The organism is Thermonema lapsum (genome assembly GCF_011761635.1).
Lineage (GTDB): Bacteria > Bacteroidota > Bacteroidia > Cytophagales > Thermonemataceae > Thermonema > Thermonema lapsum.
Map to the genome: position 1 here is coordinate 115344 of NZ_JAASRN010000002.1, position 57671 is coordinate 173014.

Consider the following 57671-nt stretch of genomic DNA (forward strand, 5'->3'; position numbering starts at 1 on the left):
CTCTTGTTGGTCATCCTGCTCATTTACCGTGATTGGCGCTACCTATTGGTGCTTTTGGGCGGTGTGGGCATCAACCTATCGTTGACCTTCGCCTTTGTTTACCTCTTCAACATAGAAGTGCATATCTTCTCACTGGCAGGGCTTACGCTTTCGTTCGGGATGCTGCTCGACAATGCCGTGGTGATGCTCGACCATCTGAAAAAGAGAGGGAACACCCGCGTTTTCTTGGGGCTGTTGGGGGCTACTGCCACCACCATGTCGGCGCTGAGCTTGGTATGGCTCTTGCCCGAAGAACAACGCCTCTCACTCATCGACTTCGCTTTGGTGATTATTGTAAGCTTGGGGCTTTCGCTGGTGGTGGCGCTGTTTTTCACCCCAGCGGCTTACCGCCTCTTTTTGCAACAGGCGGTGCAAACGAAAACCCTGCCTTTCAAAAAACGGAAACGACACTACCGCCGCTTTTTGCGCTATGAAAGACTCATTGCCCTATTGGCAGCCCATAAGAAAGCCTTTACTATGGTGGTCATCCTGATGTTCGGAACACCTGTATTTATGCTGCCCACAGAAATCAAAGACTGGGATTGGTACAATCGATGGTTTGGCAACACCTACTATCTGGAAAACATACGCCCCTATGTGGACCAAGCGCTGGGCGGCGCCTTGTACTTGTTTGTGCAAGAAGTCTATGAGAAAGCACACTTCCGCACACCAGAGCGTACTCAATTAAATGTATATGCTCGCATGCCTTTTGGCACCACCCCCCAACAAATGAATGCCGTCATAGAGAAGGTAGAGCAATATCTTGCAAGGTTCAAGGGCATCGATAAGTTCGTAACCAACATTTACTCGGGGCAAAATGCCACCATTTCGATTTATTTCAAACCGGAATATGAGTACAGCGGACTACCGCCCATGCTCAAAGCTATGCTCATCAGGCAGTCGCTCGATTGGGCAGGCGTAGAGTGGGCAATCACTGGTGTAGGCGAGGGCTTCAGTAGCATCACCTACGAGCAGATGCGCCAGATGCGTGTGCGTATGACGGGCTATCACTACGACAAGCTTTACGAAGAAGCGCAGGCGTTTGCCAAACTACTGCAAAAGCACCCGAGAGTAAAGGACGTGAACCTGAACGAGCGCCTAAGCTACAGCTACCGCAACACCGAGGCTTTCCGGATGCACCTGAATACTACCCTGCTGGCACAAGCTGGTCTATCGAACCGGGCGTTGCTTCAAGGCATTGAGCTTTACAGCCTTGCGCCTTATGCGCAGTCTTACGTATCGTATAAAAACGAATACGTGCCGGTCTTTTTTCGAGAAGAAGACGCCCAACGTTTTTCTACTTACGAGTTAGGACAACAAAACCTGCTGCTCAACCAGCAGAAAGGTGTGCGTCCGGAGCTTTTCTCGCGCCTGCAATTCGAAAAACTGAATGATGCCATCTACAAAGAAAACCGCCAATACATTCGCATCATCGGCTTTGACTATTATGGCTCCCCTAAATTCGGCGAGCGCTATCTGCAGCAGTGCATAGAGCAACATCGTAAAGTATTGCCACCCGGTTTTAGCATCGACAAAGACAACGTTACCTTCTACTTCTTCGACTCTGAAAAAAACAAGCGTTCTTATAGCATCCTGCTGTTGTTGCTGGGCGTGGTCTATGTAATTTGCGCTATATTGTTCGAAAGCCTTCTCAAGCCTTTTTATATCATCATCACGGTGCCGCTTTCGTTCATTGGCTTGTTTCTCATCTTTGCATGGGGCAATTTCTCTTTCGACCAAGGAGGCTATGCCGCTTTTGTGCTGTTGGGCGGCTTGGTGGTGAATGCTGCCATTTTCATACTGAACGAATACAATCAATTGCGTAGCAATAGCGACCGCCTGCGTCGTATCTGCCGTGCTGTGTGGCACAAGTCAGTCCCTATCTTGATAACCACCTTTTCTACGGTACTGGGCTTGGTGCCTTTTCTGAGCGAAGGCGACCAAGAAATATTTTGGTTTTCTTTGGCTATTGGCTCTATCGGGGGGCTTTTGTTTTCGCTTTTTGGCGTATTCGTTGCTTTGCCCGTCTGGATGTCGCCCTCCCGTAACATGCACTCGTAGCGTTTTTTCTTTGGCAGCTCCGCACACTTTTCTATGCTTGTTACAAAAAACTGCAAATTCATATCTTTGCAGGAAGCTACAAAAGCCTGCTTATGGATACCCAACTGCCCTGTATAGAAGTAGAGGAGTTTTGTCGACGCCAGCAAGCACACAAACTCCCCCTTGTTTTGGATGTGCGCGAACAGTGGGAATATGAAGAGTACCACCTGCCCGAAGCCAAACACATACCTCTGCCCGAGCTGCTCTTTCGTCTGGATGAGATAGATGCATGGCGAGGCAAAGAAATCATTGTTCACTGCCGCTCGGGTATGCGTGGTTATCAAGCACAAAAGCTATTGCTTCAATGTGGCTTTCAGAAAGTGCTAAACCTGCGGGGAGGCATCGAAGCCTTGATGGATTACATGGTATCACAAAAAGGAGAACAAGCACCATGAAAGCGGCATTCATAAAAAGCAGCAAAGCAGTAGAAGACTGCCCCTTTCCAGATAAGCCCGAATATGCTTTTATCGGGAGGTCTAATGTAGGCAAGTCTTCGCTTATCAATATGCTGGTGCAGCGCAAAAACTTGGCAGCTACTTCGGCGCAGCCCGGCAAGACGCGGCTCATCAATCATTTCTTGGTAGATGAACGTTGGTACTTGGCAGACCTACCGGGCTATGGCTATGCCAAAGTAAGCAAGCAGGAACGTGCAGCTTGGCAAAAGATGATTAACGACTACTTGACCCGCCGCCCCAACCTGATGTGTACCTTTGTGCTTATGGACTTGCGTCTGGAGCCTCAAGCCATCGACATAGAGATGGTCGAACGCTTAGGCAGTGCCGGTTTGCCGTTAGCTTTTGTTTTCACCAAAGCCGATAAGCTTTCGCGTAGTCAACAACAGTCGAACTTTGCCCGCTATCGCCACACCCTTCTGAAAATATGGGAGGAGCTCCCCCCTTGCTTTATTACTTCGGCAACGGAGGGCATCGGCAGGGAGGACATCCTTCAATTCATAGAAGAGGTAAACCAACGCTTTGTTTTTGAGCCTAACGAATTCAAGCGCTTAGCCAAAGGCAAAGCCCCTCGCCATGATGAAGAAGAGTAGGTATGCTTTTTTCCGTGATTATACCCACTTACAACAGGGCTTCGTTTCTTGCCCGCACGCTCGACAGCGTGCTGGCACAAGACTTTCAGGACTTTGAGGTGATTGTTGTGGACGACGGCAGCACCGACCACACGCAAGAGGTCGTGGCTCTTTACACGCAACGTAACCAACGCATTCGCTACTTCTACAAAGACAATGGCGAACGCGCCGCAGCCCGCAACTTCGGCATACGACAAGCACAAGGCAATTATGTTACTTTTCTGGACTCTGACGACCTGTATTATCCTCACTGCCTGTCTGCTGCCCATGCTTTTCTACAACAGCATCAAAACTATGAATGGTTTGCCTTAGCCTACGAAATAAGGGATGAAGACGGGCGACTGTTGAGCTCACAAGCCAAACGCAAAGGCAATCTGGCAGAGCAGCTGTTTGCTGGCAATCTGCTTAGCTGCATTGCTGTCTTTGTGCGTCGCGACATTGCGCTGCTTCATCCCTTTCAAGAAGACCGTACCCTTGCCGGCAGCGAAGACTGGGAGCTGTGGCTGCGCTTGGCAGCGCGCTATCCCCTGCCCTATGCCAATGAAGTGGTAGCTTGTATGATACAACACAATGCCCGCAGTGTCATGGAGGTGAATGCAGAACGTCTGGAGGCGCGCTTGCATGCCTGCATGCGCTACGTAGAAGCCGATGAAGCGGTGCGCACATTGCCCAGCTCTTACCTACGGCGTTTCCGCACGCATGCTTATGCTTACTTGGCACTTCATTTGGCACTGGGCAAACACTTCAAAAAAGCACTTCACTATTACCTAAAAGCCTTGCGCCTCTCAACGCTTTTTTTCTTTCATAAAAAGAGCGCTGTCATTCTGCGCGAGCTGCTCAAGGGCATGCTGTGGCGGTAATCAAAGGGCGTTTGTCGCAAGACGAAACGCAAACCAAAAAGGCAGCACACAAGGAGTGCACTGCCCACTCTATTTCGATGGCAAGCGGTTTATTTTACTGGTCAAGTTTCAAGACTGCCATAAAAGCTTCTTGTGGCACCTCTACTTTGCCTATCTGGCGCATGCGTTTCTTCCCTTTCTTTTGCTTTTCGAGCAGCTTACGCTTACGAGTGATGTCGCCACCATAACACTTCGCCAATACGTTTTTGCGCAGCGCCTTCACCGTTTCGCGTGCAATCACTTTGGTTCCTATGGCTGCCTGTATGGCAATTTCGAACTGCTGACGCGGCAAAAGCTCTTTGAGTTTTTCACACAAGCGTTTTCCCCAGTCGTAGGCTTTGTCTCGGTGCACAATAGCAGAAAGGGCATCTACACGCTCTCCGTTGAGCAGAATGTCGAGTTTGACCAGTTTTGATTCGCGGTAGCCCAAAAGCTCATAATCCAAGGAAGCATATCCGCGCGAGATGGTTTTGAGTTTATCGAAGAAATCGAAGATGATTTCCGCCAAAGGCATTTCAAACACAAGCTCCACGCGGTCGGTAGTCAAGTAGTTTTGTTGCTTTATTATTCCACGGCGTTCCAAGCACAAAGTCATGATGTTGCCTACAAACTCTGCCTTCGTGATAATCTGCACTTTCACAAAAGGCTCTTCGATGTGGTCGAGCACTGCCGGGTCAGGCATTTCCGAAGGCGCACTCACCTCTATCATCTTGCCGGCGGTGGTATAGGCATGATACTTCACCGAAGGCACGGTAGTAATTACCGTCATACCGAACTCGCGCTCGAGACGCTCCTGCACTATCTCCATATGGAGCATCCCCAAAAAACCGCAACGAAAACCAAAACCGAGTGCGGCAGAGGTTTCGGGCTCCCACACCAAAGCGGCATCGTTAAGCTGCAACTTCTCCATGGCTTCGCGCAACTCTTCAAATTCGTTGGTCTCTACCGGATAAATACCGGCAAAGACCATTGGCTTTACCTCCTTAAACCCTTTAATAGGCGCATCGCAAGGGTTGCTCACGGTAGTGATGGTATCACCTACCTTCACTTCCGTAGCCTGCTTAATACCCGACACCAAATAGCCCACGTCTCCGGCATCGATGTAGTCGCGTGGTTCTTTATCCAAGCGCAAGATACCTACTTCTTCCACCTCATACTCGCGCCCCGTTGCCCAAAACTTTACTTTGTCGCCTTTGTGGATACGTCCATTATATACACGGAAAATAACCTCCACCCCGCGATAAGGGTTAAAGGCAGAGTCGAAAATAAGCGCTTGCAAAGGTGCATCAGAATTGCCCTTGGGTGCAGGAATGCGCTCCACGATGGCTTGCAATATTTCCTCTATGCCAATCCCTTCTTTGGCAGAGGCAAGAATGATGTCTTCGCGCTTACAGCCGATAAGGTCTATAATTTCATCCCCTACCAATTCGGGATTGGCTGCAGGCAGGTCTATCTTGTTGATGACCGGAATAATTTCTAGGTCGTGCTCTATGGCTAAATACAAGTTGGAAATGGTCTGCGCTTCAATGCCTTGGGCTGCATCTACCACCAACAAGGCACCTTCACAGGCAGCAATAGAGCGCGACACTTCGTAGGAAAAGTCCACGTGCCCGGGTGTATCAATTAAATTCAGGACGTAGGTCTCTCCTTTGTAGTTGTATTTCATCTGAACGGCGTGGCTCTTGATGGTAATACCCCGCTCCCGCTCCAAGTCCATGCTATCGAGTACCTGCGCCTGCATCTTGCGCTGGTCCACGGTTTGGGTGTATTCCAACAGGCGGTCGGCAAGGGTGCTCTTGCCGTGGTCGATGTGGGCTATGATACAAAAGTTACGGATATTCTTCATAACGCTTCAAGCGGAAATAATGTGTGTTTCTTCTTTGCATTGAATAAGCAAAGTTAATGAATATTTAGCAGTTTTGAATAGCATAGCTTGTCTTTCTCAAAAAAATATACTGCCGGCTTGGGCAAGCGAAGCACAGGGCAAAAGACTGAGCAGCAAAAAGCTCTGCGCAAAATAGGGAACAGAAATACAACGCACAAAGTCAGGGCTTTTTTGTATAAATCAAGCCGGTGTGCTATCTTTGTGCCTTCGAAAACCGATAGACGGGTTCTATCAAAGGTTGAACTAAAACAAAAAACAATGGCAGTACGTATCCGTTTGGCGCGTCGTGGACGCAAGAAAAAACCGATGTACGACGTAGTCGTAGCTGATTCTCGAGCACCGCGTGACGGTAAATTCATCGAGAAAGTGGGGCGTTACAACCCCTTAACCGACCCTGCAACCATCATACTGGATGACGAGCGCATCCTCGATTGGCTGCTCAAAGGGGCACAACCTACCGAAACTGTGCGCCGTATGTTGAAATACCGCGGGATTTTGCTGCGCAAGCACCTGGAAGTAGGCGTGCGCAAAGGTGCCATCACCCGCGAAGAAGCAGACAAGCGCTACCAAGAATGGTTGAAAACTAAAGAAGCTAAAATCGAAGGCAAAAAAGCCCGCTTGGCTCAGCAAAAAGAAGCTGCCAAAAAGGCACAGCTTGAAGCAGAAGCTAAAATCAGAGAAGAACGCGCCAAGGCTGTCGAAGCCAAGCGCAAAGCTGCTGAACAAGAAGCTGCAGCTTCTGAAGAAAGCAACGAAAACCAGGCAGAATAAGACTTTTACTTGTCCTGCGCCTGAAACCATTTTATGCAGAAGGCGGTTTGCTATGTCAGTAAGCCGCTTTCTCCTTTTTTAAAAAACTCAAAAAAAACAAAGAATCATGACCGTTGATGATTGCTTTGTGTTGGGCTACCTGACCAAAGCGCACGGCTTGGCAGGCGAACTACAAGCCCTCTTCGATGTGGATGACTTGAGCCAATACGAAAACCTGGACACCCTGTGGGTAGAGCGTTTCGGCAGTCTCATCCCTTACAAGGTAGAGTATGTGCTTCCACTCATGCACAAGCGCAACCGCGTGATTGTGAAACTTGCCGGCATAGACCATATAGACCAAGCCGAGACCTTAGCCAAGAGCAAGCTGTATTTGCCTTTGTCTATGCTGCCCCCACTCGAAGGCGAAAATGCTTTTTACTATCACGAAGTCATTGGATTTCAAATCATCGATGAGGAAAAAGGTGCGCTGGGCAACGTCGATACCATTTACGACTTGGAAAGCAACGCCCTCATATCTATGATGTATCAGGGCAAGGAAGTACTTATTCCCATTCAAGATGCTTTTATTTTGCGCGTAGACCGCAACAAGCGATGCCTGCACGTGCGCCTACCCGAAGGTTTACTGGAAGTGTATTTGGAAGATACGCACGACGAAAAAGCCGATGATGGTTTTTTTGAAACAGACCTACTATGAAACTCATCGATACCTTACTACTCTCATTGACGGTGGCGCTGCTCATCATAGGCATTTATGAGGTATTCATGGGGCGCTTTGTTGAAAACTACTGGATTTTTATGCTTATGATGATTTCCTTCTTTGGCTATGCCTACCGCCGTCGCCAACAAGAAGGAGCGGCAGCACCTCCCCAGCAAGAGCCAACGGCAAAGAAAAAGAACACAAAGAAGCATCAAAAGCAGCGCCGGTAAATAGTGCAGTTATAGCCGGTGTGCTCAGTAGAAGACAAACCAAAAAAACGCTCCCAGTCTCTCAGAAAAGCAGGTGCCTGTCGCTCATAACGCGCTACCGGCTGCCATTGGCTATTGGCTTGATAAAGCGCCACTATGTCGGGCTTTCGCCAAGCCAAGTGGTCTGTAACAATCATATATTCTGCCTTGTACTCTTGTCTGTGAATACGTTCCCGCTCTTCGGGGGTATTGTAGTAATCCATCAGCTGCAGGTCGCTGCCTGCAGCCAAAAGAGCATAGTAAGGCATGGGCTCACTGACCACCTTGCTACCGGGCGGTATATGCCGGCGCACAAAAGCATGAAAAGAGCGGTAATCACGCATGGGCAAAGACATAAGTATCTGCACTTGCTTGGCAAAGGTATAGCCTAAATTAAATAGCAACAAACACCCCAGTATAAGCTTGCGCAGGCGTTTACTTGCAGGTTGCAAAAAGAAAAAAAGAAGGTAGTAATAGAGCGGCAAGATAAAGACGGAATAAGGACCATAGTCAAAAACCAGCAAATAAAAAACCAAAATACTGCTTACAGAAGCCCAAAAAAGCGGTTCCTTAGGAAGCCGCTGCTTGCCGAAGAAATAAAACACTGCCAACAAACACACGCTTCCTATCAAGAGATATTCATGCTTGGGTATATAGCCACTATTCCCCACATAGTTTTTCAACAGCGCAAAATCATGTAGGTAATGACGAAGCCATGCCTGTGGCGAACCAAAAGCCCATAGTACCCAAAGGGCATAGCCCCCGTACAATGGCAAAAAGAAGCGCCATTCACCCCGATTTAGCGCTATGAATGCAGGCGGCAGCAACAAAACGAACGAGCGCGGCGTAGTCAGTATGGCAAGCAGTGCCATGACACCTGCTATCCAAGAAAAATGCTGTTTTTTTTCTGTACGATAAAGAAAATACCATGCACCTAAACTCCAGAAAACCGCCTCCAGGTCCATACGCCCTTCATGCATAGAAAGCTGCAGGAAAGGGTCGAGAGAAAAAATAAGTAACATCCACCACGGCAGAGCAAACAAACGACGACACAAAAGCAAAACTAAGCAGCCAAACAAAAAAGTAGGCAGCCGGTAACCCAAAGGCAGAGGCAAAAGCTTCATGCTCATACCATGAATGGTAAAGCTGACAAAGCCGTAAATTTGAAATGGCAAGCCATGCAAAGCTGCCGAAGTGACATTAGGCACCAAAGAGGCGCTTTCTATCCAATGGTGGCTGATAGAGGCAAATACCACCTCATCGAACCAAGGCAGCGGCGCATAGGGCAGTGTCCATACATGCCATGCCACATACAACCAAGCATAGGCAACGAGCATTGCCTTTGCGTAGGGCAGCTTACAACATGCTTTTAAGTGCCGCATATAACTTATGAGTAGGCAAGCCCATTACATTAAAGTAAGAGCCTTCGATGCGCTCAATGAATGCCATGCCCAACCAGTCTTGTGCGCCATAGCTGCCGGCTTTGTCATAGGGTTTGTACTGTGCTATGTAATAAGCTATTTCGTTGTCTTCCATCTCACGGAAATAGACTTGTGTGCTGTCTTGGACAATGCGACTTCCTTGGGCAGTAGCTAAACACACAGCAGTGATGACTTCATGCTGCTGCCCCGACAGACGTCGCAACATGCGTGCTGCCTCTATCACATCGGCAGGCTTGCCCAGCACTTCGCCTCGATGAATGACTACGGTATCGGCTGCAATCACCAGCGTATCGGCAGGTATGGGCACAAAAGCAGCCGCTTTTTGTCTTGCCAAATAGGCGGCTACCTTTGAAGGCTCCATGCCTTCGGGTACAAACTCTTCACTATGGCGCACATCTACAATAAAGGGAATATCAAGTGCCTGCATCAGTTGGCGGCGACGAGGCGAAGCCGAAGCCAGCACAATACGCGGGTAACGCTCTAAGAGTTGCTTTTGAATCATCTGTTTTTTGTGGCAAATATACCTATTTCCCTTTAAGCCGGCTTGTCAGGCTGCTTGCGGCTGCGCTTTTGCTTGTAGTACTCCTTAGAAGCTATGTAAAGCACTTTGTCTATGTGAGCATAGACCTTGCCCTCTTTGTCTATCCACTCTACGGGCAAGGTAATTTCCATTTCCTGTGTTTGCGCTATCTGCTGTTTGATTTTCTCTATTAGTACCTCGTCTATTAAAAAGCGCGCATACACTTTCTTTTTGATGGGACGCAAAAAACGGATGGTCGCTGCTTTGTCCCACACCACATATGCTTTACCCAGAATATGAATCAGCTGCAACATGTAAAAAGGGTCCATGGCTGAGTATATGCTGCCGCCATAAACCACGCCTACATAATTGTAGGTAAAAAGGTTGAGCGAAAGTCGGACATGGATTTCCCTCCAATCGGAAGAAATAAACAGAATACGCCCCCCTGTGCCAAAATAAGTAGGGAAGCAGTTCATCATCCAGCGAAAACGGCGTGTTTTCCAGCTCTCTTTACGATTGGTGAGGAATACAGGCATGGCAACCAGTCAAATGAATTCAGTTGGTGTGGGGTGTTTTGTTCAACAAATTGGGTACTACGAAGCGAAAAGTGGTGCCTTCACCATATTTGGATTTCAAGGATATTTGCCCTCCCAGTTTTTCGATGGTTTCTTTCACTATATAGAGTCCCAGCCCTGAGCCGGCTTGGTCTTGCGTAGCCCGATAAAACATATCAAAAATACGCGGCAAATGTTTTTCCTCTATGCCTATGCCGTTGTCTTCTACGACAAACTCTCCTTTCTCTTCGTTTATTTTAATATTCACTTTGATATAAGGATGCTCTCGGCGAGGCGAGCTGTAGCGAATCGCATTCGATATCAGGTTGTTGAGTATAACCGTCAGGCGACGGCGGTCCGAATAAAAAGGCACCCGCGCTTTTATATGTATCTGCTTGTCGATAAGCCCGGCATTGTCCATATAAGCATACTGTTCAAAGACCCCTTTGACGAGCGTCTGCAAGTCTATCTCTTCGCGCTGCACTTCCAAGCGTGCATTGCGCGAGTAGTCGAGAATGTCTTGAATGAAGCTGTCGAGTTTTTTAAGTCCTTTTTCCTGAAGTTCTAAGTAGCGCTTTATCTGCTCGGCATCATCAAGCATCTTGCAAACAGTAATTACGCCCAAAGCCGAAGCAATAGGGGCACGCAAGTCATGCGAAGCACTATATACAAAACGGTCAAGCTCTTGATTGATTTTTTTGAGCTCTGCATTGTTCTTTTCAAGCCTTTCATTGGTTTGGCGCAGTTCCTCCTGGCTGGCAAGCAGCTCCGCTTTGTGCTGTTCTAACTCTTGATTGAGACGTTCGGCTTGTTGCAGTGCCTGTATGATGCGCTCTTCTGCCAACACCTGATTGGTTACGTTGTGGGCACTGATGAGAATGGCGCCAATGGCTTCTTCCCGAATCAGGTTTTTGGCTTGTGCTTCCAGCCAGTTGTAATACCCCTCTTTGTGCAAAGAGCGATAAGTGAGCTTAAACAGCTTCTTGGGGGTAGAGGCGATTTCTTTAAATACCTTTTCGAAGAAATCGCTGTCATCGGGGTGTACCAGTTTTTGTATGCTCTGCCCCATCAATTCTTCTACGGTATATCCCCATTGCTTGAAACAAGAGGGTGATGCATACTGGATAAAGCCTTCTTTATCAACAAGCAGCAAAGTATCTTCGGTGCTTTCGATGAGCGTTTCGAAAAATTTTTCCTTCGAGTCCAGCTTTTTCTCCAGAGCTACCTGCTCGCTGATGTCCCGGGCTATCACGATGATATATTCTTGATTGAGATAGCGCTCCAGCTTCAAGGTGGCGTCCACATCCAAGGTTTCGTCGGGGGTCAGGCGCAGCGAGGTGCGCACACTCCGGCGCTGTTTGGGTTCTTCGCGTAGTCTTTCTACAAACTCCTGCCATTGTGCCTGCGTTGTGTATAAAGGGAAGGAGGTGTCTATTTGATACAAATGACGCTTCAAGAGTACCAACAAGCTGAAGCCCAATTGCTGTACAGCAGTATCGTTGGCATCGATGATGCGCCCGGTGGCAGCATCTACCACGATGATGAGGTCGGTGGTTTCATCGAGCACAGCCCGAAAACGCTCCAGCAACTGCTGCGAAGAGGAAAGTGGGTGTGCAATCATGTACACCCGTCCATCTTCTTCTTGCAACTTGGCAAGGGTAACCGCCACATTGGTCAGTTGCTCTCCTACTTTGAAGGTCCACTGTCCTTGCCACTCACCCTCGCGCTGCACTTGTGCCAAGGCATTAGACAGCTCTAATGGATTCAGCAGATAGGCAGCCAATGACTGTTTCGACTTAAAATCAGCAAGTTGCAAAAAAGCAAGCAAGCGGTCGTTGATGGAGAGCAATTCCCCGTCGGGGGTTAGCTCTGCCAACAATACAAAGCGGTTGAGTAGCTCAGCATGTACGTGCTCCATTGATTTTTGCATAAGACCCAAAACATAAGCATCTCATAAAACGCAAGGCTAACCATTATACAATTTTTGTTTCAAAAATCCAACTACCTCATCCATGCTTATCTCAAGCTGCTCACCAGTGTACATGTTCTTCAACTGCACCGACTGCCTTTGCAGCTCTTCGCTTCCTGCCAAAAGCACCCAAGGGGTTCCTTTCTTATGGGCATATTTCATCTGCTTTTTAAGCTTATCGGCTTGGGGATAAAGTTCTGCCTTGATACTGGCACCGCGCAAGCGTTGCAACAAAGGCAGCAGCCCCTTGCGAGACTCTGTATCAAAATGCACGAGCATTACATCGACGCCGGCGCGTGTATTTTTGGGAAACAAATCAAGCGCTTCCATGACATCATAGAGGCGGTCTAAACCAAAAGAAAAGCCCACGCCGGTCAGTCCCTCTTTGCCAAAAGTACCAGTCAGGTTGTCGTAGCGCCCGCCACCACTCACACTACCTATTGCCACATTGTTCACCTTCACTTCAAAAATCGCCCCTGTGTAGTATGAAAGACCACGTGCCAAAGTTGGGTCTAACATCAACGGGAAAGTATCCAATGGTTGCCCGCTTGCTTCCTCCAGCAGGTTTTGAATCGTTTGCAGGTCTTCTATTGCTTTTTTTGCCGAAGCAAGCTCCTTCAGCTGTTGTGCAAAGTGCTTCAGCACCTCTGCATAGGTACCTTTCACTTCAAACAAAGGCAAAAGCTGCTGGATTTGGTTTTGTGCAAAGCCCCGCTCTTGCAACTCGCGCACCACCCCCTCCTGCCCTATTTTGTCTAATTTGTCAATGGCAACGCAAAGTGCCTGTTCCTGCCCCGCAGCACCAATCCACTCGCTCATGGCGCGCAACAATTCGCGGTGATTGATTTTTATGGTATAATCTTCAATGCCCAAACGCCGAAATACTTCCATAATCATCAGCACGATTTCTGCCTCACAAAGCAGCGAGTCGGTACCTACCACGTCGGCATCGCATTGGTAAAACTCGCGATAACGACCTTTTTGAGGCGAGTCGCCACGCCACACCGGCTGCATCTGATAGCGCTTGAAGGGAAATGCCAATTCATGTTGGTGCATCACCACATAGCGAGCAAAAGGCACGGTAAGGTCATAGCGCAAGCCTTTTTCACAAATCACATTGGCTAAATGCGCTGAGCCCTTGGCTACATCCTCTGGCGATACTTCTTTCCAAAAGTCTCCGGAATTGAGCACTCGAAACAGCAGTTGGTCGCCCTCCTCGCCGTACTTGCCAGTAAGCACCGAGAGCAGCTCCATAGCAGGCGTTTCAATGGGCTCATATCCAAACAACTCAAAGACTTCACGGATATGATTCATGATATAATGACGCTTTGCTACCTGCTCCGGTCCAAAATCGCGAGTTCCTTTAGGTATGCCTAATTCTATTTTCATAAGCGTTTGAAAGGTATGAGTGAAGGGTTGTTTTTTTGAAACAGTGCAAATTTATCAAATGAACGGCTGAATATAATTAAGCAAAGGGGTAAGCCCACAAGATAGCCAACACCAACAACAGGGCAATTATCATAGCCGGCAATAAAGCGGCATCTACCCCAGTAGTGGGCGCTCCTACTTTGCTTTCTTGCTTGAAAAAGAGCGCATAAGGTATTTTGATGTAATAAGCCAGCGCCACGGCTGTACTTAGCAAAGCCGTTGCCCACAACAGCAAAGCAAAGTGATACGAGGCTGCCATCTTCCAAAAGTGTACAAAGACACCCAACTTTCCCAAGAAACCGGCAGTAGGTGGTAGCCCTGTCAAAGAAAAAGCCACTACTCCCCATGCCAGCTTAGTTCCTGTCGAACAGTGAAAACGCCTCAAATCGGCAATTTGCTCTATTTGCTGATGCGATGCCAAGGCAAATATCACAAACAGAGCGAGCGCATACACCGCCCAATAATACAAAAATACGGCTTCTGCCCCCTCGTAGCCTATAGCCACTACCGGCAACAGCAGCGTGCCCATGTGTGCGATGGTAGCGTACGCCAGCAGACGCTTCAGGTTCTGCTGCCGCAAAGCGGCAAAGTTACCAAGCAGCAACGAAGCCAATGCTACTGCCATGAGCAATTGCCCCCATACTGTCTGCAAGGCAGCAAATGCCACCATCTGTCTGCTCAATAGCATCATAAAAGCAAGTATAGCTACTTTGGGCATCGCCGACACAAAAGCAAGGCTCATGGCAGGCGCTCCTTCGTAGGCATCGGGTGCCCAAAAATGAAAAGGCACTACGCTCAGCTTGAAAAATACACCTGCGGCAAAGAGTGCCCAAGCAATATATAACCACAGGGAAGGCGCTTTTTGCAAATGATGCCAAAAATCGGCTTGGGTAAAATCCATGCTTCCGGCAAGTCCATAAATCCACGAGATACCGTAGAGCATCAGGGCTGAGGCAAAAGCCCCGAACAAAACATACTTTATGAGTGCCTCATGCTGTCGTCGCTGCCGCCCCACGCTCAATAAAAAATAAGTAGCAATAGAGCTCAACTCAAAGCTCAGGTAAAAAGTAAGAAAATGGGCACTTAGCAGCAGCAAGTCCAAGCCTAACAAAGCCGAAAGCCCCCAAAACAGCCACTCCACACTTTCGTTGCGATGGCGTCCCAGCAGCTCAAAGAGAAAGACAACACCAAATAACAAAGCCCCTAGGGTCAAGGCTATACGTGCTTGTATTTGCAAGGGATGGAAAACACATAAGGTATCTGCCATCAAATACAGAGGGGCTTCGCTCGAGAAGCTGCGCAGTTGCCCTACAAGAAAAAAGAGCTGCGCAAACAAAGTTGCCATCATAACAGCGACTGCCCAAAAGGCAATACGCATCCCATAGGCTTTGCGTGTGATTATGGCAAGCAGCAACAACAAAACGATGCCTGCCAAGAGGGCTGTTTCCGGCAACAAAAAGCCCAGGCTTTGGTAGATATTTTCAAAGCGGTAGGCAAATGAGTCTATGAAAGAATGGCTAAACAGTTGCTTCATGAATAAATTTTCTTCTGTGCTGCTAATAAAGTGTTGTACAGCAAAGATACAACGGTCATGAGTCCTACGCCACCCGGAACCGGTGTAATATAACTTGCTTTCGGCGCTACTTCATCAAATTTCACGTCGCCTTTGATTACATACCCTTTGGGGTTGCTATCATCTTTTATTCTGGATATCCCCACATCTATCACTACCGCACCTTCTTTTACCATGTCAGCAGTCAAGAATTCAGGTTTACCCAAAGCTGCCACAATAATGTCTGCCTCACGAGTAAAAGCGGCAAGCTCTTTCGTATAGCTATGGCAAATGGTTACTGTACAATTGCCCGGTTCCCCTTTGCGCGCCATCAAGATACTCATGGGCATACCTACTATCTGACTGCGTCCAATGACCACGCAATGCTTGCCGGCAGTAGGCACCTCATAGCGCCGCAACATCTCCACTATGCCAAAAGGGGTTGCCGGTATGTAGGCAGGTAGCCCCTTCACCATGCGCCCAACATTGATAGGATGAAAACCATCTACGTCTTTTTCAGGGCGTATGGCTTGAATCACACGGCTCTCGTCTATGTGTTTGGGTAAAGGCAATTGAACAATAAAGCCATCTATGGTGGGATTTTCGTTCAACTTTTCTATTTCTTCGAGCAAAGCCTCCTCGGTTATATTCTCTGGTAAGCGCACCAAAGTAGATTCAAAACCCACCTCGTGGCATCGTTTTACCTTGCTGGCAACATAAGTCTCGCTGGCACCATCATTGCCAACCAATACGGCTGCCAGATGAGGCGGACGCTGCCCCACATCTTTCATGCGCTGTACTTCTTGTGCCAATTCGGCTTTGATTTCCGCCGACAACTTTTTGCCATCCAATAAAATCATGACTATGCCTTGTTTTTGGTGATTAAAAACGAAAAAAGGAAACAAAAAAGGCAGCCCATGCAGCTGCCCTTTTCTTTAATGCAAACTTTAGAAGTTAAAATGGAAGCCAATGCCTGCATTCAGCACCACCCACGGACGCGGGACTACCTCTACATACAAGCCCATATCCACAAATAAGGAAAAGAAGTCGGCTTGTGGGAAAAACCACTCCAAACCTGCCATACCATTAGGACCCAAGCCCAGCGCCGTACCTTCGGTATCCAATCTGCCATCACCGTTGCTATCGTAGAGGTAATTGAATGAACGCAGTTGCAAACCAGGACCGGCATACCATTGTAAGCCCTCTACTCCACTGATAGATTTCTGCCACAAATAGTCAGCCATAATGACCAAGCCTCCGCGGCGGTAATAATAATCGCTGTTGTACTTTTTGTAATATCCTCTGTAGCCCGGATAGCTGCTGCCATAGCCATAGCCGTAGCCATAAGTGCCAATGCCGAACTCGAGTGCGTTGCTTCCTCCGTTTAGGTATTTTTTCACACTCAGCCCGGCGGGCTCGGGCACACGTACTCCCACCGCCCATTCACCTTGTGCCATGGTCCAGTGAGCCGTAATCAATAAAGCGACCAAACATACGTAAGCTCTCATCATAGAATTTTATTTTTGGTTTTGTGAAGCAAAGTTATTACTTTTTGCGATAGAAAAAGCAAAACTTTGAACTTACCAGAGGAAATAAGCCGCTCAATAAAAAATGCCTACACTTGCAAATTTCATCATTTGGCTCTAAAATTGCAGAACCATTTGTCAAACCATGAAAAGTTTCATTGTTAACCGTTTAACATTCATCATTACTTAAAAAGGACCTTAAAAACACACAATGCGCAAAAACTCAACAAAATCAACGGGAGGAAGAGTAAAAGAAGAACCCTACCGCATCAACGAAAAGATACGAGCTAAAGAAGTTCGTTTGGTAGGCGATAACGTACAGCAAGGCATCTACTCCATCGAAGAAGCACTGAAGATAGCCGAACAACAAGGGCTTGACCTGGTAGAGATAGCGCCCAATGTAACCCCTCCTGTTTGCCGGGTTATCGACTACTCCAAGTTCAAGTATGAACAAAAGAAACGCGAAAAGGAAATCAAAGCCAAAGCGCAAAAAATAGTCGTTAAGGAAATCCGCTTTGGTCCTAACACCGACGAACACGACTTCAACTTCAAGCTCAAGCATGCGCGCAGCTTCTTGGAAGAGGGTGCCAAAGTAAAAGCTTATGTACAGTTTGCCGGTCGTAGCATCGTTTTCAAAGACCGTGGCGAAGTACTGCTTCTGAAAATGGCTACCGAGCTGGAAGATGTAGCTAAAGTAGAGCAAATGCCCACATTGGAAGGAAAGCGTATGATTATGATACTTGCGCCTTTGCCTAAGAAAAAGAAAAAGTCGGAAGATAAAGACAAAGAGTAGAAATAAAAGGGAAAATGCAGCTTCTTAAAATCAACAGCGTAGGCAGGCAAATGGTCTGCCTGCGGTTTTTTTCTATGGAAGAGTCATTTGTGTAATTGCCTCTTTACTTGTAATTTTGCCCTTCCTTTCAAGTACTATTTGCATAAAATCAGACAGTTATGCCAAAGCAAAAAACCAATTCAGGAGCCAAAAAGCGTTTCAAGCTGACGGCTACCGGCAAAATCAAGCGTAAGCACGCTTACAAAAGCCACATCTTGACCAAAAAGAGCACCAAGCGCAAGCGCAATCTTACGCACTCTACGTTGGTGCATCCTGCCGATGCCCCGCGCATCAAAGCTTTGTTGGCACTTAAGTAAACTGGTGTCAACGTTTCAATTTTTCATTAAAACACTTTCGGTTTCAATGTTTCACCCGGTGTCCGGTATTTAAGTATGCTGTAGGAGCATCACCGTTCACCAAAAAAAGAGAAAAACTATGTCTCGTTCAGTAAACCATGTAGCATCGCGCGCACGCCGCAAAAAAATGTTGAAGTTTGCCAAAGGTTATTTTGGCAGAAGAAAGAATGTATGGACCATAGCCAAAAACGCCGTAGAGCGCGCATGGCAGTATGCTTATCGCGACAGGAAGCGCCGCAAGCGTGATTTTCGTCGTCTGTGGATTATGCGTATCAATGCGGCAGCCCGCCAGCACGGGATGTCTTACTCTCAATTCATGGGCTTGTACAACAAGTCGGGCATGCAGCTCAACCGTAAGGTATTGGCAGATTTAGCCATGAATCACCCCGAAACCTTTGCTGCCATCGTAGAGAAAGTAAAATCGGTACAAGCTTAATTTAAGCTCCCTTCTTGTCTCAATTACATATCCCAAGCCACCTTTCAAAAGGTGGCTTTCTTTTTTACAGACATCCCTCTCTTTTCGAACGCAGCGCGAGAGTGCGACTTGTCATGTCGAACCGCAGGCAGTGAGCTAAAAAATCTCGTTAAGTCAAGCCACAAGCAGCTATGAAATTTCCTGCCAATACTTGAAACGACAAGGCGAGAACAAGTAGCTTAACAAAAAAAGGGGCGCTTGCCCCTTTTTGTTTTATCATTGCTCAACTGCCTTTTATTCATACAAAGCGGGAAACTTCGCCGGGTTGAACTCATGCATCATGGCATACACTTTGTCCACGATTTCTTCTACATTGGGCTTAGAGAAGTAATCTCCATCGGAGCCATAAGCCGGGCGATGGTCTTTGGCGGGGATGGTCATGGGTTGAGAATCCAACCATCGGTAAGCCCCCTGCTCTTCCACAATCTTTTGTAACATAAAGCCGGTAGCACCGCCGCTTACATCCTCATCGGCAACCACCAAACGGTTGGTTTTCTTCACCGACTCCACGATGCGGTGATGGATATCGAAGGGTAATAAAGACTGCACGTCAATTACCTCACAGCTGACGCCCAGCGCTGCCAGCTCTTCGGCTGCCTGCATCACAATACGGCACATAGAACCATAGGTTACGATGGTAACGTCCTCGCCTTCACGCAGCACTTCGGGTACCCCCAAAGGCACTGTAATATCGGCGAGGTTGTCGGGCATGCGCTCTTTCAATCGGTAGCCGTTCAGACACTCGATAATCAAAGCTGGGTCATCGGACTTCATCATGGTGTTATAGAAGCCGGCGGCTCGTACCATATCGCGCGGCACCAGCACATGCATGCCCCTGAGGCTGTGCAATAGCATGCCTATGGGTGAGCCAGAATGCCAGATGCCTTCGAGGCGGTGTCCTCGCGTACGCACAATGACAGGTGCCTTCTGACGCCCTTTGGTACGGTAACGCAGGGTAGCCAAGTCATCTGACATGATTTGTACGGCATAGAGGATGTAATCGAGATATTGAATTTCGGCAATAGGGCGCAGCCCACGCATGGCTATGCCTATAGCTTGTCCCAAAATGCTGCACTCCCGAATAGAAGTGTCGGTAATACGTATTTCTCCATACTTTTCCTGCAAGCCAGCCATCCCTTGATTAACGTCCCCGATACGCCCCACGTCTTCGCCAAAAGCAATTACGCGCGGGTCACGGGCGAAGAGGGCATCAAAATAATTTTGCATGATTTCACGCCCATCTACCAAAGGGCTGTTGTCAGAATAAACAGGCTTGACTTCAGCCACCCGCAAGGGCGACTCCTCCGTTTCGCTATACAGGTGCGAACTGTACTCATCGTGTGCTTGGGCGCTCTTTTCTTTCACCCACTCTACCAAAGCATGACGCGCAGGCAGGTCTTTTTCATCGCGCAACACACGTATCACACGCTTGACCGCACGGAAAGCGTCGCGCTTGATGGGGTTGATGGTTTCTTTAAACTCCTTGACAATAGCAGCAATTTCTTCGGCATGCAACTTCGAGCTGCTGGCTGCTTCTTGCAGCAGTGTCAGTGCGCTGTCGGTGTATTCCTTCACTCCTTTCAAATAGTTGCGCCAAGCCGTATCGCGCGCTTGCTTCACACGTGCTAAAGCTTCTTTTTCTATCTGTTCGAGTTCCTCTTCGGTAGCGATGCCGTTTTCAAGAATCCACTCCTTGAACTTACGATTGCAATCATAGGTGCGCTCCCACTCCAAACGCTCGGGTGATTTGTAGCGCTCGTGTGAACCGGAGGTGGAGTGCCCTAACTGTTGTGTGATTTCGGTTACATGTACTAATGCGGGGGTATGGTTTTGACGGCACGCAGCGGCTGCCTTGCGATAGGTTTCCAACAAAGCGGGGTAGTCCCACCCTTTCACCTCATAAATTTCAAAGCCTTTGCCGTCTTTGTCGCTCTGAAATCCTTTCAGGGCTTTCGATATGCTTTGCTTGATGGTGTGGTACTCTTGCGATACAGAAATACCGTAACCGTCATCCCATACAGACATGAGCACAGGCACCTGCATGACGCCGGCTGCGTTCATCACCTCAAAGAACATGCCTTCGGAGGTAGAAGCATTGCCAATGGTGCCAAAGGCTATTTCGTTGCCGTTGTTAGAGAACTGTTTGAAAGGACGCAAGTCGGGGTTTTCACGGTAAAGCTTCGATGCCCATGCCAAACCCAAAAGGCGAGGCATTTGAGCTGCTGTGGGCGAAACATCGGCAGACGAGTTGTAGCGCTCGGTGTGGTTCAACCACTTGCCCTGCTCATCGACAAGGTGGGTGGCAAAGTGGGAGTTCATGCAACGCCCCGCTGTGGCAGGTTCATGCTCCGGGTTGGTATCGGCATAAAGTTGTGCAAAAAACTCTTCGAGTGTGAGGACGCCAATTGCCATCATAAAGGTCTGGTCGCGATAGTAGCCCGAGCGCCAATCGCCCTTTTGAAAGGCTTTTGCCATAGCTATCTGCGCCAGTTCTTTGCCATCGCCAAAGATGCCAAATTTGGCTTTCCCCATAAAGACTTCCTTACGCCCTAAGATACTTGCCTCGCGGCTTTCGCATGCCAAGCGGTAATCGTTGAGTATCTCTTCTTTGGTCAATTGAAGCTTAGAAAGAATCTTTTTTTCTGCTACTGCCATGAGCCTAAATGTTTAAGTTATTTATGAGCACGGTTGATGTGGATATAAGGATAGCTTCGAAAATGAAGACGCATATTTTACATAGCCTTTGCAAGATACATTTTTCCAAGCAGAAATCATAATTAAAAATTGCACCTTACAAAGATTGCTTTGCACTATTTCAAAGAAAAAAATTTTATTTTTCACCCCATTCACTCTCATCTAAAGCGCATAAAAAATTATCGACCATTCATTGTTTTGATGAAAGTGCAAAAAACAAAATTTTGCATTTTATTCTATTGGCGAATTTTCGCTAATAGACCATACCCCAAGCTTACGTAAGTCATATAGCTTTTTGGATGCTTGTTGTAGCATCTTTTCTTGCCACTTGGAAGCGCTGGGTCCCAATAAGAACAGCTGGCTTGCTTGTACATAGCGGCTGGGTATGGTACGATGGCTATTCCAAACGAGAATGTCCGGTGCTTTTGTCCATAAATTTGTCGTGTCTATAGGGGCATTCACTACGCACACGCTCCGCTCTTTCCATGAGATACGCCATGCTCTTCGGTTGCAGCACAGCGGCTCGGAGCGCCACACCTCTCTCCCTTTGACCAACCACACTTCGCAATGCTTATGACGAGCATTGTACCACACATACATACGGGCTTCTTTGTGCAAGGCATATTGCTTGTAAATGTTGTATGTACTCCCCAGTACTAAAACAATAGCACTACAGGCAACAAAGGGGCGAAAAGGCATTTCTTTGGTCAAATATAATACAAGCAGCAGCAAGAGCCCACAGACAATCAGGCTGTCCACTGTATTCCAATAAGGCATGGCAACAGGCGGCAAAGCTTCCCGCAAAACCTCCAAAGCAGTTTCAATAAACCCTTGAATAGACAACAAGGTTTTGCTCAACAAAGTAGTAAGCCCAGTGGGTGCATGTAGCAATATCAGCAGGGCAAGCACAAAAGAGGCAAGCAATAAAAAAGGTGCTGGGGGCACTACCAACAGACTGCTTGGTAAGCTTGCCAAAGGCAACTGCCGGAAGTAAAGCAGGGTAAGTGGCAAGGTAGTCAACTGGGCAGCTACCGACACGCACAGTAGCTCGTACACTTTTCTAAGAAAAGTAAAACGGGGCTGCCAAAGCCCTGACAAACGTGGATAGAAGAAAAGAATTCCCAATACTGCCATATAGGACAGCTGAAAGCTTAAATGAAACAAAAGCATGGGATTAAGCAACAAAAGCAAAAAGGCTGATAGTGCCAAAGTGTTGTAGGCGTTGGTAGTTCGGTTCATACAAGATGCCAACGAAAACAGCGAAAACATAAGCGATGCCCGCAACACCGAAGGTGATGCCCCAGTCAGAAGAGCATAGCCCCACAATAAAGGCAATGTGGTTAGCAAAAATGCCCAGCGTAAGGCAGGACGCCGTGCTGGCTGCCATAGCCATTGCATTAGCAAGAACAAAATGCCTACATGCAAACCCGATACAGCCAATACATGTGAAGCGCCTGTGTCGGCATACAACTGTTTAGTATCTTGTTGAAGCAGGCTTTTGTCGCCCAGACTCAATGCTAACAGCACCCCTGCACTCTGTTTCAAGCCCGCCTGTGAAAGCCCTCTTTTCAAATGCTCTTGCCATAGCGCTATGCCCCGCCGTATGCCTTGCCACAAGTGAGCAGAACGCTCAAGGCGCACGTAACTGCCTGCTTTTGCCCAAGAGGAAAGATAAATATTTTGGTTATGCATGTAAAGCCTGTAATCGAAGCCATCAGGCTCCGAAGGGGGCGCAAAGGTAGCCAGTTGGGTTTTGAGTAACAAGCGGTCGCCTATATGCACCCGCAAGGAGTCTTGTATGCGCAGCAGTACCCTGCAGCCGCGCTTGAGCTGACGCCAAATTCCTTCTGTATCACGATAAACAAGCAAACGAACCTCCGCTTCTATATAACGCTGCTTTTGTACAGGAGGAGCATCTATTTCTGCCACCCATGCCAGCAGTTGCCCTTGGCAACGTTCATAAAGCCACATGGCTTCCTTTTCCTGATGAACAAGGGAATAACGACTGACAGCACACAAAACAACGAAGAGATAAAACAATATGGTTAGCAACTTATCGTGCCAGATGCGCCTCCTTCTTTGCGCATACAAAAGCAAAGCAAGTGAAAGCAGCATCAAAGCCGCAACAAAACACAAGACGGGAGGAACAGCTGCTCCAGAGACTCTTGCCAAGACAATGCCGATAATCACAGGCAGTATCAAGCGCATGAACGGAGGCATCTCAAGAGTAAAATTTAAAGCGGTTAGTGATTTATCTCATTTTATTGACTGTCAATGATTTTTCAAAAAAAAATCATTTTTTATGCACCTTTTTCATTAAGTTTATTTCTTTGCGCACTTTTTCATATATCTTATTGAAAACAATCCCTGATGCGGTAGGATATGAACAATCGCCCTGGTTCACGCCTCATAGGTATCTTTGACAAGGTTGACTTGCCCGAATTTGAACTCTACGATTTAGATTGTAAAATAGATACCGGTGCCTACACTTCTGCCATCCATTGCCACCGTGTGTGTATAGTAGAAACTCCTCATAGGCGACCAGTATTAAGCTTTCATTTGTTGGACCCAGCACACCCCCAATACAACGACCATGAGTACCAAGCCACCCACTTCTACGAAAAGAAAGTAACCAGTTCTTCTGGGCACAGCGACTACCGCTTTGTCATCCAAACAAAAATTATTTTGTTTGGGGAGCTATTCGATATAGAGTTTACCTTAGCAGACCGCGAGCAGATGCGCTACCCCATCTTGCTGGGCAGAAAGTTTTTGAAGAAGTATGGATTTCTGGTGGATGTTCGGAAAAAAAACCTCTCTTTCTTTCAGAAAAAACAAACATGAATATGAGAATAGCCGTTCTTTCACGCAATAAAGCACTCTACTCTACCAAGCGTTTGTTAGAAGCCATCCGGCAGCGGGGACATGAAGCTTTGCTTATCAACCACACCAAATGCTATATGGTCATGGACCATGATACTGCCGACGTATTTGTGGGCGACCACTGCATAAAAAATGTAGATGCCATCATTCCGCGCATAGGGGCATCGGTTACTGCCTACGGAGCAGCCGTCATACGGCAATTTGAAATGCAAAAAGTGTTTACTACCTGCGGTTCTTTAGCACTCATCCGTTCACGCGATAAGCTGCGCAGCCTCCAGATTTTGACCAAAGCAGGCGTAGGCATCCCACGCACAGCTTTTGCCAAATATCCCAGTGACATAGACTATCTAATCAAGCAGGTAGGTGGTCCACCGTTGATTATTAAGTTACTGGAAGGCACCCAAGGCTTAGGCGTGGTGCTGGCAGAAACCAAAACAGCCGCCCGCTCCGTATTAGAAGCATTTTATGGCTTGGATGCAGAAATTTTGGTACAAGAGTTTATTAAAGAATCGAAAGGCAGCGATATCCGTGCTTTCGTAGTAGGCGGTAAGGTAGTAGCCGCCATGAAACGCCAAAGTGCAAGCGGCGACTTCCGCTCCAACCTGCATCGAGGCGGCAAGAGCGAACCTGTGAAACTAAGTCGCAAAGAAAAAGAAACAGCAATCAAGGCAGCCAAAGCCTTGGGGCTGCAGATAGCCGGCGTAGATATGTTACGCTCTGAACGTGGTCCGTTGGTAATAGAAGTCAATTCATCGCCCGGTTTAGAAGGTATAGAAAAGACCACAGGGGTAGATGTAGCAGGCAAAATAGTGCAATACATCGAGGAGAGCAGTCAAAACAACCGAGACCCCAAAAAAATGGACAAAGTGGGGGTTTAATGCTCCCTGGCAAAATTTTATTTTATATTGCACAAAAAAAACAAAAAGCCCTCTTAACAATGAGGGCTTCAAGTGTGGAAATTGCAAGTAAACAAAACTATGTTTTGTACAATTCAAATGGTCTTAAAGCAAGGTGAAAAAGATTTTTAAATAAAAAAATACCATAGTTTCACTTGCAAATAAGCAATATTTACTATCTTTGCAATCGATAAGTGAGCGCGACAAGGCATGCAATCACCCATACAAGAACACATTTGGAAAGCGTGGGAAAACGCCTATATTCAAATTATTGACAGGTGTTTGAGTATGGGTCAAAGAATTGAGGTCTGCTTAGCTGCTGCAGAAGCGCTTCCGCAAGAGAAGGACTTAGCTCATGCTCTTGTGCACTGGGCAAGTGGGCAGTTAAACAGCTTACAGCAGCTTCAACAGCTCATAGAAAAAGCCGGACTCATGCTCTATGCCTCTGTTCTATTTCGACAAGCTGCGCTCCTATTTTTAGCTCTTTTACAAGAACATCAGCAAAATGGTGTAATAGAAGAGCAAATTGGCACGAAATTTACGGCATATCCTATACCATCGATGCTGGAAAGCATAAAAGCTTTAAAAGAGCTGGAGGTGTTCATCGAAGAGCGGCAGGGGAAAGTAAAAGAAGTGTGGGAGGAGGTACAGCAATACATCCGCGCTTTTTATGGAAATGAAAAATAAAACGGGGCAACTCTGCACCCTTCAAGATATTAAACGCTTTTTTTAATCGATTTTAATAAGCATCAGAAAAAGGCCTGCGGCATTGCTGCAGGTTTTTTTGTTTCTGAAATTCTTCTACAAGGTACAAAAGTTGCCTCCGTTTTAGGCTCGTAAGTTAGCAAAATTTCAAAAAAAAACACCAAAGCAATAGAAAAGTGTAAAATAAAAGCATCGTAGTTTCGTTTTGTTTTGCTGAGCCTTCATTTTTCATAAAAAAGCAGTCATGCAGCTAAGCAGCAACAGTTATTGGGAAAAACAATATTGGCGCGATTTCGACTTTATCGTAGTAGGCGGTGGTTTAGTAGGGCTTTCTTGTGCCGCCTCTTTAGCAGAAAAGAAACCGGAAAACCGTATTCTGGTACTGGAGCGGGGCTTACTGCCCACGGGGGCAAGCACCAAAAACGCAGGTTTTGCCTGTTTTGGCAGTCTTACAGAGCTGCTGGCAGACCTTCAACGCAATGACGAAGACAGCTGTTTGCAAACAGTAGAACGCCGGTGGTGCGGACTGAAGAAGCTGCGCCAGCGTCTGGGCGACCAAAAAATAGGCTTTGAAGCCTCCGGTGGCTATGAACTACTTTTGCCCAAACATCAAAGCGCCTTGGAGCAGATGGCTTATATAAACCAGCTTCTGCATCCTATTTTTGGCGAAGAAGTCTTTCGCTCTGCCAACCACCTTCTGCCTGTTTTTGGCTTCCAGCGGGTATCGCACTTGCTTTACAATCCATTCGAAGGAAAGGTGAATACCGGTATGCTTACCCGCTCGTTGCTTGCCTATGTGCAGCAACTGGGGGTAACGGTGCTCACTGGCGCCGAAGTGCTACACATAGAAGAGCTTCGTGGGCGCGACTGTGTGCAAGTACATGTAAAACAAAGCCATACAGCCGAACCTTTCGTATTTGAAGCCCCACGTATTGCTATTTGTAGCAATGCTTTCAGCCGACAACTGTTGCCATCACTGCCTGTTGCTCCCGGGCGCGGGCAAGTGCTCATCACCCGTCCTCTCCCCTCGTTGCCCTTTAGGGGCATCTTCCATTTCGACGAGGGCTATTATTACTTCCGCGACATAGACGGGCGCCTGCTCTTTGGCGGCGGACGCAATTTAGACTTCGAAGGCGAAACTACTACAGAACTTACGCCTACGGAATTTATCTATAAGCAACTGGTGAAAAAGCTACAGGAAATTATCTTGCCCAGTATAAGCTTTGAGATAGAGTACATTTGGGCAGGCATCATGGCATTCACGCCCAACCATCAACCTATTGTACAAAGGATTTCACCGGGAATAGTGGCAGGTGTAGGTCTCAACGGTATGGGAGTAGCTATTGGCACCGAAGTAGGTGAACAAGTAGCCGAATTATTACACAGCTAAATCCCGACAGCCACTTTTCGTTTACAATTTATGCCCACTCTTTCCGTTTGGCTGATAAAACCAACCAGTCTTCTTTGTTTAAAAAAATTAAAAGGATGATGTTTCTCCGCTTTTTTACATTATGTGTGGCAATCTGTGCTGTGAGCTGTAGCATAGGGCAAGCTCAAAGTCAATACGAGCTGCTTGTACGGAAAATACCATCCGGTAGCGTAAAAATAGACGGGCAACTCAACGAAGAAGTATGGGCACAAGCTCTGGTTGCCAATCACTTTTGGCAAAACTTTCCTTATGACAGCTCTGCGGCTCAATCTCAAACAGAAGTGCGCATGCTCTTCGATGAGCAAAACATTTACATTGCTGCTGTGTGCCACGGGCAATCCCCCGAAGAGGTGGTGGTTTCTTCCTTGCGCCGTGACTTCAGCCCCTCGAACAACGACTTTTTTATGGTGGTCTTCGACACCTTTCAAGACGGAACCAACGGCTTTCTGTTTGGAGTCAACCCCTATGGGGTGCAGCGGGAAGGGCTTATTGCCGACGGAGGCAACCGCGGCGCTGATGAGGCTTGGGACAACAAGTGGTTTGCCGAAGTGTGCCGTCATGCCGACCACTGGACGGTGGAAATGGCTATCCCTTTCAAATCCATACGTTTCAAGAATGGGAGCAACGAATGGAAAGCCAACTTTCTGCGTGGTAACCTTGCCCAATTCGAGCGTTCAACATGGGTGCCTGTACCGCGTAATTTTTTCATTGTCTCTTTGGCGTATACCGGCACCCTTCATTTCGAGCAACCTCTTCAAAAACCTAAATCAAACGTAGTAGTTATTCCCTATCTCACCGGCAGCTATGCCGAAGACTTCACACAAGACACCACCAAAGCGGTGTATAAGGGCAATGCCGGCGCCGACTTTAAAGTGGTCCTCAGCTCATCGCTGAATTTAGACCTTACTTTCAATCCCGACTTCTCACAGGTAGAAGTGGACCGCCAAGTAACCAACCTCGACCGCTTCGAAATCTTTTTTCCGGAACGCCGGCAGTTCTTTCTTGAGAATGCTGACCTCTTTGCCAACTTTGGCTTTTCGCGCATTCGTCCTTTCTTCTCCCGCCGCATAGGCATTGCACGCGATACTACCACCGGTTTGATTGTGCAAACGCCTATCTTGTACGGAGCACGCCTCAGCGGAAAAGTAAACCGTGATTGGCGTGTAGGCTTATTGAATATGCAAACAAGCCCCGATGACAGCCGAGGCATTACAGGTAAAAACTACACGGTAGCAGCTGTACAGCGTCGTGTATTCAGCCGTTCCAACATAGCGGCGGTATTTGTCAATGAGCAGACGACCTCCACTGCCAATAAAGACTTTACCTTCAATACCAACAACTATAACCGTGTAGTAGGCTTGGATTACAACCTTGCATCCGAGGACAACACATGGCAAGGCAAGTTTTTTTACCATCAATTATTTACACCTGAGAACCTGCCGGCGCAGTTTGCTCATGCTGCTTACTTGGCTTACGACAAGCCTACTTTCCTTGTAGCTTGGAACCACGAGTGGGTAGGTGAAAACTACGCACCAAGTACTGGCTATGTACCACGAAACGGGCACTTTCGCTTAGAACCATTCGCCCGTTATACCATCTTTCCCAAAGGCAGTAAACACATTGCCCGGCACAATATATTCTTTTACAATAGCTTTTACTGGGACAATCGGGGGACTTCCACCGACCGCTTCAGCCAATTGCGCTACGAAGCAGTATTTCAAAATACAGCCGGTATCAACTTGGCAGTACGACACAACTATGTGCTGCTCTTCTTTTCGTTTGACCCTACCAATACTGGTGGTCCGAAGCTCCCGGAAGGCAGTGAGTACACCAACTACAGCGCCGCCTTCAGCTTCAATACCGATAGAAGAAAGTTGTTTAACTTAGACGGCGACATCAACTATGGGCAATACTATAATGGTCATTTACTGGGCATCAGCGGCTCTGTAAATTACCGTTTTCAGCCTTTTGGCAGCATTAGCCTGTCGGGCAACTACATACGTATCCTGCTGCCACAGCCCTATCACTCGGCAGAGCTGATATTATTAGGTCCCCGCATAGACCTCTCTTTCAGCCGTGAGCTCTTTTTGACTACTTTCTTGCAATACAACAACCAAATAGACAATGTCAATATAAATGCACGCTTACAGTGGCGTTTCAAGCCGGTTTCTGATATTTTTGTAGTATATACTGACAATTACTTCGCCCATGAACTCCAACAAAAAAACCGCGCGTTGGTTATAAAAGCAACCTATTGGCTCAACATATAAATTGAATCACCTATGAAAACCATTTCTTTGAAAATAAAAGAGGTAAGAAAACTCACAGCCGACGCCGTTGAAATCACCTTCGAGCAGCCTTCTGGCGGTGTTCTTAGCTACGAAGCAGGGCAGTTTCTCACATTCATACTCACCATTGACGGCAAAGAGTATCAGCGCTCTTATTCTATCTGTTCCTCACCTTATACTGGTGAATTGCCCAAGGTAGGCATTAAACGTGTGCGAGGAGGGGTTGTGTCCAATTATTTGAACGACTATGCACGAAGCGGTATGGTTATCACCTCCCAGCTGCCATCGGGACGCTTTACCCCCACCATCGTGCCCCCACATGTCGAAAATTACGTGTTGTGGGCAGGTGGCAGCGGCATCACCCCTATGATGTCTATCATCAAGTCGGTACTTCAAGCCAATCCGGAAGGTAAGGTGTCTTTGTTTTATGCCAACCGCAACGAAGCAAGCATCATGTTTTATGAAGACTTAAAGTCGCTGCAGGCGGATTATCCGGAGCGTTTGCACATTACCCATATTTTGGAAGAAGCGCCTGCCGCATGGAGTGGACTCACCGGTTTGCTTTCCCCTGAACGGGTACAAGAGCTGCTCCGCCCTTTGCTACAAAGCCACCTACCTCTCAGCCACTGGATGTGTGGTCCTGCGGCTATAATGGAGCAAATACAGAAGGGATACGATGCCCTGCAAATAGGCAACCAGCTGCATAAAGAGGTGTTTACTGCTTCCGGAGGAGACGCTGGAGCAAAAAAGGTATCGAGCCATACACAACCGGAAGTGAGCCGTGTAGTTATTCATTTTGACCGTGAAACCTATGCGTTCGAAGTTCCTAAGGGACGCAGCATCTTAGATGTAGCCTTGGAACAAGGTATTGATTTGCCCCATTCTTGCCAGAGCGGCATTTGCACGACTTGCATGGGTAAACTCAAAAAAGGGAAAGTGGAGCTGGAAGTACAAGAGGCGCTCAGCGAGCAAGAGATAGAAGAAGGTTATGTGCTTACTTGCGTGGGGCACCCACTTACCGAAGAAGTGGAAATTGAAATAAACTAAAACAGACTTGCAAGCACCTCTTTTTTGATTTCGTGCCCGCCTTCATAGAACAACGGCTTCATATCGAAGCCGTATTTTTTATGCATTTCGATGAAAGAAAGAAGCTGTTCGGGGGTAATGAAGCGGTCTTCTTTACCCAATACAAAGTAAACGGGGACTCCTTGCAGGCGCTCAGCAGCTTTTTCAAAATCCCAATCGTGCGGGAAGACACCTCCCCAAAGGATGAGCTTTGCCGGTGCAACGGTCGTATGCAACAACCAACGGCAAACCGTAGCACATCCTTGCGAAAAACCCAAAAAATGTATTTGAAAAGAGTGCATCCAAGAGGCATAAAGTTTTTTCTCCACTTCCCGGAAGTAGTGCAGATAGTCCATGATTTCAGCCTCCCGCATTTCTTTGGTCATCCAAGAGGCGCCTACTTGTCCCGTTCCTGCCTTTAAATAAAAACGAGACAAGCCTTCCGGGGCTATTATGAGAGTTTTTCCGTCATCGAAGTCGCTAAAAGGCAAAATAAAATCGGTAGCCAATTGCCCATAACCATGAAAACACCACCATACATGACGTATATGAATACCCGGTTCTCCCATAGTGTAAAAACGCGCCGTCCGCTTGACTGGCAAAGTGTGAAGGTGAATCGGCATGGCATTTAGCGTTTAAAGCCAAGTACAGCCGCTGCACAATCGTGCTTTTTGTCTACCAAAGTGAAGCGTAGATAATAAATGCCGGTGCGATTGCATATAATCTGCACTGCCGGCACATAGGTATCGCCTATAAAACTCTTGGCTATTTCGTTGCGCTCGGCATCTTCTACGGTAATAATTATCCCTTCTGCGTTCTTGACTCCGTTATTGACAACAATCATGTACGTGGTGCCAGCACTAAAAACATAAGAATACTCGACCTCTTTATTGGTACCCTTTTGCCCGTCTATTTTATAGCTTTTTAGAAAATTGAAATTCTTTTCTTTCAAAAAATTAAGCACTTCATCCACAAGAGGCTCTGAGTTACACTGGGCATGTGCAACCAAAAGGGTTCCCAATAGGGTAAATAAAGTAAATGCCAAAAGCAAGCACCACCGTTTCATTTCTGTTATTTTTTAGATAAAAGGGCTTCTTTGAGAAGCAAAAAAACCAAAGAAGCCCTTTCAATTGCTGTTCTCCTTACTCAACAATCAACCGGCGCATTTCTTTCACAATAGAATATATCTTTTGAAAATCTTGCTCAGAGAAGTTTAGTTCTACGGATTGTTCTTCTTGCACTGCTGTAGGCACTCCGTCAACCACGGTATTTTTAGACACCGCTTCCACTTTTAAAGAAACATTGGCGTAGGCTTCTTGCAACTGCTTTGCTTTCTCGTATAAAGCTTTGGCTTCGGGGGTAATGTTCTTGATATTTTCCAGAAGCTTTACAATGTTATCGAGCGATAGCTTTTGATCTGCGATGTGTTCAAGCAATTGTTGTTTGTTTTTAGCATTTTCAGCCACATGACAACCCAAGTAGAGCGCTTCTACCCAGCCGCCGGTAACCAACAATACGGTGATATCGCCGCGGTTTTCCTTTTCAAGCCCATCTTTCATGGCTTGCAGGCTAGTAAGGGTTTCTGCCAACAGCTCGTCGATGCTGGCATTGGATTCTGTCAGCTGCTTCAAGCGTTTAAAGTCAAAATAGGAATCTACTTTCAAAGCAGTGGAAAGGTCACGGATGGCTACCAAGTAATCAATGGCATCTTGACTTTTACCATACAGGTGCGCAAAGCCCAAATCGGTACTATACACCCCCACATTCAACGCACGCTTGAAGTCAGTGGCATAGCTTTTGGCTTTATTGGCATCGTGCAAAATAGAACGGTTGTATTTAGCCCCGGACTGCTGCACCAGCGAAGTCATCTCAATGGGGCTGGGAATAGCACGCAACAAGGTAAAATCATTACTCAGCTTCTGCAGAGCTGCTTCTATATCTACTACTTCTTTTTGTTCTGTTCCTCCGTTTCCTTGATTAGCTACATCGTTACCATTTTGCTCGCTTTCTTCACCTCCACAGGAGGTCAACAAGCCTACAAAGACCACAAGTGCAATCCATAAGTATTTTTTAAGCATGATTGTCTGTTGTTTAGTTGTTCAAAAAATACACTTGCTAACGTCGAAAATCAAACGCCTTAGCGCTTGAAGCCAACCACGCTAACCAAGCAGTAATCCTTTACAGAAGGTTCAAAAGTAAATTTCAAATAATAAATACCCGTCTGACTACAACGGAAAGCAACTGCTGTTCGGTACTCCTTCAAAGCGGGATTGAAGTTGTCAATAAGCTTGCGGCGCGAACCATCAAACAATTCAAACAAAATCCCCGAGAATTCTTCGGGATTAGACTCATTAGCAAAAGTAATCATGTAGGTCTGTCCACGGTTGAAAATGTAAGAATACTCTACTGTTTTATTGGAGCTGGCATCGATTCGGTAGCTTTTGAGGAAGGTGTACCCATGTGGACGAAGCTGATTCACACACTTACGAGTATACTCACGTATTACCTCGGGCGTGCACTGCTGTGCATAAGCAGCTCCACCCATCAACAGAAAGAATAACAAAACATAACGTTTCATGGCAGTTCTATTTTTAGATTAGTTAACGATTTGATTTCTTATTTCACGAACTTTACTCAAGATAGCATTCAGGTCGCTCAAAGTAAATTTTACTTCGGCTTTTTGCTCTTGTTCTATGGTCAATACGCCATCTATTTCCACTTGTTTCACTTTTCCGGGTACATATTTCACTTCTACATGCTCATATAGGGCTGCCAGCTCTTCCAGTTGGCTGCGCAGGCGCTTGATTTTGGGGTTATAGTCTTCGTAATTACGCAAAAGCACCAATAACTGTTCTAAGACTATTTTTTGCTCGGCAATGCGAATTGCCAGTTCTTCGTTGTGTTGCTCGCGCTCTACATTGCACAGCAGATAAAGCCCTTCCAACCACCCACCAGTCAGTATAAGAATGGTCATATCTGTGCGACCTTCATTTTGAAGGGCTTCGTTCATGCGCTCCAAGCTGCGCGTAGACTCCATCACCAATACCCCCAAGCTGTCTTTGTAGGCAGCCAGCTTGCGGATATGCTCAAAGTCAAAATATTTTTCCACGTTCAAGCCGTTAGCCAAATCACGAGTAGCTGACAAATAGTTGATGACATCTTGGCTTTTGCCATAGGTATTGGCATACCCCAAGTCTGTACTGTAAATGCCCAAATTCAGCGCGCGACGGTAATCGGTGTTGTATTTGCTTACGTTTTGAGGCGAGTTCAACAGCGTAGGGTCATACTCTGCTATCTGCTCTATCAAAAAGGCGATTTCTACGGGGTTGGGAATCGACTGTATAATACCTTTGATGACTTCGGGCGACAAACGTGTACTTGCCTTACGTGCACTATCTTGTGCGGTAGTCATTGTAGAGGATGCCCCTTCTTCGATGCTTTCACCGCAAGCACCTAAGAAAAAAACGCACAAAATAAGATAAAACCATGATATGTTCTTCATATTACTTAGAATTTATTTCAATACAATTTATTCCTTTTTGAAAAATTTAACCTCCAGCAGGGCTTTCAATAGAGGCAATTTATTGAAAAAGTCTGTATAAAGTGTAAAATACAACAAAATTGTCAATATCCATATGGCAGCCACATCAAAATGATAAGTATCAAAATAACGCCCAAAGAAGTGTTTACGAGGTGCCATGAAATGTGCCCGGTAGTCCAAAGCATGCTTGTAATCGGTGGGGTCTTGAAAGATAGGGTCCATGTGTTGGAGGAACTTCCCTTTGTAGAACTCTATTTTGTCTTTCATGTTGGCATTCTTTGCCAAATCAGCCAGTGCGTCATTATAGAACAAATTACTCAGGGAATCAATATTTACTCCTTGGCTTTCTATGTTCACCAAGAAAAGTTCTTTTTGACGCCGCGCTATATTGAAGCGCTTCTTATAATATTCTTCCAGCACGTTGAAATATTCCTGCAGTTCCTCCAGCACGTTGTAGGAGACTTGCCCGGAAGTCAGTGCTTGCATAATACCTGAGAGGTAAGGCGTTTCGGGACGGTGCTCCCGCGCGTAACGGTAGCGCGTATCTGCACGTTGCTCTCGCTCTATTTCACTTGCCAGCAAATGAAGCTTTTCACGCAATTCTTTGGCAGCCTCTGACGATTTTTTGGACCTCTTGAGAAGGTCTTCTACCTCACCCAAGACTTCACGCATTTCTTCCAACCAAAAAGAGCGACGATAATCGGCAATGCTTTCTTCCTTATCAAACTGATAAACATGCTTCTCATAGGGGTTTTCCTTGAACTGACGGACGGCAATTGCCTCAAACCCCCAGCGCGACACCATCAGGTCAGCCAAGAGCGGCACCCGCCCCTTTTCGCTTATGACTGTATTCAACTTATTGAAGTTGAATATAATGCCACTCAATATCATTTGAGGAATAAGCAGAAGCGGTATGGTGATATAAACAGTTACTACCGAATTAAATGTATTGGATATATTGAGCCCCAACATATTGGCAAAACAAGAGACTGAAAACAGTACCAGCCAATAGGTCCAGGTCATCCCCTGCACTTCCAAGATAGCATTGCCTATAAGTACAAAAGAAAGCGTTTGTATTGCTGAAAGGGTAAACAGGATAAGTACCTTGGAGAGCAAATAGCTGTGTTTGCTGATATTCAAGAAAGCCTCACGCTTACGTATCTTCCTATCTTTGATAATTTCTTCTGCACTCACCGTAAGTCCCATAAACAAAGCCACAAGCACGCATATGAGGATATATGCTGGAATGTTGTCGTTGAAACGGTAAACGTATTCTCCCTCTGGTGTATTCTGATAACGAATCACAAAAGAAAGGAGAAATGCCAGCAAGGGGGCTTCTAACAAATTGATGGCTACATATTGCCGGTTGCTTACCTTTGATAGGAAGTCTCGGGTAGCTAAAATTATTGTCTGCCGTACTTTACCGGGCAGATTGAGGGCTTTGGGCAGTGGCTCGTTGACCCGCTCTACCAACTCAGCTCTGTCGCCAAATTCTTTCAAATACTCTTCGTGCCATTGCTCGGGGGTACGCTTGCGCTTGTTGGTATAAACCCCCTTTTCAGTTACCACCCGCTCTTCTATGATATCAAAAATCTCTTCGGGCTTGGTATTGGCACATCGCTCGCAAGCCGGCTCGTCGGCACGTGGATACTGTGCTTTACGGCGAAAATAGCTGATGGCTTCTATGGGGTTGCCATAGTAAACGGGATAACCTCCTGTATCTAATATCAGGAGCTTATCAAACATTTTAAAGATTTCGGAAGAGGGCTGGTGAATGACAATAAAAATGAGTTTTCCCTTCAAGGAAAGCTCTTTGAGCAGGTCCATGACATTTTCAGAGTCACGCGAAGACAAGCCGGAAGTAGGTTCGTCGAGAAAGAGCACAGAAGGCTCTCGAATAAGTTCGAGGGCAATATTAAGACGCTTGCGCTGTCCGCCACTGATAGTTTTTTGTAATACCGAACCTACCTTCAAATCTTTGATATGCTCCAAACCCAAATTGGCAAGCGTATTCATGACCCGCTCGTGCAGTTGCTGCTCGCTCAGGTCTTTAAAACAGAGTTTGGTGCTGTAGTACAGGTTTTGATATACAGTTAGCTCTTCAATCAAGAGGTCATCTTGCGCCACATAGCCAATCACCCCTTCGATGCGCTGCTTGTCCTGCTCGTCGTGTATATCCACTCCATTGAGAAGTACCTTGCCCTTGTAGGGCTTTTCCAAGCCGGAGAGCACATTCAGGAGGGTGGTTTTTCCTGCTCCGCTGGCTCCCATGATGGCAATCAGGCGCCCAGCTCCTTCTTTTAGGTTGACGTTGCGCACCCCGATGTTGCCATTTTTGAAACGGAACTCGAGGTCGATGGCTTCAAAAGAGATAGGCTTTATGTTTTTACCCATAAAGCCACTCACCACCTCACTGTAATAGACTACTTCCAGCTGTGTGCGGATAATACTGCCCCGGGCAAATACTTCTACGACGTTCGGTGTGATTTCTGTAGTATCGAGACGAACCACCTCATGGTCGCCCTCTTTGTCGGGAATATAACGCACAAAGAAAATGTCAACTTCGGGAATACGCAGAAAAACCAAAGCACCTTTCAAGCCTTTTTCAGGCGAAAGATGCTTTGCCAGTTGTTCGTTTGTAGGATAAAAATCGGAAGCGATAATAAGCACCTCTTCATGCAAAAGAAGGTCTTCCAAGTTTCCCAGCACGAAGTCTTTGATGAGGTCAAAATATTCATGCAGCTGTAGTGCCGATGCCGCCGTGTCTATCACCTCCATGCGCTTGGCGCTGAGGTTGTTATCACAGGCGACCAGTTCGAACATGCGAATCAAGGCATAGACCTTCTGCTGAAGGTCAAGGTTTTCATTGATTTGCTTACACATTTTCAAAGCACGCACCGAGAAGCGCATGAACACCTTGTCTTCTACAACTTTTTCAATCTTCTCGGTGAGTACTCCCTCTTCTTTATCACCCAGTTGTTCGTATTCCTTTTGCTTGGCTTTTTCTATGATTTCTTTAAACTCCTGACCTACTTCTTCATAAATTTCAAGATACTTGGGCACCGAAGCTTTGTCCAGAACCCGTTGAAAATAGTCCTCTACATAGGCACGCTCTTTGTCAGAGGTGCCACCATCTTGCATGGTGGTAATAGCAAATAGCTTTGCTAAAGCCTCTAATACATTTTCACTCATATGTTGCTGGTTGGTTCTATGCTCTCGGGCGCCAAGCTGGCAATGGGTTAGTCTGCCAATACTCTAAATTCAAATTCTACATTGACCATATCTTCAAACTCTTTGCCTGCTTCCTCCATATCTTCATCCTCTTCAAGGTGATACCAAACTACCTTGGCATTAGGAATATTCTCCAAGGTTTGCAGCACATCTAACAATAGTTTGGAAGAAGCAGTATTGAAGTATTCGAGTTTAAAGTTAAATACGGTTTCAGGGTTGGGGTTAGAGGCATACTGCTGCAACCATTCGATGATAGGGCGATAGAACTCGCGTGCATCCTCAGGCAGAGAACGTCCCGAAATTTCAAACACGCCGTTGTCTTTATCCAAAATCACTTTGGGGGTATCCTCTTTTCCTTCTAAGCTGATGATGTTCATATGTCCTTCAGTTATTTTGTGGATTACAAAATTATAAAAAGTTAGATGGAATTATTCTTCTCTTGGAACAGTAATTTGCAGTGAAAAGAAGGAAAACTCATCGTTGATGGGCTCGAATGAGTATTCGAGTTTTTGACCAGACTTGCGCGCCATATCGATAAAGCCCAAACCAGCACCTCCTTTTTCGGATATTTCGCCTTTTTTAATTACCTCTTTATACAACTCCTTGAGACCTTCTTTATCCAAGGCATTTACTTGGTCAATTTTACTCGAGATAAACTCTATAGATTCATTGCGCACGGGGTTTCCCGAATTAATCAAATATTGAGAAACGCTTTTGCCCAGAAGGAAGATGGCATTATTGCGCAAACCATCTTCTCCTCTTTCATTCAGATCTTCGGCATGTTTCACTATGTTTTGCAAGCATTCCACCATCACATTGAAAACCTTGCGCTTCACCCCAGAGCTCTCGCCAATGGCATCCATATTTCGTTCTGCCATAGCCAGAATAGATTTGGTGATTTCTTGCGTAAACTCTCCCTCATATACCAATATGAGGTTGTGTGCCAACATAGTCTTGTGTAAGTCAAAAACATATTTCATAGCCAAATGCTCGTTTTAGTTAATTGTAAAGATTAACAAAATAAAATTAAATTTCCACTAAATTTATACATAAAAGCAAAATTATATATGTTTTTTACTCCAAATATTTGAATATCAGAAGCGAATACCTATAAACAAGATGTCATCGGTCTGCTTTTTATCGCCCATCCACTCCATGAAGTCAGTATCCAGTGCCAGGGCTATCTTATCCATCGCCTCCTGTCTATGTTCCAAAATAATGTCACGGATGCGTTTGGAAGAAAACTTCCGGTTTTGCGGTCCTCCAAATTGGTCGGGCATACCATCAGAAAACAGATAGATGCTCAGTCCTTCTTTTATCTCCAGCTCATGTAGCGAGAACTTCTCGCGATCGTGGAACTGTCCGCCGCCAATGGGCATCTTATCGCCTTTAATCTCCTGTACTTTTTCATCGGAAGGATAGAGATAGTAAAGCGGACGGTGCGCTCCTGCATACAAAATTTTCTTGTTTTTCAGGTCGATACGAGCCAAGGCTACGTCCATGCCGTCACGGGTTACGCTATCCTCACGGTCCTGACGCAAAGTGTGCGTCATTTCTTTGTCAAGCAAGTCCAAAAAATCATTGGGTAAAATATCGCTACGGGTATCGATGATGTTGTTCATCAGAAAATAACCGATGAGCGACACCAAAGCGCCAGGTACCCCGTGACCGGTACAGTCGGCGGCTGCCACATACACAAAGTCATCTTTACGCACAATCCACGGGAAATCGCCACTGACTACGTCGCGAGGTTTAAAGATAACGAAAGAGTCTGCAAAGTAAGAACGCAAGATTTCGGTATCGGGCATGATGGCATCTTGGATACGTTTTGCGTAGTTGATGCTATCGGTTACCTTCTTATTAGCTGTTTCAATTTCGAATTGATATTCTTTCATCACGGTGATGTCGTGCAGCACCACCAAAATAGACTCCAGTTCGTTGTCTTCACCAAATTCCGGTATGGCATTGAGCTGCATGACCCGGTTGCCCAACACAGAAGGGAACTCTATTTCGAGCGTTATCTTTTCGCGGCGGGCACTCACTCCTTCAAGCACACGGTACATCTGGCGCACCACTTCTTCGGGCAGTAACTCATTGTTCAATACCTTTTGCAGGTATTCTTCTTTCGATTTTCCGGTATAGTTTTCAATAGTGGGGTTGATATAGTAAATGACCCCTTCGGGGTTGAGACGCATAATCAAATCGGGCGAGTTTTCGGAAAGAGCCTGCATCTGTGAGCGCATCCGCTCTTCACGCTCGGCGCGCTTGCGCTCGGTGATGTCACGCATGTTCACTACAATACCTTTGATGACGGGGTCTTGCAAGAGGTTGGTACCGGTTGCCTCTACCCAAATGGCTTCGCCATTCTTCTTGCGGTATTCCATTTGAATGGTTATCTGCTCATCGGGGTACTGTTTCAGTTCTTCAAACATGCGACGATAAGACTCTTTCCACTCGTCTTCTACGTACACTACATCGTTGATTCCTACCATTTCCTCTACACTATAACCAAGGATTCGGCTTACCGAAGGGCTGATATAGCGTATATGAATGGTTTCGTCGTAGATGATAATTACCTCAGAAGCATTTTCAAGTAGGATTTGTGTTTTTCGTTGCTCGTTTTGCACAGCTTGCTTTTCGAGTTCGAGCTGTTCTACTGTTTTTTGCAGCTCACGGCTTTTTTCCTGCAAGTCCTTCGCTATTTTTTCGAGCTCCTTTTGCCGTGCCTGAAGCTCTATGTTCAGCTGGGTAGTTTCGGCTAAGAGCTTGGCTTCTTTTTCGGCGGTTTTGATGTTGAAGATAGTACGGGCAATGATACCACTGATTTCCTGCACAAACTTCACCTCGCGCCCGTCTTCTTCGAAGGGTTGTAGCGAAGCCAGTTCCAAGCAGCCCATCACCTCAGTTTCATTGGTAATCAGAGGCATGATAAGCAGGCTTCGGGGGCGCTGTTCGCCCAACAAACCGGAAGTGATGGTCAGGTAGTCTTCGGGTATTTCGGTACGGCGAATCATATCCCGCTCGATGGCAGCTTGCCCGACCAAGCCTTCGGCATATTTGCGCGCTACTTTGAAACGGGCTTCCAAGTATTTCTTTTTATTGTAAGCGTAGCTGGCATACATTTCCAGATAACTTACTCCTTCTTCCTTCTCGCTTTCATTCATCACATAAAAAGCTCCCTGCACGGCTCCCACTCTTTGCACCACATACGCCAGCAGCTCTTCGCCCATCTCTTTGAGGTCGTTACGCGCACGCAGAATATCACCCACTTCCTTGACACCTTCTACAATCCAGCGTTTTTCATCCTCTTCGCGTGCCGACGACACAATGCTGTCGCGCATACTAAGCAAGGCGGTCGCCAAGACGTCGTCTTCGCTTGCCGGCTTAAAATCCACGTCAAAGTCTTGCTTACCGATACGAGAGGCAAAGTTTGCCATACTGCGCAGGTTCATAACCAAGCGATTGAGGTAAGCCGCCATCTCTCCGACTTCGTCTTTTGAATCGACTTCGATAGAAGCCGGCAGACGCCCCTTTGCCAAAGAAGCGATGGCATCGCGCAAAATGCCCAAAGACTGAACAAAGAATTGAGAGAAGATAAGCCCAATCAGCAACGCCACCAACAGGGTGATAGCTGCTGAAAGCAGGAAACGTTTAAGCAAGCCAAAGGCGGGCGCATACGCCTCAGCAGTGTCTATTTTAACAATAACTCCCCAATTCAACTGGGGCAGGTAGTCGGTAACTACCAATACTTCTTTGCCCAGGTCATCAGTCTCTTCCAACTCTGCTTTTTCACCCGCCAATGCCTTACGCACTGCCAAAGGAATATCCAGGGCATCGAGGGTGCCCATCTGAGCCAGATTCATGCTTTTGATGGGGTCTTTTTGTTGCAACAGAGGGCGCTTGTTGAGCACATAAACGGCATTTGCCCCCTGCAGTTGTACCAGTAGCACTTCGCCGCTGTTGCCCAAGCCAATGCGGTCGTTCACTAAGCGGTCAATACGTTCAAACTCAATTTCAAACACCAAATAGCCGATGCGCTCTTGGCGGTCTATTACGGGCGCTGCCGCCAACAGATAAGGCACGTTGTCTTGCAAAAAGACCTTGCTAAAATGCACGGATTCGCGACTTGCTTCAAGGAAGTTGGGTTCTACGACGGGTGCTTTGAATTTCTTGTTTTCTTCTTGTATGCTTGCCCGCTTGTCAGCTATGTATTTCACCTGCTGGTCTTCGTTCAAGAGATAAACGTTGTGTAGGTCATACACCTTACGCAGAATCACGATGGCACTATCCAGCTCAGCTTCGGGCGTAAGGAAGAAAGTCAAGGGGTCAATATCCGGCAAAGCGTTTTGATTGCCTTGTTTACCGAACTGAGGCTGGTTTTCTTCTGCAGAAACTGGGGTGTCTGGCAAGAGGTCGGCATCGTTATTTTCCGGAGCAAAAGGGGCATCAGGTCTTTCGGCAAAGTCAGGGGTAATGTTTTGCTCGTCGGTCTCGTCGAACAAGATGCGGCGTTTAGCAGCATTCAGGCGCGTACCTATAGATAAGCCCCGCTCTATTTCATCGGCAAAGAGGTTGATTTTTTCCACCTTGAGGGCAGAGAACGCATGCAATGACTCTATGGCACTTTTTCTAAAAGTTGCTTTGCTTTCTTGAAAGGCAAAGTAGCTCACCGAGCCCACTGCCAAAAGAGCCACCAACAGCACTACGGCTGTAATTTTTAGTCCTAAGCTTATGTTTTTCCGCGTTTTCATTATCCGCATTGCTTTTCTTTATTCCTCATTGTTGGCGCTTGTTGCTAGCAAAAGCATGTGCGACGCCAACAACGCCATCGCTTCTTCGACCAGTAATTTATCTTTTTCTGTAAAATTCCTAAAGCTTGCCAGCTCAACGGCACCTAAAATTTTCTTGTCGCTGTCGAGCATGGGGGCAATCAAGAGGCTTTTGGGCGCCCCTTTGCCCAGCCCAGATACAACCGGCACCGAGATATAACCTTCCGGCAGTTCATTAAACACAAGTGTTCTTTTGTCTTTGACAGCCTGCCCGATGAAGCCTTCTCCTATTTCAAAAGTCTGGGGCAGTCCTTCAGAAGCATAATAAGCATAACCGGCTTGCAATTCGAGGTATTGCACACCCTCACGCCATTTGCTCAGATAAAGTATGCCTTGACTTGCCTCTACGGCTTCGGCTATTGCAGCCAATACTTGGGTATAAAAGTCATCGCTGCCGGCTTTGGCACTGATAATGGCACGAATACGCGCTGCCTTTTCTTCTATTTCACGGCGCATGGCTGTGGCAGCATCCTCAAGCACCGCTTCTTTTTCTTGTTTATTCCGTGTTATTTCTTCTTCTACTTGACGGGCAACTACAATTTTGGCTCTACTGGCATTCAGCATCAAAAAGAAAATGGTTAGCAGTGCAGCGCCAATGGTAAGTGCTATATGCAAAACCAGCTGCCAAAGAACAGGTTCCATCTTTTGTCTTTGTGCCAAATCTTTCAAATCCAGAGCTACTGCCAGCCTATCCTGCAAAACAGTGAGGTCATTGACAAGGAAGCCAACCCCCACCAAAAAAGCCAACATAAAAAGGATAGCTGCTATTTTGTATAGGTTCTTCATGGACAATGGCGTGTTTTTTAAGCGTATTGCTTATGTAATTTATGTAAAAAATCAATTATCTGCTCACTTCGCAACACATAATCTATTTTGGTGGCTTGCATGGCTGCGACAGGCATAGTATCTATCAAACACTCTGAGGGTTCCTGCACGATGGTGAGCCCCCCGCGATCATGTATTTTTTTCATGCCCCATGCCCCATCACGGTTAGCCCCCGACAACAGAATACCGATAAGCTTTTCGCGATAGGCATAAGCGGCTGTTTCAAACAACAGGTCGATAGAGGGACGCGAATTATTGACAGTTTCTTCGGTAGAAAGCGAAAAAGTTTGCCCTAACTCTATGCACAAGTGGTAGTTAGCCGGTGCCAGATAAATCGTACCCTTTTTGATAAGTTCTTTATCGAGCGGTTCAACTACTGCTTTGTTGGTTTTTAACGAAAGCGCCTCGGTAAAGCCTTCTCTTACGTCTTTCAAGCGATGCAAGCACATCACGATGGGTAGAGAGAAGTCATCGGGAAGTGCCTGCAAGATGTGCGAAACCACCTGAAAGCTCCCTGCCGAACCTCCTATGACAATCAACTTGTATTTAGAACTTATATGATCGAAACGAGCCATGCAATCAAAAGGCATTAAGACAATAAAGCGCTTAATCTCTTATTTTTTTGTAAATCTTTTCGTTGTTGTTGACAACAATAAATTTGTTGGCATATTCACACCATATGAGCGACTCTTTGGAACCAATAGCCAAATAGCCATAACGGGGCAAGCTGGCGTGAAACAGCTTCAGCACTTCATTCTGCAATGTTTGATTAAAATAAATCATCACATTGCGGCAAAGGATGAGGTCAAACACACCGATTTTCTCTCCGTTCACTAAATTGTGCTCCACAAACTGCACATTACGAAGCAGTCTTTTATCCATCACTGCTTTGCCATCTTGCACCGTATAATAGTGCTCAAGGCTACGTTTACCCAAAAAGCGCTGGTAATTTTTTCTGTTTACGTCTTCCATATTGCGCAGGTTATAGGTGGCTTCCTGCGCCTTTGCCAAGATGCTGTAGTCGATGTCGGTAGCTACTATTTCTACTTGGTCGAGCACGTCCATTTCGTCGAGCAAGATAGCCATAGATAAGATTTCCTCGCCCGAAGAGCAGCCGGCATGCCACACACGGAACTCTTTTTTATTCATCAAGATGCTGGGCACAATCTCATCGCGCAGCTCCACCCAAAAGGAAGGGTCTCGAAACATCTCCGTGACGTTCACGGTAATCTCGGAAAGGAAGGTTTTGAAAAAGTGCTTGTCCAATTCCAGCTTGCGGATGAGCTCTTCCATGTTTTCCATACGAAACAACTCGATGAAGCGCTGCACGCGACGCCGGAAAGAAGACATGGCGTAGTTACTGAAATCGTAGTCATAGCGCTTCTTTATTACTTCGATAAGACGGCGCAACTGGGCAATTTCAATTTCCGGTTTTTCTATGTTTTCCATAAGTGCTTTTCTCCAATAGCCTGCTATCTCAAATCTTGGTTTTAGCCGTTTAACAAAGTACTATTTTTTTTATCACTTCTCGTTTCATTTGGGCGTTTAATCGTTCTTTTATTTTGTCTCTGGCAAAAAGAAGCTGGTTTTTTAATACAGGCGACCGCAAGTACACATAGAGGGTATCGCCACGCAAATAGATTTTTTCGGTTTGCTCCGCCACGTTAGGACCCAGCAGCTGCGCCCACATATCGCCTATACGCATGTCATAGAAGCGATGTTTGGCTTGGTGTTGTTCTATCATATGTGCCAGCACCTCGCTAAAACTCAGCGGCTTTTGGTGGGCTATTCTGTGTTTGTCTCTCATAGTTGAAGTACTTCTCCTTGTTTTACTTTGAAGAGGGCAGCGGGCAGTTTACTTTCATTCAGCAGGCGTTGCATACGCTCCTGACTGGTATCTGTAATAAACACCTGTCCAAAGTGTTGTTGCTGTACAAGTTGCAACAATGCCGCTACTCTCTCAGCGTCCAATTTATCAAAAATGTCATCAAGTAACAAAAGCGGGTTTTGTTGTTTTCTCAGAAAAAGCAAATCACTCATGGCAAGCTTCAAAGCCACTAGAAAAGTCTTTCGCTGCCCTTGTGAGCCGCTCCATTTCATGGGCACATCGTTCAGCAGCAGGCTCCAGTCGTCGCGATGAATGCCATTGGATGTAAAACCCATTTTAAGGTCTATGGACAAACTCTCTTGCCACAATTGTTGTAGAGAAGCTTCGTGCAGCTGCGAACGATACACTATGTCAATCTGCTCTTTGCCTCCGGAAAGCTGCTCATAATAGCGCGCAACCAAAGGGCGCAACTCCCCGGTAAAACGGCTACGCAGTTCATACAGGGGATAAGCCTCTTGCTCCAAACGCATATTAAAAACCTCGAGCAAGGCTTGGTCGAGCGCTCTTCCTTCGCGCCTCTCTTTGAGCAAAGCATTACGGCGTTTCAGCAGTGCGTGGTATTGCATCAAATGAAGGGCGTATTCTTGCGACAGCTGCGAAAAAAAAGCATCCATCGTGCGACGACGTTGCTCGGCGGCTTCCCGTATCAAATCTATGTCGTTGGGCGTAAAGCTCACCACCGGAAAGCGACCGTAGTAATCCAAAAGACGCTCCATGCGGCTACCGTCTATGAATATGGCTTTACGGTCTTGCTTCGGATAAAAAGCACAGCGCAGGCGGCTGCTTCTTCCCGTCTGACGAATATCGCCTTCGACCTCCCAACCATCACAGCCATAACGGATGGCATAACGCTCGCCGTGCCCCAACATGCTTTTGCCCGTAAGCAACCAATAAATAGCTTCCAACAGATTGGTTTTGCCTGCTCCATTCTGCCCTACAAACACATTCAGCTTTTCGTGAAAGTCTAATGTCAAAAAGGCATAGTTTTTAAAGTTGTTCAGGCTTATGTTTATCAGATGCATCATAGAGGGTCGGCTTGCTTGGCATTCCCCCAAAATAATTGTTTCTTTGTGGTCAAAACAAAAAGCCATGAAAAATACCCAGAACCCATCTAACACACCGCCAAGCGTATTTGGCAAACAGAATTACATACTATTGATTGTCAGCGTGCTTATCATAGCTTTGGGCTACATACTTATGTTGCTCGACAACGAGCCTTTCGGCTTTGGTTTCTTGGGGCTTACTTTAGGTCCCATAGTAAGCTTTTTGGGCTTCATGATGGTGTTTGTTGCTCTTTTTTACAAGAAAAAAGGAAGTCCCGAGGCTTAATCGTTTTGTTAAATCCAAATACTCACCAACATGAACTTTTGGGAAGCCATATTGCTTGCCATCGTAGAAGGGCTTACTGAGTTTTTGCCTATTTCGTCCACTGGGCACCTCATCATTGTTTCTACCTTTCTGGACATTGCCGGCAATGACTTTGTGAAGTTTTTCAATGTGAATATTCAATTTGGCGCCATACTGTCGGTAGTAGTGCTTTATTACAAGCGTTTTTTCAAGAGCTTCGACTTTTATTTCAAGTTGGTGGTGGGCATGCTGCCGGCGATAGTGGTGGGTGTGCTTGCCGGCGACTACATCGACGCCTTGCTCGAAAATGTATGGGTAGTCAGTGTTGCGCTGATTGTGGGCGGCTGGGTGCTGGTAAAAATAGACGAATGGCTTCCCGCATCGGCAGCCAACGCAAGCAAAGAAGTGGGTTTCCGAGAGTCGTTCATTATCGGTTGTTTTCAATGTATTGCCATGATACCGGGCGTTTCTCGCTCGGCAGCCACCATCATTGGCGGCTTGGCGCAAAGACTGAACCGCATCACCGCAGCCGAATTCTCTTTTTTCTTAGCGGTGCCTACCATGTTTGCCGCATCGGCATACAAGCTCTTCAAAGATTTCTATAAAAGCGGTGCCATTGCACTCTCTGCCCAAGAGTGGCAATTGCTTCTGATAGGCAACGTGGTGGCTTTCATCGTAGCCATGATTGCCGTGAAAACATTTATTACCTATGTAGGCAAACACGGCTTTAAGATATTCGGTTATTACCGTATTTTTTTGGGTAGCATTCTTCTTATTTTACTTCTTTTGGGCATAGACGTACAGATGGCATGACCAACACATCACAAGCGGGCGACATCATACTAATAGACAAACCCTACGGCTGGACCTCTTTTGATGCGGTAAACTATCTCAAGCGCCGTTTGAAGATAAAAAAAGCAGGGCATGCGGGTACCCTTGACCCGCTGGCTACAGGCTTGTTGATTGTGTGTACTGGCAAAAAAACCAAGCAAATACAACAGCTGCAGGGCATGGAGAAGGAGTACAAAGCCATCTTTTTGCTGGGCGCTGAAACTCCCTCATATGACCTTGAAACAGAAGCAACCTATACCGCTCCCTTTGAGCAAGTACAGGCATTAAGAGAAAGCGACATACAGCAGTGCATCGATGCGCACTTCACAGGGGAAATCATGCAACGCCCGCCGCTATATTCTGCCATCAAACGGCAGGGCAAGCGCCTCTACGAGCTGGCACGCCAAGGCAAAGCAGAGGAGGTAGAGCTACGCCCTACGCACATCCATGTCTTCGAGATTTCGGCATGGAATCCGCCCCACTTGTATGTACGCATTGTATGTAGCAAGGGTACCTATATCCGTAGTCTTGCCCACGACTTGGGCAAAGCCTTAGGCGTTGGAGGCTGCCTGACTGCCCTGCGACGCACACGCATCGGCAGCTACGAACTAACGCACGCCCTTTCACCAGCACAATATGTGAAGCAGTACAAAAGCAAGCATGAGAGTTTATCATAACTTACACGATTATCAACCTGCGCGCCCTACAGTGGTAACGACCGGCACTTTTGACGGGGTACACCAAGGGCATCGCCGTATCATGGCACGCCTGCGCAAAGCAGCACAAGAGCGAAACACCGAAGCGGTGGTGATTACCTTCTGGCCCCACCCTCGCATGGTATTGGGGCAAGAAGTGGAACTGCTCAATACTATAGAAGAAAAAACAGAGCGTATCCGCCAAGAAGGCATCGACGCCCTCATCGTATTGCCCTTTACCGAAGATTTTGCCCGCCTAATGCCAGAGGAATACATAGAAAAAATTTATGTGCGCGGGGTGCATGCCGGTCTCATCGTGATTGGCTATGACCATCATTTTGGCTACCAACGCCAAGGCGACATTCATTTATTGCGACAGCTGGCGCCACGCTACGGCTTTGAGGTGGAAGAAATACCCGCACAAGAAATAGATGACCTCACGGTGAGCTCTACCAAAATACGCCGTGCCCTAAAAGAAGGCAACATCGAACTTGCCAACCAACTGTTGGGCTATGCCTATACCTTGCACGGCACCGTAGTACATGGCGACAAAATAGGGCGCACCTTAGGTTTTCCTACTGCCAACTTGAAAATAGAAGCAAGCTATAAGCTCATTCCGGCAGCTGGCATCTATGCCGCCTATGCCTATGGTGAGCATTTCGAGCGCAAACAGGCACTCGTTTACATAGGCAACCGCCCCACCTTGAGCAAGCAACAAGAGCGCCCCAATATAGAAGTCTTTTTATTAGATTTTGCCGGCGAGCTTTACCAAAGCAGCCTTCGGGTAGAGTTTCTTAAAAAGCTACGCGACGACCAAAAGTTTGATAGCTTAGAGAGCTTACAAAACCAAATCCAAAAAGATTATCAACAAGCCCTTTCATTTTTCAATGCTCTATGAAACGAGTCATCATCAGCGGAGGCGGCACCGGAGGGCACATATTCCCTGCACTGGCAATAGCCGATGCACTCAAAGAACAATTTCCTTCGGTCGATATATTGTTTATCGGCGCAAAAAATCGCATGGAAATGGAGCGAGTCCCCAAAGCCGGCTATCCTATTGAGGGACTCGACATCGTAGGTATTCAACGCAGCTTGACCTTGCGCAACCTGCAGGTACCAGTCAAGCTATGGAAGAGTTACCGACGTGCGCAGCAAATCATTGCCGAAAAGAAACCGGAGGTGGTCATTGGCGTGGGGGGCTATGCCAGCGCCCCTACGCTGCTGGCTGCTATCGGAGCGGGGGTACCTACCCTCATTCAAGAGCAAAACTCTTATGCCGGGCTTACCAACCGCTGGCTGGGAAAGTATGCCCATAAAATATGTGTAGCCTATCCCGGCATGGAGCAGTTCTTTCCTGCCGATAAGGTGGTTTACACCGGTAACCCCGTGCGAAAGGATATTTTGCAGCTGCCTACACGCGCCGAAGCGCTACAAGCCTTAGGACTCAAAGCCAACGCCCCCGTACTCTTGGTGATGGGTGGCAGTTTAGGTGCACGCGTCATCAACGAAAGCATTTGTGCGCAGATTCGCCGCTTTGCCGACAATGGCATTCAAGTGATTTGGCAAACAGGCAAACACTTCATAGAAAAAGCCCGTCAAGCAGTAGAAGAACAGCAAGCAGGCGAATGGGTACACCCTACCGCTTTCATTGAGCGCATGGATTATGTGTACAGCACTGCCCACGTGATTATTTCTCGAGCTGGCGCACTTTCTATCTCCGAGCTTTGTGTGGTAGGCAAGCCCGCTATTTTGGTTCCTTCACCCTATGTGGCTGAAGACCACCAAACAAAAAACGCCATGGCATTGGTGCAGCGCCAAGCCGCCAAGATGGTGAGCGAAGCGCAAGCCCCCGCTTTTTTGGTCAGCGATGCGCTTGCGCTGCTTCATTCACCAGCAGAGCAAGCCCTTCTAAGCGAAAATATCAGGCAGATGGCACGCCCCAATGCCACACAGCACATCGTGCAGTGCATCAAATCGCTTGTGTCGAGTACTGCTTCATAGCTTTTTCTGCACGCTCAAAAGCTTTACGGTGCTTGTACTTGTACCATGTCTGTGTAAAATATTTGCGCAGGAAGTTATCCAAAGGCATTTTGACAAATAAGTTGGCTGCTCCTTCTAAACGTTTTATCCACGAGGGGTTCAAGGCGCGCAAACTCATGCCGAAGCCCCCTTCTACATATTCAATGTAATGCCAATAACCAGCGGGGATGAAGAGTGTGTCGCCATATTCCAAATAACACTCATAGCCTTGCACATAACGCAAAGCTGGATATTGCTCAAAATCTGGTTCATTTACATTGACGTATGACTGTACAGTAAACGGCAGATGATACAAAAAAGGAGTGTACTCTGGGGCAAAAAGCACTACCCGCTTCACCCCTTTAAACTGTGTCAAAAACACATGCGACATATCAATATCGTAGTGCATGTGTACAATAGAGCCTGTGCCACCAAAGAAAAGGAAGGGTAACTCTTTGAGAAAGCCCGTTGCTACGTCTGGCACTCGGTAGTCTTCTTTCAGCTGTGGCGCATATTTCATCAAATTGAACAGAAAAATACGTAGGTCGGTGGGTTCGCGTTCAATCAAATCCAAATACTCGCCGAAGGTCATGCGGGCATCCGGCGCCATGCAACTTTTGTCAGGGGCAGCCGGCAAGTTGTTGTACAAATCCACCATCACATGCCCTGCCAGCTGTTTGAAGTAATCATAGGTCCACTTGGTATAGGCAGGCCAATCACGGCTCAGGTCTGTGAAAACGCATGGCTTGCACGGCTTCAAAAACATTTCCTGAAAGCGTTCTTTTTCCTTGACCGAAATGCGCTCAATGGCATGTAGAGGAAGCTTCTTAGTTTGCATAGGCTTTATTTGTTTTAACAACACATCAGACGAAAGTAAAACAAATTTAACAAAACATATAATGCCAAAAGAATACGGCTCTACCACTCTTGGGCAAAGCCTCCCTTAAATACGAGAGTGCAAGAATAAAGTTGACACGGTCATGGGTTTCTAAATTTGAAGGACAAAAAATGTACCTTTGTTACCATGAAACTAATGACCCCTTATTTCATGAAACCGCTCGAAGAATATACCCATGTGTACTTTTTAGGCATTGGAGGCATTGGCATGAGCGCGCTTGCCCAGTGGTGCCAAAGCCAAGGCATGCATGTGGCTGGTTATGATCGCACCCCTTCGGCAGTTAGCTGCATGCTTGAAAGCCAAGGCATTCCCGTCACGTATTCAGACGATGCAGAACATATTCCCATAGACTTTCGCAATAGCAGTAAGGTGCTGGCAGTTTACACGCCCGCTATCCCACAAGAGCACCCTCAACTTCAGTACTTCCGTACGCACGGTTTCGACATCATCAAACGAGCTGCTTTGTTGGGGCTTATCAGCCGTTCGAAGCGTCTCATTGCCGTGGCAGGCACGCATGGCAAAACCACGACCACCGCTATGATTGCCCATATCTTAAAACAAACGGAGGTGCCTGTAACTGCCTTTGTCGGGGGCATCATGCGCAACTACCAAAACAACCTGCTGCTTTCGCAAGCCGCCGATGCATGGATTGTAGCCGAAGCAGACGAATATGACCGTTCTTTTTTGCACTTACATCCTACGCTGGCAGTAGTTACAAACATAGAAGCAGACCATTTGGATATATACGGTAGCGAACAAGCCATTATTGACTCTTTTGAGGCTTTCCTCAAAAATATACAAGACAAGGGCACCCTTATTGCACACGAGGGTGTAAGTGCGCGTCCTCCGCAAGGCTTACACACACTGCGCTACGGGACGTCGCTCCATTGTCAATATAGCATAAAGGAGCTGCGCTATGAAAATGAGCAGCTTTATTTCGACTTGAACATTTCCACCCAAGAGCAGCACACCCTGCGCTTGCTGGTTCCCGGCGAACACAATGCCCTGAATGCCACAGCTGCTTTTGCCGTTGCCCAGCAGATAGGCATTGCCCCCGCTTCCATTATCGATGCACTTTCTTCTTTTCAGGGTGTAAAACGCCGTTCTGAAATATGGTATCGCTCCCCGCAGTATGTGCTTGTAGATGATTATGCACACCACCCTACTGAAATAGAAAATACCTTACGAACCATGCGGGCGCTATACCCTCAACGGCAGCTGCTGGCAGTCTTTCAACCACATCTTTATACACGCACCCGCGACTTCGCAGCTGCCTTCGGCAAAGCCTTGGGGCTTGCCGACCAAGTGATGCTTACGCCGATATATCCGGCACGCGAAACCCCTATTGAGGGGGTCGACAGTCGGCTGATTGCCCGATATTGCCCGGTGAGTGCCCGGGTAGTAGCTCCCACCGAATCTATAGAAGCAGTCTTTGAGGAATGGCTGCCCCAAGCCACCCCGCCTCTAACCATAATAGTAATGGGCGCCGGCAACATAGAACAACATTTGCCAAATTTTTTAAATTTGCTTAAAACACTCGAACATGAGCAAGCGTAGGCTTAAGCCTTGGGTGCAGTGGTTGCTCACCTTCTTGGGAATGAGTCTTCTGATAGCCGCCATCAGCAAAAACTATGATGAGCAGAGCTGTCAAAAGGTCGTCGTTCGTTTCTTTCCCAAAATCCAAGACGGCACCTTCCTCACCGAAGAAGATATTCGAGAATTGCTGAACCGTAAAGGGGGCATTTTTCTGCTTGGAGAAAAATATAAAAACCTGAGTTTGAAACAGCTGGAAGAACAGGTAAAGAGCAACCCTTATGTGGAAGCATGCAATATATACCGCGACTTAGCAGGTAATCTCTTTGTGGAAGTGCATATGGTAGAACCTATCGCCCGCTTTTACAATCCCGTTGGCAAAGACTATTATTGGAGCATAGAGGGTAAAATCATACCCTTCAATTCACGCTATACCCCCCGCGTGCCAGTTATTACACGCGAAGGAGAAGAGCAGCCTCCCCAAGCGGAAAAATACGAAAACGATGCCCAGCTCCTTGCCCTCATGCAATTTATTCATACTCATCCTTTCTGGCAAGCTTGCATCAGTCAAGTGCATATAGACAAAAAACAGGATGTTTGGCTCTATCCCCAAATAGGCGGGCAAGCCATTCATGTAGGAAATATAAAAGACATAAGTAATATATTTGCAAAACTCAAAATTTTATACGATACTATACTTCCCATTCAAGGGTGGTATCGCTATCGCAAAGTAGATATCAGGTTTGAACGTCAAATCATTTGTGAATAAAGAGCATTATGTCAAAAGATAAAATCGTTGTAGGCTTAGACATCGGAAGTACTAAAATATGCGCGCTGGTTGGGCGCAAAGACAAGTACGGCAAAGTAGAAATCTTGGGTATGGGCAAAGCGCCTTCCGAAGGCGTCATCCGTGGTTTTGTTGCCAACATAGACAAGACCGTCTATGCCATTACCCAAGCCATCCAAGAAGCAGAGAAGCAATCGGGCATCAACATCCGCGTTGTGAATGTGGGCATTGCCGGGCAGCACATCAAAAGCATTCGACAGCGCGGCAGCATCACCCGAGAATCCACCCAAGACGAAATCTCGGCAGAAGACGTCAACCGTCTTATCAATGACATGTACAAGATTCCCACGCCTCCCGGCACCGAAATCATTCATGTCATGCCACAAGATTTTATCGTAGACCACGAGGTGGGCATCAAAGAGCCCGTAGGTATGTCGGGAGTGAAACTCGAAGCCAACTTTCACATCATTACGGCACAAACTACTGCCATCAACAACATACGGCGCTGCGTACAAAAAGCCGGACTTGAAATAGAAAACCTCATCTTGGAACCAGTGGCCTCAAGCATGGCGGTGCTTGCTGACGAGGAAAAAGAAGCGGGCGTGGCTTTGGTCGATATCGGTGGGGGCACTACCGACCTCGCCGTTTTTTATGACGGCATCATCCGCCATACAGCCGTGATTCCTTTTGGTGGAGCCATCATTACCGAAGACATTCGCCAAGGCTGCAATGTAATGCGAAACCAAGCCGAGTTGTTGAAGATACGCTTCGGCAAAGCCATCTCGGAAGAAGCCAGCGAAAACGAGGTAGTATCGATTCCCGGCATTCGCAACCGCGCCCCCAAAGAGATTTCAGTGAAAAATCTGGCACTCATCATCGAAGCGCGCATGAGCGAAATTATTGCTTTGGTGCATCAACAAATACTAAAATCCGGCTTTGAACACCTGCCTGCCGGCATTGTGATTACCGGAGGCGGCTCCATGCTGGCATACTGTTCCGAGTTGTTTACTTACCTCACAGGCATGGAGGTACGTGTAGGTTATCCAACCGAACACCTGAGCAAACACAATATAGAACTAGTAAAGAATCCCATGTATGCCACTACTGTGGGCTTAGTACTTGCCAGCTTCCAAGCCCTCGACTACCGCGAGGAGAGCTATCAACTCTACTCACAAGCTCATGATAAAAATAGCCTGCGTACAAGCAACAAAAAGGAAGAAAGCAGCAGTAAGAAGAAAAGCAATGATTTCTTTAAGAAGTTGTTAGAAAAAACCAAGGGCTTACTTTTGGATGACTTCGATGAAAATGACACTTTCTAAACAGCCACTTTTCTATGGCTTTTCTTGAAAAGAAAGCAACACAAGAGCATCGCAAGCAAGCCCTACATCGGAACGACAAAGCATGTTGAGCAAAACAAGCACCTTAATTCGAAATTACATTTTTAAATCCGGCAAAAAATCTTAACTTTTGCTGGTTGTCGTGCGTAGTTACTTAATTAAAGCAGAGGGTTCAACTATGTCATACAAGTTTAATATAGGCGGACAAGAGAAGTCAATCATAAAGGTGATTGGTGTGGGGGGCGGTGGTTGCAATGCCGTCAATCACATGTATAACCGGGGCATTAAAGATGTAGAATTCGTCATTTGCAATACAGACAAACAGTCATTGCAGGCAAGCCCCATTCCCACCAAATTGCAAATAGGCAGCCACCTCACCGAAGGGCTAGGGGCAGGTGCAAACCCCGAACGCGGGCGTGAAGCAGCACTTGAAAGCAAAGAAGAAATCAGAGATTTGCTCAGCGACGGCACCAAAATGGTATTTATCACCGCAGGCATGGGTGGAGGTACTGGTACAGGTGCCGCGCCTGTCATTGCTCAAATAGCCCGTGATTTAGATATTCTGACTGTAGCCATCGTTACTTTCCCCTTCTCTTTTGAAGGACGTGTGAAGCGCGAGCGCGCCGCTGCCGGCATTGCCGAGCTAAAAAAATATTGTGATACCGTGCTGGTCATTTCCAACGACAAACTGCGCGAAATATATGGCAACTTGCCCATCTCGGAAGCTTACGCCCAAGCCGACAACATATTGGCGACAGCCGCCAAAAGCATTGCCGAACTCATCACCACACACCTCTATATCAACATAGACTTTGAGGATGTGAAAACTGTCATGCGCAACGCGGGTACTGCGGTGATGGGCTCAGCCAAAGCCGAAGGCAAAGACCGCGCACTGAAAGCCGTAGCGCAGGCGCTCACTTCCCCCCTCTTGGACAACAAAGACATTCGCGGTGCCAAGCGCATTTTGCTTTCGGTGATGTCGGGCGATAAAAACGAACTGCGCATGGACGAGTTCGACGAAATCACCCGCTACGTAGAAGAGATGGTGGGCGACCAAGTCGAATACAACATCTTTGGTACGGGCATAGACCCCAGCTTGGGTGATAGCCTGCGCGTAACCATCGTTGCCACCGGCTTCGGTAAGGAAGAAAACCCATCACAGCAAGAAGCCGAAGAGCAAAAAAAAATCGTTGACTTAGAAACTGGGAAAATCATAGGCACTGTTAATGAGCAAGATATCGTAGAGCAGACCAAAGAAACGCGCACTTTTATCCTCAGCAATTTCGATTCCTCTGCTACTAAGGAGCAGGCTGCCAAGGCAGAACCGGAGGTGCATGTAGAGAACAAAGGGCAAGAAAACTCGCCCGCTGTCGAACAAAAGCCTGTACCCAAAGAGGGAGAAAAGATTGTGCACAGCTTGGATGAGCTTCCCATAGAAGACGAAGAAGATGGATACGATGAAGAGCTGCGTCGAGAGCAAGAGCGGCAAGCCAAACAAGAACGCTATTCCCGTGAAATGAAAGAACGCCTGGAACGATATCGCAAATTAAAGGAACTAAGCAACTTAGAAGGGAACACCTCAGAAGATATCTCCGAGAAGTTAGATACTCCGGCATATCTACGCTTTAATATACCCTTAAAAGAAACACCACCAGCTTCCAAGAAGAATATTTCCCGGTATAATTTGGACGAGAACAATCAGATTTTGGGAAACAATAAGTTCTTCCATGACAAACCCGACTGATGCCGTATGTTTGCCGCCGACAAAGGTGCCACTGACAGCTCAATGGCACCTTTTCTTTTCGTGATGTAGAGTGTGCTGCCACTTTACTTTATCTTCATTGACAGTATTTACTTCAAAATCCACTTTATTTGACTCTACGCTTATGCTCCGTTTGAGCCTTTTGCTTTGTGCCTGTTTATGTGGTTCACGGCTATTTGCCCAATGGGTAGTGGTACCCTACCACCATGCCACCAACAAGCCGCCTACCGCCGCCAAGATGGTATTGTCTCTCCCTTTCTGGGACGACTTCTCGTATTATGATTATCGCCCACAAGCCGATGGGCAACACTGGGTTGCCCCACACGTGCTGGTAAACAACCACTTGAGCATAGCCCCACCAAGCAAAGGGGTAGCTACCCTCGATGCCTTCCGCAACGACGGCTCCACCTATAACATAAGTGCTCCTACCCTTAAAGGCTACTCCGATACCCTGCAAAGCCTTGCCATCGACCTAAGCAGCTACAACGCCGGCAGCGGGTTATACCTCAGCTTCTTCTGGCAAGCAGGGGGCTTGGGTGAAGCTCCTGACCCAGAAGACTTTATAGTATTGCAGTTCATGGACAATAGCGGCAACTGGCAAGAAGTATGGCGGCAAACCGGTGAAAATATCGATACCACCACCTTCACACAAACCCTGATAGCCATTGACCAAAGCCATTTTCTGCACGCTAACTTTCGCTTTCAATTCATCCGCTACGGCAGACTCACAGGCACCTTCGACCACTGGCACCTCGATTACATATATCTGAACAGCGGACGCAATGCCAGCGACGTGTACTACCGCGACATCACTACTATCAACTCTCCCCTGCGCTATTTTTCCGACTTCAGCGCTATTCCCCTGCACCACCTAAATAGTAGCTTTGCCACCGCCTCCAAAATAGGCACCCGTTTGCGTAATCTGGACAACAACTTTCGAGCACTAAGCTACCAATGCCGCGTGTATGACAGCCAAAACAATGTGCTGCTTTCGCTGCCTGTAACGGCAATAGCGCCTAATGCGCCGCTTATTTTTCCCGGCGACGACTTCCGTTTGGAAGCTACCCCAACTCTTTTTACACCCCCTGCCACCCCCACTACAGTACGCTATTGTTTTGAGGTGAACACCAGCGACGATAACACGAGTATTCCTCCCTATGACCTGCGCGTCAATGACACCATCTGTGGCAAAACCGTACTAGCGGATTACTATGCCTATGATGACGGCAGCTTTGAATATGTGGCAGGCATCAATCAGCGTTTTGGCAAATTGGGCGTTCGCTTTGTGCTGCCCGATGGCTTGCAGGCTCAACTCACAGCCGTCGATATTTTGTTTGTGCCCTACAAAAAAAGCCTGACAGGGCAAAGCTTTGTGCTTTGGATAGCTAAAAGGCTGCGCAAGCCCGGCACCGAAGATAATATGCTTTTTCAAAAAGCCTATCCCATAACATACCCTTCGCAGTATGGACAGGTAGTCCGCTTTCCCGTAGATATTCACGCAACAGTGATAGTCAGTGATACTTTTTACGTGGGCATACAACAAACCACCGATGATTTTTTGGCGATAGCCTTTGACAAACACTTGGATAGTCGAGAGCATATTTTTGCCAATGTGTTCGGTGTATGGGAGCAAAACCCGGATATACGGGGCAGTCTCTTTATTCGTCCGGTATTTTCGCCCAATCCTGTAACTTCATTGCCTGCGCCCCCCCCTGCTACACTGCGGTTACATCCCAACCCTGCCACCGAACAGGTAAGCATAGAGGGGCTTCAAGCGCCCATACGCACTTACCAGCTAAGCGACCTGCAAGGCA

The 57671-nt window shown here is 47.0% G+C and carries 52 protein-coding genes (2 of these 52 cut by a window edge); 26 read left to right on the top strand and 26 right to left on the bottom strand.

The window, feature by feature from the left end; translation table 11 throughout:
* The 4 genes from FHS56_RS05840 to FHS56_RS05855 form a co-directional block, all read left to right on the top strand.
* Window positions 1–2100, top strand: partial view of an efflux RND transporter permease subunit gene (locus FHS56_RS05840; protein WP_166918966.1) — the 3' portion only. Its footprint begins 1005 nt before the window's first position; the window shows 2100 of its 3105 coding nt (coding positions 1006–3105); the start codon falls outside the window, past its left edge; the stop codon is at window positions 2098–2100.
* A gap of 92 nt (window positions 2101–2192) precedes the next feature.
* Window positions 2193–2534, top strand: coding sequence for a rhodanese-like domain-containing protein (locus FHS56_RS05845; protein ID WP_166918967.1), 342 nt, complete (start codon window positions 2193–2195; stop codon window positions 2532–2534).
* On the top strand, window positions 2531–3184 hold the full coding sequence (gene yihA / locus FHS56_RS05850) for a ribosome biogenesis GTP-binding protein YihA/YsxC (protein WP_166918968.1): 654 nt from the start codon (window positions 2531–2533) through the stop codon (window positions 3182–3184). The genes FHS56_RS05845 and yihA overlap by 4 nt, the downstream gene beginning before the upstream one ends.
* 2 nt (window positions 3185–3186) lie before the next feature.
* Window positions 3187–4083: a glycosyltransferase family 2 protein gene (locus FHS56_RS05855; RefSeq protein ID WP_166918969.1), complete on the top strand. Its 897-nt coding sequence runs from the start codon at window positions 3187–3189 to the stop codon at window positions 4081–4083.
* 94 nt (window positions 4084–4177) lie between these two features.
* Here FHS56_RS05855 and lepA read toward each other — a convergent pair whose 3' ends face one another.
* Window positions 4178–5968, bottom strand: a complete 1791-nt coding sequence (gene lepA / locus FHS56_RS05860) for a translation elongation factor 4 (RefSeq protein WP_166918970.1) — start codon at window positions 5966–5968, stop codon at window positions 4178–4180.
* A gap of 297 nt (window positions 5969–6265) precedes the next feature.
* Between lepA and FHS56_RS05865 the strand changes: the two genes are divergently transcribed.
* From FHS56_RS05865 to FHS56_RS05875, 3 genes are all read left to right on the top strand, one after another.
* Window positions 6266–6778 carry a 30S ribosomal protein S16 gene (locus tag FHS56_RS05865; RefSeq protein WP_166918971.1) on the top strand — a complete coding sequence of 171 codons (513 nt, stop codon included), beginning with the start codon at window positions 6266–6268 and terminating at the stop codon, window positions 6776–6778.
* A 106-nt stretch (window positions 6779–6884) separates the two neighbouring features.
* Window positions 6885–7472 (top strand): ribosome maturation factor RimM, encoded by a 588-nt coding sequence (rimM, locus tag FHS56_RS05870; protein WP_166918972.1) that lies wholly within the window; start codon window positions 6885–6887, stop codon window positions 7470–7472.
* On the top strand, window positions 7469–7705 hold the full coding sequence (locus FHS56_RS05875) for a hypothetical protein (RefSeq protein ID WP_166918973.1): 237 nt from the start codon (window positions 7469–7471) through the stop codon (window positions 7703–7705). Before rimM ends, FHS56_RS05875 begins: the two co-directional genes overlap by 4 nt.
* On the opposite strand, the gene FHS56_RS05880 is transcribed toward FHS56_RS05875, so the two are convergent.
* From FHS56_RS05880 to FHS56_RS05915, 8 genes are all read right to left on the bottom strand, one after another.
* Window positions 7687–9060 (bottom strand): hypothetical protein, encoded by a 1374-nt coding sequence (locus FHS56_RS05880; protein ID WP_166918974.1) that lies wholly within the window; start codon window positions 9058–9060, stop codon window positions 7687–7689. The two genes, FHS56_RS05875 and FHS56_RS05880, sit on opposite strands and share 19 nt — an antisense overlap.
* 19 nt (window positions 9061–9079) lie before the next feature.
* Window positions 9080–9667, bottom strand: a complete 588-nt coding sequence (locus FHS56_RS05885; RefSeq protein WP_166918975.1) for a Maf family protein — start codon at window positions 9665–9667, stop codon at window positions 9080–9082.
* A 32-nt stretch (window positions 9668–9699) separates the two neighbouring features.
* Window positions 9700–10221: a DUF4442 domain-containing protein gene (locus FHS56_RS05890; RefSeq protein WP_166918976.1), complete on the bottom strand. Its 522-nt coding sequence runs from the start codon at window positions 10219–10221 to the stop codon at window positions 9700–9702.
* A 19-nt stretch (window positions 10222–10240) separates the two neighbouring features.
* Complete coding sequence (locus tag FHS56_RS05895) at window positions 10241–12157, bottom strand: sensor histidine kinase (RefSeq protein WP_166918977.1); 1917 nt, start codon at window positions 12155–12157, stop codon at window positions 10241–10243.
* A 48-nt stretch (window positions 12158–12205) separates the two neighbouring features.
* Window positions 12206–13597 (bottom strand): histidine--tRNA ligase, encoded by a 1392-nt coding sequence (gene hisS / locus FHS56_RS05900; protein ID WP_166918978.1) that lies wholly within the window; start codon window positions 13595–13597, stop codon window positions 12206–12208.
* Window positions 13598–13673: 76 nt separating this feature from the next.
* Window positions 13674–15170: an NADH-quinone oxidoreductase subunit N gene (locus FHS56_RS05905; protein ID WP_166918979.1), complete on the bottom strand. Its 1497-nt coding sequence runs from the start codon at window positions 15168–15170 to the stop codon at window positions 13674–13676.
* Window positions 15167–16048, bottom strand: coding sequence for a bifunctional methylenetetrahydrofolate dehydrogenase/methenyltetrahydrofolate cyclohydrolase FolD (gene folD, locus FHS56_RS05910; protein WP_166918980.1), 882 nt, complete (start codon window positions 16046–16048; stop codon window positions 15167–15169). The genes FHS56_RS05905 and folD overlap by 4 nt, the downstream gene beginning before the upstream one ends.
* 87 nt (window positions 16049–16135) lie before the next feature.
* A complete protein-coding gene (locus FHS56_RS05915; RefSeq protein ID WP_166918981.1) occupies window positions 16136–16699 on the bottom strand; it encodes a hypothetical protein in 564 nt (187 codons plus the stop codon).
* A gap of 226 nt (window positions 16700–16925) precedes the next feature.
* Here FHS56_RS05915 and infC point away from each other — a divergent pair, with 226 nt between their 5' ends.
* From infC to rplT, 3 genes are all read left to right on the top strand, one after another.
* The gene (gene infC, locus FHS56_RS05920) at window positions 16926–17507 is read left to right on the top strand and encodes a translation initiation factor IF-3 (RefSeq protein ID WP_166918982.1); all 582 of its coding nucleotides are present in this window, start codon (window positions 16926–16928) and stop codon (window positions 17505–17507) included.
* A 158-nt stretch (window positions 17508–17665) separates the two neighbouring features.
* Window positions 17666–17863 (top strand): 50S ribosomal protein L35, encoded by a 198-nt coding sequence (gene rpmI / locus FHS56_RS05925; RefSeq protein WP_038032757.1) that lies wholly within the window; start codon window positions 17666–17668, stop codon window positions 17861–17863.
* A 118-nt stretch (window positions 17864–17981) separates the two neighbouring features.
* A complete protein-coding gene (gene rplT / locus FHS56_RS05930; protein WP_166918983.1) occupies window positions 17982–18338 on the top strand; it encodes a 50S ribosomal protein L20 in 357 nt (118 codons plus the stop codon).
* Between the two features lie 273 nt (window positions 18339–18611).
* Here the strand turns inward: rplT and FHS56_RS05935 are convergent, their stop codons facing one another.
* Both FHS56_RS05935 and FHS56_RS05940 read right to left on the bottom strand, forming a co-directional pair.
* Window positions 18612–21032, bottom strand: coding sequence for an alpha-ketoacid dehydrogenase subunit alpha/beta (locus FHS56_RS05935; protein WP_166918984.1), 2421 nt, complete (start codon window positions 21030–21032; stop codon window positions 18612–18614).
* 270 nt (window positions 21033–21302) lie between these two features.
* A complete protein-coding gene (locus FHS56_RS05940; protein WP_166918985.1) occupies window positions 21303–23279 on the bottom strand; it encodes a ComEC/Rec2 family competence protein in 1977 nt (658 codons plus the stop codon).
* Window positions 23280–23453: 174 nt separating this feature from the next.
* On the opposite strand from FHS56_RS05940, the gene FHS56_RS05945 reads away from it, so the two are divergent.
* From FHS56_RS05945 to FHS56_RS05970, 6 genes are all read left to right on the top strand, one after another.
* Entirely contained in the window at window positions 23454–23912 is a 459-nt protein-coding gene (locus FHS56_RS05945; protein ID WP_166918986.1) for an ATP-dependent zinc protease family protein, read from the top strand.
* 2 nt (window positions 23913–23914) lie between these two features.
* Entirely contained in the window at window positions 23915–24829 is a 915-nt protein-coding gene (rimK, locus tag FHS56_RS05950) for a 30S ribosomal protein S6--L-glutamate ligase (RefSeq protein ID WP_166918987.1), read from the top strand.
* Window positions 24830–25135: 306 nt separating this feature from the next.
* A complete protein-coding gene (locus tag FHS56_RS05955) occupies window positions 25136–25534 on the top strand; it encodes a hypothetical protein (protein WP_166918988.1) in 399 nt (132 codons plus the stop codon).
* Window positions 25535–25796: 262 nt separating this feature from the next.
* On the top strand, window positions 25797–26942 hold the full coding sequence (locus FHS56_RS05960; RefSeq protein ID WP_166918989.1) for an NAD(P)/FAD-dependent oxidoreductase: 1146 nt from the start codon (window positions 25797–25799) through the stop codon (window positions 26940–26942).
* A gap of 95 nt (window positions 26943–27037) precedes the next feature.
* Complete coding sequence (locus FHS56_RS05965) at window positions 27038–29251, top strand: DUF5916 domain-containing protein (RefSeq protein ID WP_166918990.1); 2214 nt, start codon at window positions 27038–27040, stop codon at window positions 29249–29251.
* A gap of 12 nt (window positions 29252–29263) precedes the next feature.
* Complete coding sequence (locus tag FHS56_RS05970; RefSeq protein ID WP_166918991.1) at window positions 29264–30316, top strand: ferredoxin--NADP reductase; 1053 nt, start codon at window positions 29264–29266, stop codon at window positions 30314–30316.
* Here the strand turns inward: FHS56_RS05970 and FHS56_RS05975 are convergent.
* The 14 genes from FHS56_RS05975 to recF all read right to left on the bottom strand — a co-directional run bounded on the left by FHS56_RS05975 (window position 30313) and on the right by recF (window position 45673).
* The gene (locus tag FHS56_RS05975; protein WP_166918992.1) at window positions 30313–30957 is read right to left on the bottom strand and encodes an alpha/beta hydrolase; all 645 of its coding nucleotides are present in this window, start codon (window positions 30955–30957) and stop codon (window positions 30313–30315) included. The two genes, FHS56_RS05970 and FHS56_RS05975, sit on opposite strands and share 4 nt — an antisense overlap.
* A gap of 5 nt (window positions 30958–30962) precedes the next feature.
* Entirely contained in the window at window positions 30963–31400 is a 438-nt protein-coding gene (locus FHS56_RS05980; RefSeq protein WP_166918993.1) for a hypothetical protein, read from the bottom strand.
* Between the two features lie 76 nt (window positions 31401–31476).
* The gene (locus FHS56_RS05985; protein ID WP_166918994.1) at window positions 31477–32412 is read right to left on the bottom strand and encodes a hypothetical protein; all 936 of its coding nucleotides are present in this window, start codon (window positions 32410–32412) and stop codon (window positions 31477–31479) included.
* Between the two features lie 59 nt (window positions 32413–32471).
* On the bottom strand, window positions 32472–32912 hold the full coding sequence (locus FHS56_RS05990; RefSeq protein WP_166918995.1) for a hypothetical protein: 441 nt from the start codon (window positions 32910–32912) through the stop codon (window positions 32472–32474).
* An 18-nt stretch (window positions 32913–32930) separates the two neighbouring features.
* Window positions 32931–33836 (bottom strand): ribonuclease H family protein, encoded by a 906-nt coding sequence (locus tag FHS56_RS05995; RefSeq protein WP_166918996.1) that lies wholly within the window; start codon window positions 33834–33836, stop codon window positions 32931–32933.
* A 27-nt stretch (window positions 33837–33863) separates the two neighbouring features.
* Complete coding sequence (locus FHS56_RS06000; RefSeq protein ID WP_166918997.1) at window positions 33864–37067, bottom strand: ATP-binding cassette domain-containing protein; 3204 nt, start codon at window positions 37065–37067, stop codon at window positions 33864–33866.
* 47 nt (window positions 37068–37114) lie between these two features.
* Window positions 37115–37483, bottom strand: coding sequence for a DUF1987 domain-containing protein (locus FHS56_RS06005; RefSeq protein ID WP_166918998.1), 369 nt, complete (start codon window positions 37481–37483; stop codon window positions 37115–37117).
* A 51-nt stretch (window positions 37484–37534) separates the two neighbouring features.
* Window positions 37535–38086, bottom strand: a complete 552-nt coding sequence (locus FHS56_RS06010; protein ID WP_166918999.1) for a SiaB family protein kinase — start codon at window positions 38084–38086, stop codon at window positions 37535–37537.
* 114 nt (window positions 38087–38200) lie between these two features.
* The gene (locus FHS56_RS06015; protein WP_166919000.1) at window positions 38201–41857 is read right to left on the bottom strand and encodes a PAS domain S-box protein; all 3657 of its coding nucleotides are present in this window, start codon (window positions 41855–41857) and stop codon (window positions 38201–38203) included.
* Window positions 41858–41875: 18 nt separating this feature from the next.
* Window positions 41876–42721 carry a GAF domain-containing protein gene (locus FHS56_RS06020; RefSeq protein ID WP_166919001.1) on the bottom strand — a complete coding sequence of 282 codons (846 nt, stop codon included), beginning with the start codon at window positions 42719–42721 and terminating at the stop codon, window positions 41876–41878.
* Window positions 42722–42738: 17 nt separating this feature from the next.
* Window positions 42739–43335 carry a chemotaxis protein CheB gene (locus FHS56_RS06025; RefSeq protein ID WP_166919002.1) on the bottom strand — a complete coding sequence of 199 codons (597 nt, stop codon included), beginning with the start codon at window positions 43333–43335 and terminating at the stop codon, window positions 42739–42741.
* 31 nt (window positions 43336–43366) lie between these two features.
* Window positions 43367–44209 (bottom strand): CheR family methyltransferase, encoded by an 843-nt coding sequence (locus tag FHS56_RS06030; protein WP_166919003.1) that lies wholly within the window; start codon window positions 44207–44209, stop codon window positions 43367–43369.
* Window positions 44210–44258: 49 nt separating this feature from the next.
* Window positions 44259–44567 (bottom strand): DUF721 domain-containing protein, encoded by a 309-nt coding sequence (locus tag FHS56_RS06035; RefSeq protein ID WP_166919004.1) that lies wholly within the window; start codon window positions 44565–44567, stop codon window positions 44259–44261.
* On the bottom strand, window positions 44564–45673 hold the full coding sequence (gene recF / locus FHS56_RS06040) for a DNA replication/repair protein RecF (protein ID WP_166919005.1): 1110 nt from the start codon (window positions 45671–45673) through the stop codon (window positions 44564–44566). The genes FHS56_RS06035 and recF overlap by 4 nt, the downstream gene beginning before the upstream one ends.
* 64 nt (window positions 45674–45737) lie before the next feature.
* Here recF and FHS56_RS06045 point away from each other — a divergent pair, with 64 nt between their 5' ends.
* Genes FHS56_RS06045 through murG form a run of 5 tightly spaced genes read left to right on the top strand, consistent with a single transcriptional unit; the run spans window position 45738 to window position 49522 of the window.
* Window positions 45738–45977, top strand: a complete 240-nt coding sequence (locus FHS56_RS06045) for a DUF3098 domain-containing protein (protein ID WP_166919006.1) — start codon at window positions 45738–45740, stop codon at window positions 45975–45977.
* 30 nt (window positions 45978–46007) lie between these two features.
* Window positions 46008–46808 (top strand): undecaprenyl-diphosphate phosphatase, encoded by an 801-nt coding sequence (locus FHS56_RS06050; RefSeq protein ID WP_166919007.1) that lies wholly within the window; start codon window positions 46008–46010, stop codon window positions 46806–46808.
* Entirely contained in the window at window positions 46805–47503 is a 699-nt protein-coding gene (truB, locus tag FHS56_RS06055) for a tRNA pseudouridine(55) synthase TruB (protein ID WP_166919008.1), read from the top strand. Before FHS56_RS06050 ends, truB begins: the two co-directional genes overlap by 4 nt.
* The gene (locus tag FHS56_RS06060; protein ID WP_166919009.1) at window positions 47487–48419 is read left to right on the top strand and encodes a bifunctional riboflavin kinase/FAD synthetase; all 933 of its coding nucleotides are present in this window, start codon (window positions 47487–47489) and stop codon (window positions 48417–48419) included. The genes truB and FHS56_RS06060 overlap by 17 nt, the downstream gene beginning before the upstream one ends.
* The gene (gene murG / locus FHS56_RS06065; protein WP_166919010.1) at window positions 48416–49522 is read left to right on the top strand and encodes an undecaprenyldiphospho-muramoylpentapeptide beta-N-acetylglucosaminyltransferase; all 1107 of its coding nucleotides are present in this window, start codon (window positions 48416–48418) and stop codon (window positions 49520–49522) included. Before FHS56_RS06060 ends, murG begins: the two co-directional genes overlap by 4 nt.
* On the opposite strand, the gene FHS56_RS06070 is transcribed toward murG, so the two are convergent.
* The gene (locus FHS56_RS06070; protein WP_166919011.1) at window positions 49491–50378 is read right to left on the bottom strand and encodes a cupin-like domain-containing protein; all 888 of its coding nucleotides are present in this window, start codon (window positions 50376–50378) and stop codon (window positions 49491–49493) included. The two genes, murG and FHS56_RS06070, sit on opposite strands and share 32 nt — an antisense overlap.
* Before the next feature lie 186 nt (window positions 50379–50564).
* Between FHS56_RS06070 and murC the strand changes: the two genes are divergently transcribed.
* The 5 genes from murC to FHS56_RS06095 all read left to right on the top strand — a co-directional run.
* Window positions 50565–51995 carry a UDP-N-acetylmuramate--L-alanine ligase gene (gene murC / locus FHS56_RS06075; protein WP_166919012.1) on the top strand — a complete coding sequence of 477 codons (1431 nt, stop codon included), beginning with the start codon at window positions 50565–50567 and terminating at the stop codon, window positions 51993–51995.
* The gene (locus FHS56_RS06080; RefSeq protein ID WP_166919013.1) at window positions 51982–52740 is read left to right on the top strand and encodes a cell division protein FtsQ/DivIB; all 759 of its coding nucleotides are present in this window, start codon (window positions 51982–51984) and stop codon (window positions 52738–52740) included. The genes murC and FHS56_RS06080 overlap by 14 nt, the downstream gene beginning before the upstream one ends.
* Window positions 52741–52748: 8 nt before the next feature.
* Complete coding sequence (ftsA, locus tag FHS56_RS06085; protein ID WP_166919014.1) at window positions 52749–54077, top strand: cell division protein FtsA; 1329 nt, start codon at window positions 52749–52751, stop codon at window positions 54075–54077.
* 196 nt (window positions 54078–54273) lie between these two features.
* Window positions 54274–55839 (top strand): cell division protein FtsZ, encoded by a 1566-nt coding sequence (ftsZ, locus tag FHS56_RS06090; RefSeq protein WP_166919015.1) that lies wholly within the window; start codon window positions 54274–54276, stop codon window positions 55837–55839.
* 142 nt (window positions 55840–55981) lie between these two features.
* A protein-coding gene (locus tag FHS56_RS06095; RefSeq protein WP_166919016.1) for a T9SS type A sorting domain-containing protein crosses the window boundary here: on the top strand, window positions 55982–57671 show its 5' portion. The gene runs 125 nt beyond the window's last position; only the first 1690 of its 1815 coding nucleotides appear in the window; its start codon is at window positions 55982–55984; its stop codon lies off the right edge, out of view.

Bases quoted from the DNA above. Each gene is read 5' to 3' on its own strand.
- FHS56_RS05845 (WP_166918967.1), top strand. From the start codon at position 2,193: ATGGATACCCAACTGCCCTGTATAGAAGTAGAGGAGTTTTGTCGACGC.
- yihA (WP_166918968.1), top strand. From the start codon at position 2,531: ATGAAAGCGGCATTCATAAAAAGCAGCAAAGCAGTAGAAGACTGCCCC.
- FHS56_RS05855 (WP_166918969.1), top strand. From the start codon at position 3,187: ATGCTTTTTTCCGTGATTATACCCACTTACAACAGGGCTTCGTTTCTT.
- lepA (WP_166918970.1), bottom strand. From the start codon at position 5,968: ATGAAGAATATCCGTAACTTTTGTATCATAGCCCACATCGACCACGGC.
- FHS56_RS05865 (WP_166918971.1), top strand. From the start codon at position 6,266: ATGGCAGTACGTATCCGTTTGGCGCGTCGTGGACGCAAGAAAAAACCG.
- rimM (WP_166918972.1), top strand. From the start codon at position 6,885: ATGACCGTTGATGATTGCTTTGTGTTGGGCTACCTGACCAAAGCGCAC.
- FHS56_RS05875 (WP_166918973.1), top strand. From the start codon at position 7,469: ATGAAACTCATCGATACCTTACTACTCTCATTGACGGTGGCGCTGCTC.
- FHS56_RS05880 (WP_166918974.1), bottom strand. From the start codon at position 9,060: ATGCTCGTTGCCTATGCTTGGTTGTATGTGGCATGGCATGTATGGACA.
- FHS56_RS05885 (WP_166918975.1), bottom strand. From the start codon at position 9,667: ATGATTCAAAAGCAACTCTTAGAGCGTTACCCGCGTATTGTGCTGGCT.
- FHS56_RS05890 (WP_166918976.1), bottom strand. From the start codon at position 10,221: ATGCCTGTATTCCTCACCAATCGTAAAGAGAGCTGGAAAACACGCCGT.
- FHS56_RS05895 (WP_166918977.1), bottom strand. From the start codon at position 12,157: ATGGAGCACGTACATGCTGAGCTACTCAACCGCTTTGTATTGTTGGCA.
- hisS (WP_166918978.1), bottom strand. From the start codon at position 13,597: ATGAAAATAGAATTAGGCATACCTAAAGGAACTCGCGATTTTGGACCG.
- FHS56_RS05905 (WP_166918979.1), bottom strand. From the start codon at position 15,170: ATGAAGCAACTGTTTAGCCATTCTTTCATAGACTCATTTGCCTACCGC.
- folD (WP_166918980.1), bottom strand. From the start codon at position 16,048: ATGATTTTATTGGATGGCAAAAAGTTGTCGGCGGAAATCAAAGCCGAA.
- FHS56_RS05915 (WP_166918981.1), bottom strand. From the start codon at position 16,699: ATGATGAGAGCTTACGTATGTTTGGTCGCTTTATTGATTACGGCTCAC.
- infC (WP_166918982.1), top strand. From the start codon at position 16,926: ATGCGCAAAAACTCAACAAAATCAACGGGAGGAAGAGTAAAAGAAGAA.
- rpmI (WP_038032757.1), top strand. From the start codon at position 17,666: ATGCCAAAGCAAAAAACCAATTCAGGAGCCAAAAAGCGTTTCAAGCTG.
- rplT (WP_166918983.1), top strand. From the start codon at position 17,982: ATGTCTCGTTCAGTAAACCATGTAGCATCGCGCGCACGCCGCAAAAAA.
- FHS56_RS05935 (WP_166918984.1), bottom strand. From the start codon at position 21,032: ATGGCAGTAGCAGAAAAAAAGATTCTTTCTAAGCTTCAATTGACCAAA.
- FHS56_RS05940 (WP_166918985.1), bottom strand. From the start codon at position 23,279: ATGCGCTTGATACTGCCTGTGATTATCGGCATTGTCTTGGCAAGAGTC.
- FHS56_RS05945 (WP_166918986.1), top strand. From the start codon at position 23,454: ATGAACAATCGCCCTGGTTCACGCCTCATAGGTATCTTTGACAAGGTT.
- rimK (WP_166918987.1), top strand. From the start codon at position 23,915: ATGAGAATAGCCGTTCTTTCACGCAATAAAGCACTCTACTCTACCAAG.
- FHS56_RS05955 (WP_166918988.1), top strand. From the start codon at position 25,136: ATGGGTCAAAGAATTGAGGTCTGCTTAGCTGCTGCAGAAGCGCTTCCG.
- FHS56_RS05960 (WP_166918989.1), top strand. From the start codon at position 25,797: ATGCAGCTAAGCAGCAACAGTTATTGGGAAAAACAATATTGGCGCGAT.
- FHS56_RS05965 (WP_166918990.1), top strand. From the start codon at position 27,038: ATGATGTTTCTCCGCTTTTTTACATTATGTGTGGCAATCTGTGCTGTG.
- FHS56_RS05970 (WP_166918991.1), top strand. From the start codon at position 29,264: ATGAAAACCATTTCTTTGAAAATAAAAGAGGTAAGAAAACTCACAGCC.
- FHS56_RS05975 (WP_166918992.1), bottom strand. From the start codon at position 30,957: ATGCCGATTCACCTTCACACTTTGCCAGTCAAGCGGACGGCGCGTTTT.
- FHS56_RS05980 (WP_166918993.1), bottom strand. From the start codon at position 31,400: ATGAAACGGTGGTGCTTGCTTTTGGCATTTACTTTATTTACCCTATTG.
- FHS56_RS05985 (WP_166918994.1), bottom strand. From the start codon at position 32,412: ATGCTTAAAAAATACTTATGGATTGCACTTGTGGTCTTTGTAGGCTTG.
- FHS56_RS05990 (WP_166918995.1), bottom strand. From the start codon at position 32,912: ATGAAACGTTATGTTTTGTTATTCTTTCTGTTGATGGGTGGAGCTGCT.
- FHS56_RS05995 (WP_166918996.1), bottom strand. From the start codon at position 33,836: ATGAAGAACATATCATGGTTTTATCTTATTTTGTGCGTTTTTTTCTTA.
- FHS56_RS06000 (WP_166918997.1), bottom strand. From the start codon at position 37,067: ATGAGTGAAAATGTATTAGAGGCTTTAGCAAAGCTATTTGCTATTACC.
- FHS56_RS06005 (WP_166918998.1), bottom strand. From the start codon at position 37,483: ATGAACATCATCAGCTTAGAAGGAAAAGAGGATACCCCCAAAGTGATT.
- FHS56_RS06010 (WP_166918999.1), bottom strand. From the start codon at position 38,086: ATGAAATATGTTTTTGACTTACACAAGACTATGTTGGCACACAACCTC.
- FHS56_RS06015 (WP_166919000.1), bottom strand. From the start codon at position 41,857: ATGAAAACGCGGAAAAACATAAGCTTAGGACTAAAAATTACAGCCGTA.
- FHS56_RS06020 (WP_166919001.1), bottom strand. From the start codon at position 42,721: ATGAAGAACCTATACAAAATAGCAGCTATCCTTTTTATGTTGGCTTTT.
- FHS56_RS06025 (WP_166919002.1), bottom strand. From the start codon at position 43,335: ATGGCTCGTTTCGATCATATAAGTTCTAAATACAAGTTGATTGTCATA.
- FHS56_RS06030 (WP_166919003.1), bottom strand. From the start codon at position 44,209: ATGGAAAACATAGAAAAACCGGAAATTGAAATTGCCCAGTTGCGCCGT.
- FHS56_RS06035 (WP_166919004.1), bottom strand. From the start codon at position 44,567: ATGAGAGACAAACACAGAATAGCCCACCAAAAGCCGCTGAGTTTTAGC.
- recF (WP_166919005.1), bottom strand. From the start codon at position 45,673: ATGATGCATCTGATAAACATAAGCCTGAACAACTTTAAAAACTATGCC.
- FHS56_RS06045 (WP_166919006.1), top strand. From the start codon at position 45,738: ATGAAAAATACCCAGAACCCATCTAACACACCGCCAAGCGTATTTGGC.
- FHS56_RS06050 (WP_166919007.1), top strand. From the start codon at position 46,008: ATGAACTTTTGGGAAGCCATATTGCTTGCCATCGTAGAAGGGCTTACT.
- truB (WP_166919008.1), top strand. From the start codon at position 46,805: ATGACCAACACATCACAAGCGGGCGACATCATACTAATAGACAAACCC.
- FHS56_RS06060 (WP_166919009.1), top strand. From the start codon at position 47,487: ATGAGAGTTTATCATAACTTACACGATTATCAACCTGCGCGCCCTACA.
- murG (WP_166919010.1), top strand. From the start codon at position 48,416: ATGAAACGAGTCATCATCAGCGGAGGCGGCACCGGAGGGCACATATTC.
- FHS56_RS06070 (WP_166919011.1), bottom strand. From the start codon at position 50,378: ATGCAAACTAAGAAGCTTCCTCTACATGCCATTGAGCGCATTTCGGTC.
- murC (WP_166919012.1), top strand. From the start codon at position 50,565: ATGAAACTAATGACCCCTTATTTCATGAAACCGCTCGAAGAATATACC.
- FHS56_RS06080 (WP_166919013.1), top strand. From the start codon at position 51,982: ATGAGCAAGCGTAGGCTTAAGCCTTGGGTGCAGTGGTTGCTCACCTTC.
- ftsA (WP_166919014.1), top strand. From the start codon at position 52,749: ATGTCAAAAGATAAAATCGTTGTAGGCTTAGACATCGGAAGTACTAAA.
- ftsZ (WP_166919015.1), top strand. From the start codon at position 54,274: ATGTCATACAAGTTTAATATAGGCGGACAAGAGAAGTCAATCATAAAG.